Genomic DNA, 56953 nt, shown 5'->3' with positions numbered 1-56953 from the left:
TCTCCCTGTATTTGCCGCTTTAACCCCAGAGAATGGGCAGATTCCGGGCTCCAACTTTATTTGTGATTTCGGTGTATTGACAGGAGATTGATGCGGAGTAGAATGAAGCAAAAGCCGCATCAAAGGAGTGTTATCACCCCATGAACATCATGAGAAACCGGCCCCTGCGGAACCGTTCCAAGGAAGTCCGCAAGGCCTCGATACATCGTAAGAATCTGCAGATCGCTACCTTTGAGGGGATACCAGCCACAATATTTCAGGTGCTGCTGCAAGGGCAGTTCCTGACAGGCTTTCTGTTATATTTAGGGGCGAGCTCCAGCCAGATCGGATTCGTTCTGGCGCTTACCACCCTGGTGAATGTGGCACAGATTGGTGTAGCTTTCCTGATCCAGAAGCTGCCGAGCCGTAAATGGGCTATGGTTACTTTTATTGGCCTGCACAGACTGCTCTGGGGATCTACCGGTCTTGTGCCGTTCATTTTTCCGCAAGAGTATTGGGTTACCGCTTTCATAGTTATGTATACAATCGCTTTCATTGCCAATACGGCAGGCGGCGTGCTGTGGAGCTCCGTCATTAGTGACCTGGTTCCAGCGCGGGTCAGAGGCCGGTATTTCGGCATCCGTAATACATTGCTTAATGCGCTTGGAAGCCTGGTGATGTACGGAGGCGGCATTATTCTGGACCGTTATCCGGGCGGACACGGGTTTCTTATCCTGTATATTATCGTATGGATTTTCTCGCTTTCCAATGTTATTGTGTTCTTCTTCTACCCTGATGTCCCGTTCGAGAAATCAGAAGAGACAGAGTTTCTGCCGATGTTTAAGAAGCCGCTTCACGATAAGCTGTTTATGAAGTCTACGCTGTTCCTGGCCGCATGGCTGCTGCTGCAGAATTTGACCGTGCCGCTGTATTCCTATGTGATGCTGCAGCTGCTTCATATCAATTATGAGAAGCTGTCGCTGCTGAATGTATCGCAGACGATCTTCATGATGGGCAGCTTCTATGTGTGGGGGAATCTGAACGCCAAGTACAGCAACAAACGGCTGCTGCTCTGGACGCTGCCGATTATCGCAGTCTCCTCGCTGATGTGGGGCCTGCTGTCCGTATTGCCGATGCTGCCGGTTCTGTTTGCCGCGCATATTGTATTTGGCATGGGCGTGGGGGGCTTCAACCAGCTGGCCTTCAACTTCATTATCGGGGATACGCCGAAGAAGGAACGGCCGATGTATATGGCTATGTATGCGGCACTCACGGGTCTGGCAGCCTTTTTCGGTCCGCTGCTGGGCGGCCGCATCTACGAATGGATTAAGAATTGGCCCGAATGGACGCAGGTGTACGGCATGCAGCTTGTGGTAGGGACGCTGATGATCACTTTGGCGCTGCTGCTGGGCCGGCGTATTTTGCGGGATGAGTAATAAGAGGATCTGCTGAAAGGGAGGCAATCAGGGTGACAAGAATTGCGTTAGTACTGGGAGCTACGGGTCTGGTGGGCAGTGCCCTGACAGAGGATTTACTGAATGGTGACTGGGATGAAGTCCGCGTGCTTGTCCGCCGGCCGCTGAAGCTGCAGCATGCGAAGCTTCGGCAGATCCAGATCGACTGGGATCAGCTTGGGCAATATAAGGAGCAGTTCGCAGGAGTGTATGCGGTATTCTGCTGTCTGGGAACCACGATTAAGCAGGCGGGTTCACAGGAGCAATTCGAGAAGGTGGATCTGGACTATCCGCTTGCTGCTGCGGCTCTAGCCAAGGACTATGGTGTGAAGCAGTTCCTGGCAGTGTCCTCTATGGGAGCGAACGCAAAATCACGCAACTTCTATAGCCGGACCAAGGGACGGGCAGAGGACGGGTTGATTGCTGCCGGATTCCACGGCTTACATCTGTTCCGGCCTTCGCTGCTGCTCGGTGACCGCGAAGAATTCAGGCTGGGAGAACGTACCGCTTCCGTAATCATGAAGGCGCTGGATTTCGCTATGGTCGGCAAAGCTGCGAAGTACCGGGCAATCCCCGCTGCCAAGGTGGCGCGGGCGATGAGGAATATTGCCCTTGCCGATACAGGCGGTGTGCATATTTATACCAATGAAGTAATTCATGTGATCGGCAAGCACTAGAACTTCAGAGGGTTTGCAATAAGCAGACCTCAGGACTTACAATGAGACTTAAAATGATGTGTACATAACGGCCCGCTGGCCGCGTACAGCAAGCAGGAGGAGCGAGACATGAGTAAAAAGCAGGTAGCAACAAGCAAAGCCCCGGGGGCCATTGGACCGTACAGCCAGGCAATTATTACCGGCAACTGGGTATACACCTCCGGCCAGCTTGGCATGGACCCGGAAACGGCCGCATTGGCGGACAATGTGCAGGAACAGGCGCGCCAGTCACTTAGCAATGTGAAGGCCATTCTTGAAGAGGCCGGCGCATCTATGGAGCATGTAGTCAAAACAACGGTATATCTGAAGGATATGAATGATTTCGCAGCCGTTAATGAAGTATACGCCACTTTCTTTACTGAGCCTTATCCGGCCCGCAGCGCAGTCGAAGTGGCGCGTCTGCCGAAGGATGCACTTGTTGAGATCGAAGCGGTAGCACGCAAGAAATAAGCTTTACTGAAGATAGAACCCGAAATGCCGGGCTGAATCCCATGTACCTCTTTGCAGGTGCGTGGGATTTTTGCTGCGGATTAGTGTGGAATAATGAAATCGGCCGGTAAGCAGGTAATGATAAAGGCTGCCCCGTCCCCTTGCAGGAGCGGGACAGCCTGATGTCTTTTCACCGGTATCGTTAATATCTGCTGCGGGTACGCGGCGGGGTGAGCAGCAGCCAGATGCTGTAGAGCAGCAGAAGTCCGGCGGCAATCAGCCCGGTGAAGAAAATATTATCTGTATCCTTCTGTTCAATAGCAATGGCAATGAAGGCCCAGACGAAGACGAGCGGATAAAGGCTGTCCCGGTGAGGGAAGCTCACAATAACGGCCAGCACTGCACCCACGCAGAGCATGATCACCGCCCAAAGTGAATCGCATAGCCCGAAGCCGTCCCAGTTGTTCTTCTCCAGCACGATGCTGACATTAACGATGGTAGCTACAGAGATCCAGCCGAGATATATGCTGAAGGGCAGTCTAACCAGCCATTTCTCGCCGGAGGTGGGGTCCGGGATGCTGCGGGTACGGCGGTAGATTACGATCAGTGAAACCAGCATAAGCACCATGACAACCAGCGACAGCCCGATGTACAAATAATGCCAGAGGAACAGCCAACCCATATTAAATATACAGCTGAGCATGAACCAGATGCCTATACGCTGCACGGAATCTCTGCCTCCGGTATCACTGCGGAACTGATAAATAATGAACCCGGCGAGCAGCAGGTAGATCAGAGACCAGATGGAGAATGCGTAGCCGGCCGGTGTAAGGTAAGTATGATATCTGTCTGAAATTTCTCCCGTACTGTTTCCGCCAAGCGGCAGCGTAACCGACAGCGTATTGACGGCAATTACGCCGAGGTACAGCAGCAGATTCCACCACTTATAAGGATTGCTTCTTCTCATGTTCTTGTCACTCCCTAAGTTAGGTTATTTAGTACTTGCCTATCCTTGGCCTACATTGAATATACCCGCTTTAACAGCAATTAAGACTATCTCCGGCAAAAAAATGACCAACAGGTCATGAAATTAACGGATAGCTTTCCGTAAGCTCGGGGTAATATGTAGAGAGGAAGAGCTAATACGGGAACGATTAAGATCAAGCAGGCAATAGCCGAAGGGGGACATGAGGCATGGAGAGCAGCGAGGCGATACGCCCCGAGAAGATGGGACCACTCGTAATGAAGGAGACCTGGAACACTCCGGGAAGCGTGGTTTCCTGGGAACGGTCGGAGAATGTCTATATCTGCCGCGGGGAATGCGCCGGGGTTGTCTTTATCTTTTTGAGCGATGATATGTTCCGGATGAAAGTCTTCCATGGTGAGGTTCCTGACCTGACCACATCGGAGGCGGTGATGAATGAGAGCTGTATCCCGCATCTGTTTCCTGTGGATGAGACGGAGGAGCAGCTGATCTTCACAACGAGCGCCATCCGGCTGATTATCGAGAAATCATCGTTTCTTCTCCGTGTGGAGAATACCTCGGGCAAGGTGATTATGCAGCAGAATCTGACCAGCTGGAACCCGCGCGGCGCAAGCCATGCGGAGTATGATATGCAGCCGGATTCACATTTTTACGGACTGGGTGAGAAGTCGAGCTTCCTCGATAAACGCGGGGAGCGTTATACGAACTGGAATACCGATGTTTTTGCCCCGCATCTGCCGGAGATTGAGGCACTCTACGAATCGATTCCGCTGCTCATTCACATGCACGGCGATCTCTCCTACGGATTATTTCTGGACAATACGGGCCGGAGTGATTTCGACATGCGCTCGCATGGCGTTGCTTTTACCATTGGCTGTTCTACGGGAGAATACGACATTTATTTCATTAACGGGCCCGAGATGAAGGATGTGGTCAAAAGATACACCTCGCTCACCGGCCGGATTGCGCTTCCTCCCAAATGGGCGATCGGCTACCACCAGTCGCGCTACAGTTATATGAACCAGCAGGAGGTGCTGCAGCTGGCACGTACCTTCCGTGAGAAGGATATTCCGTGCGACGTCATTTATCTGGATATCCATTATATGGATGAGTACCGCGTATTCACCTTTGACCCCGTCAACTTCCCGGATCCGCAGAAAATGATCTCAGAGCTCGGGGAGCTGGGTGTGCGGATCGTGCCCATTGTGGATCCCGGAGTCAAAAAAGACCCCAAATACAACGTCTACAAGCAAGGTGTGCTGGAAAAGCATTTCTGCCGCCGTCTGGAGGGCGATATCTTCTTCGGCGAGGTCTGGCCGGGGATCAGCGCATTTCCCGATTTCAGCGACAGCCGGACCGCCGAGTGGTGGGGCGATCTGCACAAGTATTACACGGACCTGGGCATCCAGGGGATCTGGAATGATATGAACGAGCCGGCGGTCTTCAATGAGACCAAGACAATGGACCTCGATGTAATGCATTTCAACAACGGCCGCCCGGTTACCCATGAGGAATACCACAATCTGTACGGGATGATGATGTCCAAAGCCACGTATGAGGGACTTGCCGAGCATATGGGGGGCGAGCGGCCTTTTGTGCTGACCCGGGCCGGTTATGCGGGTATTCAGCGGTATGCAGCCGTATGGACCGGGGATAACCGCAGCTTCTGGGAGCATATGGCGATGGCCATGCCGATGGTGCTCAATATGGGACTGTCGGGACTGGCGTTCTCCGGGCCGGACATCGGCGGGTTCGCCCATCATACGTCTGCACAGCTGCTGGTGCGCTGGACGCAAATGGGCGTGTTTTTCCCATACTGCCGCAATCATTCCTCCATCGGAACGCTGCGTCAGGAGCCCTGGTCCTTCGGGGAAGAAGTGGAGGGGATTCTGCGCGAATTCATCGGACTGAGGTACCGCTGGATGCCGCATTTGTACAATCTGTTTCATGAGGCGGAAATGTGCGGGCTGCCTGTGATCCGTCCGCTTATCCTTGAATATCCGCGTGACCCGCATGTGACCAATCTGTGCGATCAGTTCCTGCTTGGCGAGAATGTGCTGATTGCTCCCGTCTACCGCCCGGATACAGATCACCGCTCGGTCTACCTGCCCGAAGGCTGCTGGATTGACTATTGGGATGGGGAGATTCACGAAGGCGGCCGTCATATTCTTGCTGCTGCACCGCTGCATATTATGCCGATGTATGTGAAGGCGGGCAGCTTCACGGCCGAAGGTCCGCTGAAGCAGTATGCGCTGGAGGACACGGAAGAGACGGTCATCTTCCATCTGTACGGGGCGGAAGCTGCCAAAGGATTCTCGGCGGCCTTCAAGCTGTATGAGGATGACGGGCACAGCTTCGGTTACCGAAAAGGTCAATATACAGAGCTTGCTGTGCAGGCTACGGGGACTGAAGGCGGTTTGGTGCTGCAATGGGTATATGGCGTGCATGATTATAAGCCGCGCCGGGAGATGCTGCGGTTTGCGCTCTGTTATCCGTTCTTCACCGTGGCTGCGGTGGACGGCCTTGAGGAGATCACCCTGGAACAGCTGAATGAAGGCAAAGAGGGCTGGGTTTATAACGGCAAGAAGGGTGCGATTATTGTACAGGTAGCGGATGCTGCAGACGGCGGGGAGCTGCGGATTCAGGCGGACAAGTAACTCTTTTAGTTTATAAAGAGCCGGCTTCCCCCTGCTTAGAGGGGAGGACGGTTCTTTGTGCTGCCTGAAAAAAACAGTTTTGCCGGGTACGGATGATGCAAAGGACCGATTAGTTGGATTTTCTCCACCTGCTGGCAGATGAAGGGCCACCTGATAAACAACAGTTGGAAAAAGAGCACTTAAATTTCTGCATATGGGCCAAGCCAGCAGTAATGGACGAAATTAAGTAGCGTTTATCCACTTATTTGATGAAAATCACTTAAAATAGCCGAATTAAGTTACATTATTCCACTTAATATTCTATTGATGTCCTTTGTAAGGACTGAAAATGAGTTTGCACCTTGGCTGTTACCTTTGCGTGTGGGGCTATCGGGCGAAGGATCAAATTTGAACAAGTTGCTGAAACACTGCTTTGAATTGATTGAAAATTTTAATCCTGCACAAAATACAACATTCCTACCACGAAATCTAGCGGAATCGGAAATTGTTGTAAGGAATGCAGCATTTTCTCTCATTCAAGCGACGTTCGGAGATAATTCTTGCATTTCATACAACATTCCCTTCGGAAGCCTTCGTATTATGGGATCAAGGTTGTAATACATACAACATTTTGGATTTATTTGATCTGACCACCGCCGATTGAGCGGTTGCGTGTTTACAATTAGTCTTAAATACTTAAATACGGTCATCAGAGTTAAGTGCAGCTTATAAGGTGGGGTACAATGATTCTCAAGGTGCCATGGAGTTCTCAAGGTGCTAGTGAGTTCCCAAGATACCATGGAGTTTCTATGGTGCCAATCAGTTCCCCATATGCCATTAAGTTTCCTGAATTGCCTGCGAGTCCCGTACAGTGCTGTTGAGGTCCCCGAAAGACATACTGGTTGCACAATAATCCTATTGGCGTTAGGCCGATGCTTGCGGCTGCCAGTTTTGCTGTGCCGATGGTGTGGGATATCTGACAATTGGGTTAATGATTAGCGTAGGAGGTACCAAGGGCTTAGTCCAATGGCGAGGCGAGTCAAATGACTTCAAGCTTCAAGCTTCAAGCTTCAAGCAGCCCGATTGGGTCTGAGGACCCCTCCGGAATGCTGACGGAACTGCGAATGGGGTGGATTTGCAAAAGAATCTGCAGATTTTCTGCAGAAAACGTGCAGAAAAGTTTTTAAATATAGACTTTTTCGTATAAGATGAAGGGATGAAGAAAAAAGTTGCAGTGATAACCACAATGGGATGGCTGTACAGTTACTGCTGCTAGTACAGCTTCATAATATATTTCTCGCAGAGAAGGAAACAGTCTTCCCGCTGGGACGGACTGGCTCTTTCTGTTTGCTTAAAAGAATGGAGATCATCAATGATTAAGCATCTGTATGCAATATGGTTAGGGGACGTATTATTTTGCTTCTCGGGTGAAACTTCTGAGCCGAAGGTGGACGCGTGGACACGTGTGATTAAACGGCTGGAATTTCGGAGCGGCTGGCGTCCTTTTGCGGGTGCTGCGCTGCGGCTGGCGGAAGTGAAGTATCCTGCCGCCGCCGCCGTGGAAGGGAAGACGGCACGGCGCGGAATGCCGGGGCGCACCCTCGAAGGGCTGGCCCTGTCGCCCAAGGACGCTTTCGAGCTGCTCCTTGCCTGGGATGAGCAGGCAAGCCGCGCCCAGGGCATAGAGCCGGGTGGAGAACTGCGCTACTGGTCGGCTGCTGCCCGGTTTGCGCTGGAGCTGATGGGCAAAGGCGGGATTGTCCCCGGCGCTCAGCCGCCGCGCAAGGTGGGCTCACGCCGCCGCGGAGGCGAGCAGGCGGCAGCGGTATGCTGGTCGCCGGCTTTCCGGGAAGAGGCGGATAAGGAATTCTTCCTGCAGATGGCGGCTTCCATGCCGGTGCTTGCACTCGGCACTCACGTAGCCGAGGAGGGGGATCTGTCCTCGCGTGAGGAAGCAGGCGGGTACGTGCTCTATTCGTTCCTGCAGGCTGTGATGACAGCGGAGATCAAGAATGTGGTCGCGGCCAACGAGAGTGCGCTGAGTCCCTTCAAAGCGAACTACCGCCGCGGCTATTCGCCGCTTACTGAACTGTGGTGGAACAGTCTGCTGACCGGCAGCCGGGATATCCCTGTTCAGGGGACTCCGGCTGAAGTGACCGAGCTTCTGGCTGCCGTGAGTGAGACGGCAGGCAACGAGGTGCCGCATTTCGAGACTGAGGAGGCACGCAGCGGACAGCTCAGCCTGGGCCTGCGGCTGGAGCCGCCTGCAGACGACAGTGAGCTGTGGCGGCTGACGTTCTGGGCGGAGAGCCGGGAGGAAGGTGAATTCTGGATTCCGGCTGAAGCGGTCTGGAGCAGCCGGGAACGGGAATTCACGCTGTGGGGCAAGCGCTACCGCAACATTCAGCAGCAGCTGCTTGCTGCGCTGGGGCGGGCAGCCAAAATCTCGCCGGACATTCAGCGTGCGCTGGCCGAACCGGCGCCGCGCGGGGTAGAGCTGCTTCCGGAGCGGCTGTATTTTTTCCTGAAGGAGAGTGTACAGCAGCTGCGTGAACGGGGAATTACGGTGCAGATGCCTTCACGCTGGAGCCGCGAAGGACGGCGGCGGATCGGGATGAGAATGAAGATGCAGCCGCCGCCAGGCGGAGTGGACGGCCCTGTACAAGCAGCGCTAGGCATGGAGGAGCTGATCTCCTTCCGCATCGAGGCCTCCCTGGGCGATTCGGAGATCAGCGAGGATGAACTGAATGCTCTGGTTGAAGCCGGAGTGCCATTTGTACGTTTCCGGGGCGAATGGATCGAAGTGGACCCGAAGGAGGTCCGTCAGGTCCTGAGATATATGAAGCGCAACGAGAGCGGAGAGATGACGGCAGCAGACTGGATGCGCCTGGAAGCCGAGGATGGCGAAGAACGGCTATGGAAGGGCATGTCGGTCACGGGCATGGAGACCTCCGGTTTGCTGGCCTCCCTTATGCATGGCGATGTGCTGCGCGGGCTACCCATGCGTCCGGTGCCGGATGATCTGAATGGTACCCTGCGGCCTTATCAGGAGCGGGGATATCAATGGCTTACGGCGCTTAGCGGCCTTGGCTTCGGGGTCTGTCTGGCCGATGATATGGGGCTTGGCAAAACCGTGCAGGTGATCACCTGCCTGCTGGACCGTGCGCTGAATGCGCCGCCGGGAGAGAAGCAGGAGCCTGTGCTTATTCTCTGCCCGACCTCACTGCTGGGGAACTGGCAGCGGGAACTGCAGCGGTTTGCACCTTCGCTTAGTGTGCATATCCATCATGGCGGCCGGCGGGTACGCGGAGAAGGCTTCACCGAGCTTGCCGCCAGCCATGAGATTGTACTGACAACGTATCATCTGGCAGGCCGGGACAGTGAGGATCTGGCCGGGGTGCACTGGTCAACCGTTGTGCTGGATGAGGCGCAGTATATTAAGAACCACCGCACCAAACAGGCGCAGAGTGTCATGAAGCTGACCGCACCGCACCGGATTGCGATGACCGGTACCCCGGTAGAGAACCGGCTCGGCGAGCTGTGGTCGATCTTTCATTTCTTGAATCCGGGGTACCTCGGAACCTATCATTCCTTCCGCCAGCGGTATGTATCCGGCGAAGGCGGGGAACGGCTGCGTGAGCTTCACCGACTCGTATCGCCATTCCTGCTGCGCCGCCTGAAGAGTGATCCCGATATTTCGAAGGATCTTCCCGAGAAGATCGAGCTCAAGTCGTATTGTCCGCTAACAGAAACGCAGGCAGCCCTGTATCAGGGGGTTGTGGATGAGATGCTCGGCGTAATCGGTGAGCGGTCGGGCATGGCCCGGCGGGGGCTGGTGCTGTCCTCGCTGACCAAGCTGAAGCAGATCTGTGATCATCCGCAGCTGTTCCGCAAGGATGACGGACGGAGCCTGCGCAGTGAGCCTTCCGGCAAAATGGATGTGATGTTCGAGGTGCTGGACAGCATCTCCGAGCTTGGGGAGTCCGCGCTGATCTTCACGCAGTATGTGGCGATGGGCGAGCTGCTCGTCAGCCGGCTGGCCAGAAGGTACGGGCAGACACCGCTCTTCCTGCATGGCGGTATTCCGAAGCGTGAACGCGACGAGATGGTGCATGCTTTTCAGGAGGGGGAAGGTCCTGCATTCTTCGTCCTGTCCCTCAAAGCCGGGGGCGTAGGCCTCAATCTGACCAGGGCCAATCATGTGCTGCATTATGACCGCTGGTGGAACCCGGCAGTGGAGAACCAGGCTACGGACCGGGCATTCCGGATCGGGCAGCACAAGAATGTTCAGGTGCATAAGCTGATCTGCCAGGGAACGCTGGAGGAACGGATCGATGAACTGATTGAGCGTAAAAAAAGTCTGTCCGAGCAGGTAGTCGGCTCCGGCGAGAATTGGTTGACCGAAATGTCCAACCATGAGCTGAAGGAGCTGATCGAGCTGCAAGGACAGGACTGGATGTAAATGATAGCTGTATTGCAGAAAGAGGGGGACATCCATGAGTGAACTGCTGGAGTTGAAGCTGGAGGTGCTGCCGGGAAAGATCAAGGCCACCGGGAGCCTGGGAACCGCTGCTGCGGAAGGTGCAGGCAGACGGAACGGCAAATCCGGCGCAGTTGCAGAGGAACAAGCGCAGCGCGCGGTGTTCACTTTGCATATTCCGGAATGGACGGCCGCCCGGAAGAATGAGGTGCTGCTACAGCTCTCTGCGCATCCGGGTGAATTGTATGAGCTGCTCCAGGGCAGCCTGGAAGGCGGACTTGCTGCTCTTGAGGTGCTGCCTGCTGATGCTGAGCTCGAACAGGCGGCCAATGAACAGGGCACAGGCTTGCTGCCCGCCGGGGAGCTGCGGCTTCGGGTGAAGCAGCAGCTGGCGAAGGAGCCGCTGCTGGCTTTTGCCCTGCGCGGCCTGTCCAAGGAGGAGCTGCTCTCCGGGGTGTTTGCTCTCTGGGCGGAGCAGGAGAATGAGCGGGTTACCGAAGAAGGGACGCCTGCGCCTGTAACGCTTGCGTCCGAGCTGGCCCGGCTGGAACGTAAAGGTCCGGCAGTGTCCTCGGGAGAATGGCTGGCCGAGGCGGCTGCGGAGGGCTCGCTTCATCAGCCGGGGCCGCTGTTTCATGAGATCTCTGCCCGGCCATTTCCGGCTATGCCTGATGTCATTGAACCGGAAGAGGACTGGAGCGCGCTGCTGCCGCAGACGCCCAAGGCCCGGGAAGGACTTGCCCTGCTGATGCGCCGGGTATCAGAAGCCGCCGCCAAACGTGCGGCTCGCTTGAATAAATTGTAAGCGGACAACGCAAATCAAGGCAGTACTTTAACATCCTAGCTGTTAAAGTACTGCCTTGATTGTATACAAATATACTTATACTAAGGGTTCATTACTGCTGCCTTCCGCTTCTGACAGTTCGAGGATCTCCCGGCGCAGGCGGAGCATCTTCTGATCCAGTTCATCGGCGGCACGCGCAGCCTCCTTCAATTCCTCAGCCACATGCGGCGGCAGCTGTTTGTCAAATTTATAGTAGAGAATATGCTCCATGCTGGCCCAGAAATCCATAGCGAGTGTGCGGAGCTGAATTTCGGCTTTGACCCAGCGGGTTCCTTCCAGCAGCACAAGGGGGATGGCGACGATAAGATGCAGACTCTGATAGCCGTTAGGCTTCGGATGGGCGATGTAATCCTTAATTTCCAGTACACGGATGTCCTCGCGCGCGCACAGGTGATCCACCAGCCGGTAAATATCCTTCACAAAAGCACAGACGATCCGCATACCTGCAATATCGTGAATGTGCTGCTCCATATTTTCCAGCGTGAAATCATGGCCTTTGCGTTCCATCTTCTGTACAATGCTCTTCGGTTCCTTAATGCGTGACTTCACATGCTCGATGGGGCTGAAGCCGTCGCGTACCTGCCATTCTGTACGGATGACATCAATTTTATTCTCAAGCTCATTCAGAGCATGTCGGTAAAGCGCCGGCAAAGCTTTGAAATTCTCAACCTGCTTGGCAAAATCTTCGTGTACCTGCCACTTCTGCATATCCTTCACATGGACCTGCAACTTGTGTAGTGTAACCTGTGTACTATCGTATTCTTCCACTGAAACTCTCCCGGTATTCGTTATTTGTGACTGTAGACCATGAACGGATGACTACGGCGTTCGCATAAAATGCGCTGCAGTTTATGTGATTCTATTTTAACCGAAGTACAGCCCCGGAAGCAAAACAAAGCCGGATGAAGCAGAAGAGAAACATTCTTCCCGCAGCAGCGTATTAGCTCACAATAGGCCTATCTGTCAGACGGGACGGGGCTTTACGATCCAGATTAGGGCGGCAGAGCCGTTTCTACTTGTTAGTCGGAGAACCGCCGCCGTAACCTTCATCCTGGTAGCCGGTATTTCCGAGCCTCTGCAGAACATTCATTTCATCAATGAGCCGGCGCGTTTCGTCTGTGCCGTGGTCATGCAAATACTGGAACAGATGAATGGTGGCATCGTCAAACTGCTCAGCAGCATCATCATGATCGGCTGATTTATAGGGGACAAAAGCACGCCGGAAGGCATAGTCGTCCTCACCGGCCAGACCTTTCAGAAGATCCTGGAGCACGGTAAGCTCTTCATCCGAGAGCAGAACCTCAAATTCGTTCGAGTCGTTACGCACATCCTGAATCAGGCCATGATTCACGGATACGAAATATCGTTTATGGTTATCGTCAGGCAATGTTATCCCTCCATTATTCGATAATGTTCGTCATGTAGTATTTAACACCTGACGACAAATAATGAATCTGTCAGGGACTTTTGGTATGATAGAGTCACGTTTCCACTGCTATACGGAGCGATAAGGATGTATAGGGTTATTTTGCGGCTGCGAATCAGCCTATTCTCACTCTGGAGAAGGAGGAACTACAATGAATTTTCTGCAACGCATTAAAGACGGTGCCAGCCGGGTGAGTGAAAAAGCGCAAAGCTCGGTGGAAGTAGGCAAGCTGAACGGGCAAATTTCTGATATCGAACATGAGATGCAACTTGAATTTTTGAAAATGGGAAAGCTTTTCTACGAAGGATATCGTTCCAGAGATATGTCGGTGGCAGAGGGGCAGATGATCGAGCTGGCGCGCGGCTGTAACAAGCTTCAGGAGCAGATTGAGGGTGTGCGCTCAAGAATTGCCGAACTGAAGAATGAACGGCTCTGTGCCTGCGGCCAGATCGTAGCACTGGATGCCAACTTCTGCCCGCACTGCGGACGCAAGCTTGAGGAGCTGCCACTGCGCAAGGAACCGGTGCAGCGCAAGGACCCGGCGCCTACCGTTACGGTACATACCGTACATGAGCACGAAGATGAGGAAGATCAATACTACGGTGAGGAAGAATTGACAGAAGCGGAGCGGGAACTCGCTAAGAGACCTGAACAACCTGTCCAGTACGCCGAAGCCTTGCCGGAAATTGAAGTTGAACCGGAGCCTGAAGAGTATGAACGGGTTCTTCCGGATACAGAACGGGGCCGCCGTGAGGCCGATGAACTGGAGCGTGAACGTGAGCGCCAGCTGGAGCTGGACCGCCGGATCCGCGACTGGAAAGCCAGTGAGCCTGCAGAAGAGACTGCCGTCAGCGAATCGGGTACACGGGATATTGTGAAATGCCAGATTTGCCGCGCCGATCTGCCGAAAGGCTCAATGTGGTGCCCGCGCTGCGGGTCGGAGCAAATTTAGACAGGGTTAGACAGACAGCTTAGGGGGACAACATAGATGGAACAGTTGCTGCTGCATCTGCGCAATTTGGGTTTCACAGAGATGGAATCCAAAATTATGGTTGAGCTGGCCACCAAGGGCCAGGCTTCGGGCTACGAAGTGGCAAAGCAGCTAGGAGTATCAAGATCGAATGTATACGCGGCGCTTCAGCGCCTGACGCAACAAGGCTACGTACGCTGCGGGGAAGGGGAGCCGGCCCGCTACAGCGTGCTGGACCCTGAAGAGCTGGCGACGATGATATCCGGCCGGGTACAGGCGTCGCTGGCGTATATGGAAAGTGAAATGCCGCGCGGAGGCCCGGTCAGCCCTTCATTCTATAACGTGGAAGGTGACCGCAACGTAACGGGAGCGCTGATCCGCCAGCTGAATCTAGCGGCTCAGGAGATCGTGGTTGATGTATGGCGGGAGGAAGCCTCGCTGCTGCGCAGCGAGCTGGAGCAGGCAGAGCTGCGCGGAGTGAAGCTGCTGTGGGCTTTTGACGGCGGCAACGCGGCCTCTGCGCCATACCCGATATGGCCGCCGCTGGACGGTAAGCCACAGCGCAGCGGGGGGCGGAAGTTTTCTTTTGTCATCGACCGTTCCTGGTGTATGCTCGGCATGCGTTATGAGGACGGAACCGCGCAGGCGGTGGTTACCGAGCATCCGGTGCTCGTGGAGCTGCTGCTGAATCATTTTACACAGGAAATGGTATTGTTCGAGCTTGAAGAAGATATGGGGCCTGAGCTGCAGAAGCGGTACGGGGAACGCTATGGCCGGATTTACAGCAAATATGTACTGCATGACCAGGATGAAGCCGGGGAAGAACAGGCGGAGTAGCTCCTGGGATGCAGAGGGTACTAAGCTAGGGAGGTGACAAGCGTGGAGTGTATTGTTCATTTTGATGTGCAGCATTCGGAAGGCGTTAAGCCGTTACGCGGATTGCTGTTTTTGGACGAAGGGAAGACCCCGGGAGAGCAGGATCTAATCGGCATGTTTAAGGACATGAATTTTAATGTCCGGCTTGAGGACCGGGAGAAGTTAGTGTTCAAACCTGTGGCACCTGGAGAGAAGTATTCAGAGATTCGGATTACGAGCTTTGACAACGGCAAAAAGAACAGTAAGCAGGATAACGAGCTGAAGTCGATTGTCGGTAACCTGCTGCCCCAGAAACCTACGGGTCTGTAGCAGACGAAGCAGGGTCCATTTGAGGATAGAGGAGGAGCACGGATGGAGTTATTGAGACAAAAGGTCATTAACGAAGGTATTGTTCTCGGCCCTGGTGTGCTCAAGGTTGATTCTTTTCTGAATCACCAGATGGACCCTTTCCTGATGCGTGAAGTAGGGCGCGAGTTTACCCGCCGTTTCGCCGGGGAAGGAATCACCAAGGTGCTGACCATCGAATCCTCGGGGATTGCCCCCGGCATTATGACGGCGCTGGAGCTTGAGGTCCCGATGATTTTTGCCCGCAAGCAGAAGTCGCTGACGCTGACGGAAGATATTTATGTGGAGAAGGTCTACTCCTTCACGAAGAAGGAAACCAATGAAATTACCGTCTCCCGAAAGTTCATCGCACCCGGTGAGCGCGTGCTGATCGTCGATGATTTCCTGGCGAATGGTGAAGCGGCCTTCGGGCTGGCGCGGATTGTTGAACAGGCGGGCGGCAGTGTTGCCGGGATTGGGATTGTGATCGAAAAAGCTTTCCAGCCCGGCAACCGGCTGCTGAAGGAAGCCGGCTACCGCGTGGAGTCGCTGGTGCGGATCGCTTCGCTGGATGACGGCGTTGTTGGCTTCGTGGAAGAGTAGGAGAACTGCCGGGTGGACTTTTGCGGCAGACGTAAATAACAGGCAGGCCCCCGGAGGTTATCCGTGGGCCTGCCTGTTTGTGTTTGAAGGCGGGCATAGTTAGTGCGGCTGAGGGGAGTGCTGGGTTGTAGCCTTAGAGAGCAGGTACGAAGCTCACGGCTAACGCCTTCAATGTGCGGCCAGTCATACGCCTCCAGTGCTTCGGTCAGGCGCTGGTTTGGCCTGCTGAGTAATGCGGGAGAGGAGCTGAGACGAATCTGCTGGACTGAAGCTGAAGGGATGAGCGAGCTAGTTTGTGAGTAACATGGGGCATAAGCGGGCGGAAGAGTGAATTGATGGGAACATGGGGTGATGGAGTTGAGGCGGGATGAAGAGTGAATGATGGAAGCGAGGGATCATGGAGTTACGGCGGGCCGAAGTGTGAATTGATGGGAGCAAGGGATGATGGGATTACGGGGAGATTGGGAGTGTGCATTGTAGAAGCTAGTGTGAGTAATGCAGATGTTGTGCGGGAGCGGGAGGGGATGTGCGAGCTGGTTTGTGAGTAACTGGATTCAGGCGGGGGATAGGAATGTGCAATATACTACGCGGACTGAAATGCGCTTATTTGGGAAATTTGGCGTGTTTTTGCTGCCAGCGGACTCCAGTGCGCTTATTTGTTCATTTGGTGCATCAGATCAATCAATTTGTGGGGCATAGCGGAATCTCAGTCTGCAAGTCAACTAAAAACCCCTTGCCGGAGAGATTAAGGTCCTCTCAGTCCGCAAGGGGTACATAGTGGCTAGATCGCCGGAACGTCGTTGGTGGAAGCAGGCTCAACCGGCTGCCCGTGCTCGGCCAGCCGGCCGTGCCTCCCGCCGGCCACGCCACGGCTCCCACAGCCTCAGCGACACGCGCCCCGCCTAGCCGCTCGCGTGGCACGGCCCGGCCGCGCCCTGCGCGCCGGCCGCCGCCAGCGGCGAGAGCACGCGCAGCGCCCCCGGCTCGCAGCGCACGGCCAGCGGCGCGGTGCCGAGGCCCTCGCCGTCGCCGATGGCATGGCGCGGCTGCGCGAAGTGGACGGCTACGCTGCGTCCGCGCAGCATGGTGACGTAGGGCAGCGCAACATGCTTGCCCTTCACCACCGTCGGGAACAGCCGCAGCAACTGCCCGCGGCTGATCCCGTGGACGACGCAGACGTCGAGCAGGCCGTCGCCTGACTCCGCCTGCGGGCAGATCAGCAGGCCGCCGCCGTAGCTGGGCAGGTTGCAGACCGAGACCAGCCACGCCCGGTCGAAGGTCTGCTCCCTGCCGTCGCAGGTCACGCTGACCCGGCAGGGCTTGAAGGTAATCAGCGTATGCAGAATGCCGATGATATAAGCCAGGCGGCCGGCGCCGATGGCATTGCACAGCCGTTTGTAGCGGCTGTTGTTCACATTGACGGCTACCTGGGCATCGAAGCCGCTGGCTACGGCGGTCAGGGTGAGCCCGTCCGCGCCCGAGAGCAGATCAGCTTCGAGACAGCGGTCCTGCAGCGCGTTATCCAGCGCTGCCTCCGGAGTGAGCGGGATGCCGAAGCCCCGCGCGGTGTCGTTGCCGGAGCCGGCGGGGATTACGCCGAGCGGCACCCCTCTGCGCCGCAGTGCGCCCAGCACGCTGTGGATCGTGCCGTCGCCGCCGATAACGATGGCGGCGCGCCAGTCCTCGCGGCGGGCAAGGGAGTGCAGCACCTGATTCTCCGCGCTGTCTGCGCTTTGCGTGAACAGTGCTTCATGCGCAATGGCGCGTGCCTTGAGCATGGCTTCAACGGTATGCCAAGTCCGCAGCCCCGCTCCGCCGCCCGAGCGGGAATTTATGATCAATAAATACATGGTTGTTCCCCCAGCCTGTAAAGATTCCTGTAAGTCCTGATTCCATTGTACGGAGAGGACAGGCAAAAGGGAATCTTTTTTACCGGTTACAGCTGCCGCAGCTGACTCTCGGCAATTGCTCCTGCCCAGGGCAGCTTATACCATCTTCCGCCCAGTGCGTGGTAGATCATCAGCAGCCATACGGCGAAGCCCAGCAGGGAGAGAAGGGCAGCCACGACAAAACCGAGAAAAGGGATGAAGCCGCTCAGTACATGGGCTACCATCAGCGCCCCGAAGGCAATCAGGGATTGCAGCGAGTGGAACAGGACGAACCGGCTGCGCTTCTCCAGCGCGAGGAACACAATGGCACCAATGAACGGGAAGAAGTAACACAAGGCGGCGGCAATATTATCGGGCAATCCGGTGGAAGATCTGAAAGGGGACAAAGGGCTCACTCTCCTTGGTTTGAAGAAGAAAGGCACGGATAATCAACCTTCCTCCCTACAAGCCTATGAAGAATCACGTTAAAGTATGAACTGCACAGGGGATATGTCCAATATTTTCTGCAGCATTGGTTAGACTAATATCAGGTTCCCGAAGCTGGCGGAAGACATACTATATATTTTAGCCACAGGGGGCCGGACGCGTTGCTGAGGTCAGGTCAGGAGTAGCGGTTGTAGCGGAAAATGAGGAGCTTACTTAGCGTGGAAGCTAAAGAAGTATAAAAAATTTCCATTCGCATATTTTACAAGGAAAGGTGGAACTTGGACTGGATTATGATACAATATAACGATAAGGCCCGAAAGGAGTGATTCAGCAAGTGGCTCTTCGGGTAACTAAAGTGTCAAGGTGTCTTTACTCTGAGACATCCTTACTCTCAGCCCAAATCACGACGAACCTGCTTCACCGGCAAGGCGGATTTCCGGAATACCGGAAGGATGGTCAAGGCGGATAATGCAAGCCACGTATGTGTAATGGTTTCTTAACTTGCATTTCAAGGTTACGGCGGACTTTTCATCATGCATTCTCTACAACGGAGCATTCATTTTCAATGTTTTGGGAGGGAACTGATCATGGCAAGTAAAGGTCATAACGAAGTCAAGGAAAGTCTACGGGAAATGACACGCATTTTCCGGCCCAAAGATCCCAAGAAATTTGTGAAGGAGTACGTCCGGAAGTATCGGATCACGGGAGGCTATGAAGAAGAGCTGACCATGGTTGTGGAGCATGAACTGGTAAGAATGAATTCGTCCGTTTCTTAAACAACAGATAGAATTGTTCTGCTTCTGCTTCTGCTTTTTGATGACAACATTTTGCGCTATAACATCCATGAGGATTCTCATAAACCGTGCCCGGGCAGCCTGCTGCCGCTGGAATCGGTTTTTTTTGTCTGCCCGGTTTACCGGATACAGGTCTCTATAATTAGTCAAATGAATTAATAGACACAAATACATATGAATACGCTTTAAAAGTAGTTTAACAGTTTTCACCTTATTTTGAAAGCGCTTTTAAAATCAGTAAGGACAAGCTTTTTTCTTTTTCAAAATGATTATGTGAAATTGTTGTGAACGATTGACAAAACAGTGGGGCGAACTTATATTAATAGTGATTGTTATAATTGACAGGAAAATACTCTAATCTACGAATTCGGGAAAAGCGGGGTAGATCAATGATGAAAACGTGGCAGGCTGGAAAGCGGCTTCTTCCCATGACCGCAGCGCTTGGACTCATTCTTGCCGGATGCGGGCGGGAAGACTTGTCGGTACTCAGACCGCAGGGACCCGCAGCGGAAAGCTCGTTTGCACTTATGAAGCTGTCGATCTCAATCATGATCGTGGTGCTTTTGGTCGTCTTCTCCATTGCGGCTTATGTATGGATCCGTTTCCGCCGGAAACCGGATCAGAACGAGATTCCCAAACAGGTGGAAGGCAGCTTCAGGCTCGAAGTGCTGTGGACGGTCATCCCGCTTATTCTCGTAGTTGTGCTGGCGGTTCCTACAGTGAAGGCGGTGTTCGCTGCCGGCAATGATCATTCGGATGATAAGGATGCCATTAAGGTCAAAGTGACCGGCCATCAATACTGGTGGGAGTTTGAATATACGGATTACGGGGTGACAACAGCACAGGATCTGGTGATTCCCGCCGGCAAGGATATCGCTTTTGAGCTAAGCACCAAGGATGTCCTGCACTCCTTCTGGGTACCTTCGCTCTCCGGCAAAATGGACACCAACCCCGACGGAACGGTCAACCGCTTCAGCTTCAGTGCGCCGAATGAAGGCGTTTACCGCGGCAAATGTGCGGAGCTGTGCGGGCCTTCCCACGGCTTCATGGAGTTTAAGGTAAAGTCAGTCAGTAGTACGGCCTTTGAGGAGTGGTTAGCTTCGATGAAGGCTCCTGATTCCGTGCTGCCGGATGATCCGGCGCTCGCGGAGACCTTCAAATCCCAGTGCCTGACCTGCCATGCGACTGGAAGTATGCAGGATCTTTCCCAGGCTCCCAATCTGACCGGAATCGGCTCCCGCGAATCGGTGGCCGGCATTCTGCTTAATGACGACACTCGCGTGGACGGGGCACCGGTAGAAGAGAATCTGAAGACGTGGCTGCATGATCCCCAGAGCGTGAAGCCGGGCAACAAGATGCCGGATCCCAAGGACCTGGGCTTAAGCGATGAAGAAATTGACGGAATTGCCGAGTTTCTGGCCGGTTACACGCTGGACTGAAGCCGGATAGCCTATAGCCCGAAGCGGAAGCAGCATATTTGAAAAAGGGGGTACGTACCTTGGCCGAAGCAGCGCAATCCTTGCATCCCTCCCAGCCCTTGAAGCATGGCCACAGCGTTAAACGGCATACCGGGCTAATGGACTGGATCACCACCGTCGATCATAAGAAGATCGCGATTCTCTACCTGTGGGCTGGAGGCATCTTCTTCGGCATCGGCGGACTGGAAGCGATTCTGATCCGTATTCAGCTGATCAAGCCGATGAATACCTTTCTGGATGCCCAGACCTTCAATGAACTGATTACCATGCATGGCACGACGATGATCTTTCTTGGCGTGATGCCTGTCATCTTCGCACTGATGAATGCAGTCATACCGCTGCAGATTGGTGCACGTGACGTAGCCTTTCCTTTTCTCAATGCGCTCGGATTCTGGACCTTCCTGTTCGGCGGAATTCTGCTCAACCTCAGCTGGGTAATGGGCGGTGCGCCTGATGCGGGCTGGACCGCATATACCCCGCTCTCCAGCACGGGCTACAGCCCCACGCACGGGGTGGACTTTTATACCATCGGACTGCAGATTGCAGGCCTTGGCACACTGATTGGCGGCATTAACTTCCTGGCCACCATCATCACGATGCGCGCACCGGGGATGTCCTTCATGCGGATGCCGATGTTCGCCTGGACCACTTTTATTACTTCAGCCATTATTCTATTCGCTTTCCCTGCTATTACTGTAGGCCTTGTCCTGCTTACTTTCGACCGGATACTGGAAGCCAACTTCTTCAATGTTGCCGGAGGCGGCAATCCGGTGCTGTGGCAGCATATCTTCTGGATCTTCGGCCATCCCGAAGTATACATTCTGATTCTTCCGGCCTTCGGCGTCATCTCTGAGGTTATTCCGACCTTCTCGCGCAAGCGGCTGTTCGGGTATAGCTCCATGGTGTTCGCAACGATTCTGATCGCCTTCCTGGGCTTCATGGTCTGGGCGCATCATATGTTCACCACCGGCCTCGGTCCGGTAGCGAATGCGTTGTTCTCAGTCTCCACCATGCTGATCGCCGTTCCGACCGGGATCAAGATCTTCAACTGGCTGTTCACCATGTGGGGCGGACAGGTACGCTTCACCACCCCTAATCTGTTCGCAGCCGGCTTCATCCCAACCTTCACCATGGGCGGGGTAACGGGGGTCATGCTGGCCTCTGCGCCTGCGGACTTCCAGTTCCACGATACTTACTTCGTAGTGGCGCATTTCCACTATGTTATTGTCGGCGGTCTGGTGCTCGGGCTGTTTGCCGGACTGCATTACTGGTGGCCGAAGATGTTCGGGCGGATGCTCAGTGAGACGTTAGGCAAGTGGACCTTCTGGACGTTCATTATCGGCTTCCACCTGACGTTCTTCGTGCAGCATTTCCTGGGACTGATGGGCATGCAGCGCCGTGTATTCACCTATTTGCCGAATCAGCAGTTTGATCTGCTTAACCTGGTCAGCACTATTGGTGCGATGCTGATGGGGGTCGGCATGCTGATCTTCCTCACGAATATCTTCCTGACCTCGAGACGGCCGGCTGATGCAGCCGACGATCCGTGGGAAGACGGCCGGACACTCGAATGGACGATCCCTTCACCGCCGCCGGAATATAACTTCAAGCAGACGCCGCTGGTGCGGGGCCTGGATGCCTTCTGGAAGGAAAAAATGGCCGGACACAAGGGGATGACCCCGTCCGAACCGGTGGGCTCGATTCATATGCCTTCAGCAACGATCCTGCCGTTCCTGATGTCGGTCGGTATTTTCATAGCGGGACTGGGCTTCATGTTCAGCCGTGATGAGTTCAGCAGCAGTATAATGAGCTTTCTGTTCAATAACTATATCGTTACGGCACTGGGACTGCTTATTACCTTCGGTTCCATGCTGATGCGGTCGCTGTTCGATGATCCGGGCTGGCATATTGAACCCGAAGAGCTGGAAGGAAGGTGAGCGGATATGACTACAGCACATGCTGAAGCAGCGAATGGGACTCTCCCGCATGAACCGGAAAAAGCAACACTCGAAGGGCGCAACAAGGTGCTGGCCTTCTGGCTGTTCCTTGGTGGGGAAGCGGTGCTCTTCGGCACCCTCTTCGCAACCTTCCTGGCGCTGCGCAATCAGACCAATGAAGGCCCGTCTGCGAATGAGCTGTTTCATCTTCCGCTGGTCGCGGCGGCAACCTTTCTCCTGCTGGTCAGCAGTCTGACCAGTGTCTTCGCGATCCAGGCGATGCACCGGGGCCGCGTCACCATGCTGCGGAACTGGCTGCTGGTCACGGTACTGCTCGGACTATGCTTCCTGGTTCTGGAGATTTACGAATTCAGCGTATACATCAGGCATGAGGAATTCGGAATGACCACCAGTGCATTCAGCTCGGCTTTTTATACCCTGGTCGGCTTTCACGGTGCCCATGTGGCCTTCGGTATCCTGTGGATATCAGTACTGATTGGCCAGTTAATGCATAAGGGGCTGACGGTGGTAACCGCACCGAAGATTTATGTGTCGGCGATGTACTGGCATTTCATTGATGTGGTGTGGGTCTTTATCTTCACGGTAGTATACCTCCTTGGAAAGGTGGGATGAAGCCATGGCGACGAAGCAGCATTCTCCGGACTCTCCGGTGAAGCACCGGCACCGCCCGGAAGGACCGCAGCGGCATATTGTTGTCTTTGTCTTCTCCATTGTCCTGACGCTGATCGCCTTTGCCGCAGTGGCCGCCGGAGGGGTGAATGCCACCTTTGCCGTTATTCTGCTGCTGGTGATGGCTGTGCTGCAGGTGATCCTGCAGATGGGCTTCTGGATGCATCTGAAGGACAAAGGGCATATGATGCCGATTATCTTCATGCTGGGCGGATTTTTTATCGCGGGCACTTGCATTATAATGTCGCTCTACTGGGTATGGTGGGATTAATACTGTACGGGGGGAGGGCTTGCCATGATGCCGGGATTACAATACTTCAGCTTTACTGAACTGTGGAGTCCGCTGTTTCTGGCCCTGATGCTCCTGCTGACCGCCGGATATTTTGTGCTGATCGGTCCGCTGGCCTCCCGGTTTGAAGGCAGTACTGCAGTCCCCTTCTGGCGGAGGGGGCTGTTCTTATGCGGAATGCTGGCCCTCTATCTGGCGCAGGGCGGTCCTGTCAGTCTGCTGGGGCATATCCTTTTTTCGTTCCATATGGTCAGTATGGCCTTGTCTTATCTTGTCGCAGTTCCGCTGATTATGCTGGGGATTCCTGACTGGTGCTGGCATGCGCTGCTCCGGGTGAATCCGCTGCGCGGCCTTGCTTTTCTGGCTAAGCCTATCGTTGCCGCACTGCTCTTCAACGGATTATTCTCGCTCTACCATATCCCGGCGATTCATGATTATGTCATGCTGCATTTCGCGGTTCATCGCCTGTATTATGCCGTATTATTCCTGACTTCAGGGCTCATGTGGTGGAATCTGATTAATCCCCTGCCGGAATACCGGGCGCTGGGCGGCCTAGGTCAGGTGGGGTTCATCTTTCTGAACATGGTCCTGCTGACACCGGCCTGCGGGCTGATTATTTTTGCCGGTTCTCCCCTGTATGCTACGTATAGTGACCCCAATACCTGGGCGATGGCCATGGGCTACTGTGTACCGCAGAGTCCGGCTGCTTTGCTGCAGGCTTTTGGCGGTCCCGGCTTCTTCGGATCTCTGTCCCCCAAGGTAGATCAGCAGGTCGGCGGCATCGTGATGAAGTTCATTCAGGAATTTATTTTTGCCTCGATGCTTGCTTATGTGTTCTATCATTGGTATAAAAAAGAGAACGGACAAGAGGACACGGAGTTGTCCGCGCCTGCCTCTGAACTTGCGGAGGAGGGTCTGAACTATAAGGGCTGGTAAGTGCCGAGGGGGATAATCATGGATATTTTCACATTGTTTCCAACGATCAGTACATCGTTCATCGTCATTAGCGCGGTGCTGGTGGCTATCGGCTGGAGACAAATCATTCAGGGCAAACGCGAAGCGCACAAGAAGACAATGATTGCAGCTGCTGTGGCGGCAATTCTTTTTTTCCTGGTGTACTCGTCAAGAACGATATTCGTGGGGAATACGACCTGGGGCGGACCGGATGATCTGTCGACGCTGTACCATGTCTTCCTGATCTTCCACATTGTGCTGGCTACCGTAGCTGCTGTATTCGGCATCACTACGCTGACGCTGGGCTTCAAGGCCAAGTATGCCAAACACCGCAAGTGGGGAAGAGTGACGGCTGTCATCTGGTTTGTCACCGCTATTACGGGTGTTGCCGTTTATGTGCTGCTCTACATCTTCTATCCGGGCGGACATACGCTGCCGGTCTGGAAAGTCATTATGGGCGGTTAGCTGTAATTGAAGACAAGCCTGTACATCTGCTGTTCCGCTTATGCGGGGCGGGTGTATGGGCTTTTTGTTTGTGGTGCAGGAGTGGGGAGCGGTGGCTCAGAACTGCACGCTGAACCCCTTAAACCTATGTATCCCCGTTCCAAAATGATCCAGCTCCTGTTCCTGCAGATATTGGGCCGCCCGCCCGGCTTCCCGGAGAATCTCCGGATTGAGCCCCAGCGTATTATGCGAGCCGTACACTTTGCGGACGCCGTCAATTTGTGCAATCCTTGCCAGTGAACGCACCAGGCCGGCAGGACTTGTCGAAGGATAGAACGCATAGACCGGTGTTGTGTCGTAGAGCAGATCACCGGTGAACAGGAGTCCCCGGCTGTCGTCCCCGAAGCATAAATGGCCCGGTGAGTGCCCGGGAGTATGATACACAGTTATTATCCGTCCTCCGCCCAAATCAAACAGATCTCCATCCCTGAGCAGCCCCGCCGGTTCCCCCTGATAAGGAGTATAGGCCGCCGGATCGAAGCCCTCCGGAACCTTGCGCGTAATGTCCCTGCCGATATCCCGCCGGATCTGCTCCAGAGTCAAGCCCTGAATACCGTGGACCAGCCAGTCCCGGTCACCTTCATGTACATAGATCCGTTCGAATTGCCCATGGCTGCCGATATGGTCGGTATGCACATGAGTGGTAAGCACATCAACCGGGAGATTCGTCAGCTGGCCGGTTATGCTGCGGATATTGCCGATGCCTAGCCCCGTATCAATCAGCGCCGCCCGGTCTTCCCCGATTAGCAGGAAGGAATGTACCTGCTCCCAATGCCCGTATTCGCTGATGGCGAAGGTGGTTTCATCTATAGACTCTACAGTAAACCAAGGATCATCCAATCTATGCAGATCCAACTATACGCACCTCCAATATATAAACATCCAATACATTAACCACAATGCTCCAATTCCCCTATCGGATTTGAATTCCACACCATGCCTTGTGCGATATTGCCCGGTGATCCGTTAATTATGCTGAGTTCTTACTGATCCGCAGGAAGCAGGTGCATGTGCGGCAGCGGGCCCATATTATTCCATAATAGCACAGTGAACCGGGAAGGCGTGTTTCCGGGCTTTATAATAATGCGCCCAATTACTTTGGTTGAAAACCCTTGACACTGGAAAATACAGGTCATATACTGTGTATATAGATATATACAGTAAGCACAGAGAGAAGCACACTGAACTGTGTGAATCTGGTGCCGACTGCCGATGATGAAATCACAAAGCGAGGTTAACGGGTATGACAACATTAAAGAATGCATGGTTCATCGTGCGCAGCGATTTCCGCGGTGACAGGCTGAAGCTGCTGTGGGCGCTGCTGTTCGCCGTCGTATTCATGGGGTATATGGCCGCACTGGCCGGAATGGTATTGGATGATGCGATGGACCGGGGCGAGGGGAGGCTGCTGAGCGATGTTTTGCTGGTCACCATTATTTCTATGCTGGGCATTACCTTCTCCCGGAGAAATATGAAATATTTGGCGGATGATACCTATACCCGAATGCTGGCTTATATGCGGTCCCTGCCGGTACCTGCTGAGGTCATTCTCTGCAAAAGAAAACTGAATACGCTGTTTGCCTTTATCCTGAACAGCACACTGTACTTTGGTTTAATCTATACGATCGGCGCCAATATACGCAGCGAACTGCCGGTCACCGCGTATCTCGCATTTGCCCTTACCTGGATTGGATACGGTCTGGTTATTGCCGGAATATACATTTTTATCGAGTTCTCGTTCAGCGGCAAAGCATATTTCCTGATTATGATCATCGTCATATTTCTGTCCATGGGTATTGCTGGACTGGTCTATCTGGCCGGAGGGAATCTGCTGATTGCAAGTGTGGCTGTCTCCAAGGAGTGGGGGCTGTTGTCTCCTCTGATGTGGGGTTCGCTGCTGCTCGGCATTGTATCGGTGCAGCTGTTCTCCAGGTGGACGATTCACCGGCTGAAGAGCCGTGATCTCGTATGAAACGGGGCAAAGTGTTAGTCCGGCATGCCGGAGCGTGGAAGGCAGGTGCGTATCATGTGGATACCCATACAAATTAATGAGAACAGTGCAGAGCCGCTGTATCATCAGATCGAAACCCAGCTGAAATCGCTGATTATCTCTGGCACGATCACGGAGGGCACCCTGCTTCCTTCCATCCGTGAATTTGCGGGTGACCTGAAGTGCAGTGTGATCACCGTCCGGCGGGTCTATCAGGATCTGGAGAATGAAGGGCTGCTGCGCACAAGACAGGGAACAGGCACCTTCGTCTCCCATGTAGGAGACGGAACCATGGCAGGCTATAAGCAGGACGCCATCCGCAAAGCGCTGGAGAGTGCAGTGGATGTGGGGCTGTCCGTACATTGCAGTGAAGATGAGCTGACACAGCTGTTCAAGGAAATTGTGCAGGACAAATACGGGAAACAGAAATGAAGGACGGGGATCTCATGGTACAGCAAGCCATAGAACTACGGAATGTGTGCAAGAAGCGGAGGGGCAAGACGGTAGGGCCGCTTAATGTTAATCTGCCGCAGGGCTACATTACTGCGCTGGTGGGCCAGAACGGCTCCGGCAAAAGCACGCTGCTGCACATGCTGCTGCAGCTGACTTTTCCAGAGGAAGGCGAGATCCGCTGGTTTGAGGAAGCCTACCGTGACGGGCTGCCGCTGCAGCTCCGCCAGACTATCGCTTATGTACCGGAGATCTCGCAGAATGAAGAGAATCTCTGGACAGCCAGCGAGGCTGCCGGATTCCGCAGGCACTGGTATCCTGCCTGGGACCAAGGCTATTACGAGGAGCTGCTCCTGAAGCTGGAGGTGCCGGAGAATGCCAGGCTGGGCAAGATGTCCAAGGGTGAACGCCGCAAATTCGAGATTGCCGCGGCCCTGGCTGCGAAGCCCCGGCTGCTGCTGCTGGATGAGCCGTCTTCCGGCCTTGACCCTTTTGCCTGGAAGATTATGATTGAGACTCTCCAGCGGTATATGGATGAGCATGAGGCTACCATCGTGATCTCGACCCACATTGTGGAAGAGGTACGGCGGCTGGCGGATTACATTGTCCTGATGCATCAGGGGCAGCTGCTGGGAATGGCCGAGAAGGACAGCTTGTTCGGCTCCTGGAGTGAAATATGGGTTCAGGCAGAAGGCGGACAGGCGCTGGAGGAACTGGCAGCAGAGCTGCCGCAGGCGCTGGAGCTTAAGCTGGAGACGCCGGGAGTGGCTTCATTTTTGACCCAGCAAATCTATCAATATGAGAAACGCATTCATGATTTGGGCGTAAAGGTTATCAAGAGCCGCAGCCTGGAGCTTGATGAAATCCTAAGCTTATGGAGCCGGGGACATCGTCCGGTTCTGATTGACCAGAAGAGAGGGGAATAAGGAATGGAAGCTTTGCATTTGGAACAGGTAGTGAAGCAGTACGGGGATAAGACAGCAGTCAACGGAATCAGTCTGAAGGTAGAACAAGGCGAAATTTACGGTCTGCTGGGTGCAAACGGCGCCGGCAAAACGACGACTATGCGCATGGTGCTGGGTCTGATCTATCCAGATGAAGGCCGGATTCTTTATAACGGCAAGCCGTATAGTACGGAGCTTCAGCATCTGATGGGTTATCTTCCAGAGGAGCGGGGGCTCTACCCGAAGGTCAAAGTAAGCGATCAGATTATCTATCTGGCCCGGCTTCGCGGCATGCCGGCAAGTGAGGCGGATAAGAGCCTGCGTTACTGGCTGGACCGGTTCGACGTTCCGGAATACTACAATAAGAAGATTGAAGAATTGTCCAAGGGCAATCAGCAGAAGATGGGCTTCGTTGCTGCCGTTGTCCATAAGCCGAAGATTCTGATTCTGGATGAAGCCTTCAGCGGCCTCGATCCGGTGAATGTGGAGCTGCTGAAGGATACAGTCAGAGAGATGCGGGATCAGGGCACGAGTATTCTTTTCTCCACCCACCGGATGGAGCATGTGGAGGAGTTATGCCGCAATATTACGATTCTCGACCGCTCGAACACCGTAGTTCAGGGGGATATCCGTGAGATCAAGAAGGGGTATCCGCGGGAAGCAGTCGTCCTGCGTACAGCGGGGGAAGTGAACGGGCTTGCGGAGATTGCCGGAGTTACTGCAGTGGAGCGCCAGGAACGCGGATATCTGCTGTCCATCAGCGAGATTGGCGCAGCGCAGCGCATTCTGCAGCTGGCCATGGCCCAGGGCGAGGTAGAGCATTTCGAGATTAAGGAACCGACGCTAAACCAAATCTTTATCAGAGCGGTGGGTGAATCTAATGAATAAGATGGGGAGCATTATCAACTTCACATTCAAGAACAAGGTAAGAACCAAGTCCTTCATGATTACAACATTAATTCTGGTGCTCCTGCTGAGTATCGGTATGAATGTTCCTTATCTGATCAAGGTGTTTAAGGGAGAAGACGGTGCTAAGGAAGCTACGCAAATCGGAGTGGTTGCCGAGCAGGGCTTCCGGCCTGCCGAACTGCTTCTGGCGTACACACCACCGGCTGATACGGATGCTCAAGTCGAATTCACAGCTTATACCTCCGCAGATGATGCTGCGCTGAAGCAAGGGCTGGAGGACGAGAAGATTGAGGGTTATCTCACCTTTGCTCCAGAGGGCAGTGAGGGGGTACCGCCGGTAACGTATCACAGCAAAGACGGGGATATCAGCGACAAAGTGCAGAGTTATCTTCAAACTGCTTTGCAGCAGGTGAATACCGGACTTATTGTCGGCGATAAGCTGACAGAGAGCCAGGTAGCAGCGATATTCGCTCCAGTTTCAATTGGTACAGAGCAGCTGAATGCAGATGCAGCAGCCTCGGGTTCAGAAGAAGGGGATGCCAAGCCGGTCATTAACTATGTTGTAGTCTACGTCCTGCTGATGCTATTCTTCATGTCGGTGATGATGACCGGCAACATGATCGCCGCTGAGATTACCTCGGAGAAAAGCTCGCGTATCATGGAGATTCTGATCACCAGCGCATCACCATTAACACAGATGTTCGGCAAGGTCATCGGGATCTTCCTCGTCGGCCTGCTGCAGATCGCGATTATATCTGCCAGCATTGCTGTCAACCTGATGCTGCCGCACAATTCCGGCATCCTATCTGATTTCAACCTGGATCTGGGACAGCTGAATGCCAGCATTCTGGTGTATGGATTTATCCTGTATATCCTGGGTTACTTCCTGTACGCTCTGATGTATGCAGCTGTCGGTTCGATTGTCAGCCGGACAGAGGATCTGGGACAGGCAGTTATGCCTGTGATGATGGTGGGCTTCGTCAGCTTCTACCTGCCGCTGTTCAGCATCTCGAACCCGGATACCCTGCTGGTTAAGGTAGCGAGCTTCGTTCCATTCACCTCTTCACTCAGCTTGCTGCTGCGGATCGGCGTTGGCCATGTGGCCTTCTGGGAGATCATGGTCTCGCTGGCAATCCTGCTGGCAACAACCTTCGTCTTCGGCTGGCTCGCCGCCAAGATCTACCGCACCGGCGTCCTGATGTACGGCAAGCGTCCTAGCATCAAGGAGATTAGAAAAGCGATGAAGGCTTATAAGATCTAAGGAGTGGGAGTTAATGTGTGAGCCATTATAGTCCGGGCTGTTTATCATAATAAACCGGGCAGATTCGCCGCACATGTTTGAGACAAATCGAACCCTTGATTTAAAGAAAACGTAGATAAATCAAGGGTTTTCCATTTTAAATGTAGTCTTATGTAAAACCCGTTGTTGCGAGGGAAGACATCAGGCAATACAAAGAAGGCGAGCATTTATAAATCGGACATATCGTTACTTTTCATGTTTTTTAGAGCTAAAGGTGAAGAGTTGAATTTACTAGGGAGTGGGTAGAGTGGATAAAAAACAACAACAAACTGTAGCAATGCTGTTCTTGGCTTCTTCCACATCGATTGGCGCTAGCCAAATCATTCAGTCAAACGGTAGCAACCTAATGGATTTCACGCAAGGGATGTTAGCAGGGATTGGAATTGCGGGGATGTTGCTGGTCATCCTAACCATTGGAAGATATAATAAGCGCAGTCAATAGTACGAACTTATAACAGGTGGAAAAAAGCTCATCCGATGTTGGCTGGGCTTTTTTAGTGTGTATATGTTCAGGCATCATGTGTTCAATGGGAACGTAACTGGTTTAAGACTTTCTCCGGAATCACTTTCTCCTCGACTATAATCCAGTCTTTCGTATAGGCTCCCTTAGCAAGCACCCTGACATAGCTTTCCGCTTTCTGTTCTTTGCTTGAAGAGAAAGTGATCTTTTTCTTCTCTCCTTCACTTGTGTAACCTGTCAGATTGTATCTGTAGCGAATCCATTCATTTTTACCTTCCTTTCCGGCTGGTTTATTGATTTCTGCGTATACATATTGTTCCTTATACAATGGGTTGAACTGATCCAACTCCCGTTTGAATGTAAAATACACGACCGAGCACACAACCAGTGCGATCGAAATGAAAATCACAGTTTTTTTCATGCTTAATTACCTCCAGCAGTAGTTGTTATAACATAGCGTTTTTAACGACTTTTTTGTAATACCCAAGTGTGAAGAAAGCGAACATGAAGTAAATGGCGGCATAAGCTCCCATCGCAATCATCGCAGGGATCGTATCGTCGGCAAGAGTTATGAAGTAACTCGCCCTGACTGCATAGATTGAATGTAATATTCCAATGAACAGCGGAAGCAGGAACACCAGCATCTGCTTCCTCAAGATGCCTTTCATGATCATCTTTTCATCAAAACCAAGCTGACGCAATGTTCTAAAACTTTGTTTCTCCTGTTCGGCTTCACTCATCTGTTTGAAGTACAGAATGCTGCCGGTAGAAGCAAGAAAAGCAAGTCCCAGAAAGGCGGCTATAAAAATTAATAATCCAGATTGTTGAAGCAGACTTGTGTAACGGGAATAAAAGTCGGCCGAATAAAAGTCATCCGTTTTATATTTCTGGTAGAGAGAGGAAGCCAGCGCAAGCTCCTTATTATCCGGGACTTGGAATGTATCTATCTGAACCCGCTCAAAACTGTCTGTACCGGACATTCTCCGCTCAACTTCTTCCAAGGTTTCTTCAGACACTAGCATTTGTCTGCCTGATATTCCGGCATTCACGATGTTTTCCAGGAATATTTCATTCAAGGGATAACTCTTGGTCTGTTTGTCTGAGCGCAGTTCAATCATGGTTGGATAACGTTTGGAGAGATCAATGTCATCATATAAGCTCAGCGCAGAAGCGTTATATTCTACTGCCTCGCCATAATCAGGTACAGAGATATCTCTGCCTGATTGTTGCAGCTGTTCAGCCGGAAGCCATAATAACATGCCTTCTCTATACCCGGATTCAGTCAACGGATCCAGGATAATACCGTTAGACCGGAATGTATCGATGGTTTGGTGTTTGTGATGAACACCGCCGCTCTCGAGCTCGGCTGTAAATGCAGCTGCATCCCGCTGGTTATTCTCAATTGCAAAATCATAAGGATATTCATTGCGGGTGACTTGTTCTACAGAGTAATATAAAGAATACGCGATGGTAACAAGTGTAAGGGTTAAAGCTGAGAGCACAGTAATTAAAGTGAGCGAATTGGCATTGGCTTTCATACGGTGCATCAGCGGAGCAAGTGAAAGGCTGTTGTAAAAGCCCAGGTGTCCTTTTTTACGCTTGCGGAACCAGTAAAGACACCATCTGATCGTCACCCGGAATAAGATATAGGTTCCTGTTATTGTAGATGCCATTACCAACAGCGCATTAACAGCTAGTTGCTCATCTATCATACGTCCCGATAATTCATAGCCATAGCCGATCATTATAACACCAAATATAGCTAATATAGCCGTAAGAATAGAGGGCCGCTTGCTGACAAGATCAGGCTGCCTATCTGCCTGGAATAAGCCGAGCAGGGTTCTGCGGCTGATCATAAATATCATCTGAATGGAAGTAATAAAGATGATAAGAATAAACACTAATGCCGTTTCTAAGGCTGCCGGCACAGAAAAATCTATTGAAGGCAGGCCGTCCAAGTTAAGCAGTTTCATTAAAATCAGGACAAACAGACGGGACACCAGCGCTCCGGAGATGATCCCTGCTAGTAAAGCACCTAAACCCAGCAAGATATTCTCAATGATTAAATAACGGATAATCCAACCTTTGGAAAGGCCTATGAGCTGGTATAATCCAAATTCCCGGCTGCGTCTGCGTAAGAAAATGCTGTTAGAGGAAACTGCGAAAATTCCTATGATTACCACAAGCAGGACTGCAGCGGACTGAAAGGCTGTCGTGATATTAACACTTGAATCCAGCATGTTCTGTACCTGCTGATCATACTTGAGTGATGCAAAGACGAAGAACAGGCTCATACTGAAAATTAGGGCGAAAAAATACAGATAGTAATGCTTTACATTTTGCCGCATACTGCGGAGTGCCAGATCAAATACCGTCAATATTATCTCCCCCTAATACAGCCTGCACATCAATGATTTCCTTGAAGAACGACTGTCTGGATTTCTCCCCCCGGTACAATTCGGAATAAATTTTTCCGTCTTTCAGAAAGACCACGCGGTTACAATAGCTGGATGCGACCGGGTCGTGCGTGACCATGATAATCGTGACCTCTCTTGTCCGGTTAACCTCATCCATTACGGACAACAGCGATGATGCGGACTTAGAATCCAAGGCACCCGTCGGCTCGTCTGCAAAGATGATGGAAGGCTGATGGATCAAAGCCCGTCCGGCCGCAGTGCGCTGTTTTTGTCCTCCTGATATTTCGAAGGGGTATTTCTCCGACAATTCCCGAATGCCCAGTACATCTGCAATCGCTGTAAACTCTCTTTCAGCGTGTTTTTTACTTAGCTTGTTAAGCGATACCGGCAGAAGGATATTTTCCTTTACCGTCAACGTATCAAGCAGATTGTAATCCTGGAAGATGAAGCCAAGCTTGTTACGGCGGAATGCAGAAAGGGAGGCGTTGTTCATGGCGGATATATCTTCATTATCGATTAATATCGTACCGTCAGTGGTCCGGTCAATCGTCGCAAGTACGTTTAGCAGGGTGGTCTTACCGGAACCGGAGGGACCCATGATGCCGACGAATTCTTTATGAAGAACGCGTAAATCAATGCCTTTCAGAACATGTTGCGTACTGCCTCTTGAGCCATATGCTTTGTGAACATTCCGGGCGTGTAATACTGTATCTTGTTCATTCATTTCATTCATAGTGAACCTCCCAAATTCGATTATAGGTTAAGCTTACGCGTATATATCCCGGGTGTCGCACGTTTCTGGTGACGAGTTGAAGCGGTAGGTGACAAATTCGTCAGGTTAACACAAAAACAGCCAAGATGACCTTGGCTGTTCATAATGGGATATTGTCTGCTTGTCCTCTTCTAACGGTCTCGAATGCATTAGAATCTGTAAAAGTCATCCGCATTGTCGTACCTTGCGGCTGGATGGAATGGACTTGAAGCGTAATCCCAATTTTGGCTGCAACGGTTTGGGCAAGATAGAGGCCGAGGCCTGTAGAAGCATTATGAATCCTTCCATTCCCGCCGGTAAATCCTTTGTCAAATATACGCGGAAGGTCATGAGGCTGAATACCCGGACCCTCGTCTATTAAATCCAGAAAGACATTCTCTTGTTCCGTAACATTTGTCCTGAACGTGAGTGACGTGCCTGTAGGACTGTATTTGATGGCATTGGTCAATAACTGCCTAATGATAAAACGGCACCATTTACGGTCTGTAACGACGGTGGCATCATTGCCTTCAATACTGACTGCCAGGTTTTTCTCCATACACCAGGCAGCCAGTTCCCGGACTTCTTCTGCCGCAAGACGTTGTACCGACACCTGTTCAAGAACATAGTCCGATTCCAGGGCAGGAAGGCGTGTCATATATAGCTGACGGTCTACAAGCAGGTGAATCCGCAGCCATTCTGTTTCCATTTTGCGGATATCCGGATCACTTTGGCGTGTGGCCATAATCAGTTTCATAGCGGTAAGAGGAGTCTTGATTTCATGAATCCAGGAGGCAATAAAATCATTCTCAACCAGTTGGGCTTCCTTCATCCCAGAAAGCTTCCGTTTGAAATGGGAAGAAGCCTCTCTTAATACATGGCCCGTGATCCTATCCAATTCATTGTCAGGTTCGGGAAGACTCTCAATCCAGTCAGCGGGCATGACTTCCTGCAGTTTGGCAACCGCTTCCAGATACCTGGTTTCTTTCCTGTACCGCCAAATGAAAAATACAACAAACAGAATAATATACAACGAATTTAAGTATATGAAAGAGGTGGGTCCAACACTTACTCCCTGATCGAGTAATATTAGCAGGTCAGTAACACCCAGCAAACTGATAAAAAGCAGGATCCAGCTTTTTCTGGCAATAACGTAACGGACTAACATATCAACTTTGCCTCCTATAAAGTCACTGCCATATAACCCATTCCTTTCTTTGTCACAATAGCGTCTGAAAGCCCAAGCGGTTCTAACTTCTGCCGCAAGCGGGTGATATTGGCTGTAAGTGTATTATCATTTACGAACTGCTCATCTTCCCATAGCTTACGAATCAGGTCATGACGTGAAATGACAGAGTTGTTGAACTTCACCAGCGCAATCAGTAAGAAAAATTCGTTTTTGGTCAAGTCTACTTCCTCGGCTGATTTTCGGATAACCCCCCGCTTTAAATCAATCAAGGCACCGTTCCATTCGAGTGTATCTGCCTGGGTTTCACCATAAGCGTACGTCCGTCGAAGAATCGCTTGAATTTTGGCATACAGCACATCCGTATGAAAAGGTTTCTGGACAAAATCATCCGCACCCATATTAAGCGCCATAACCATATCTAACGGGTGATCGCGGGAAGATAAGAAAATGATGGGGATTTCGGATACAGAGCGAATTTCCCTGCACCAATGAAAACCGTCAAATTTAGGCAGCGTGATATCCATGATTACAAGATGAGGCTGCTGATCAAGAAACGAACGCATAACCTCATCAAAATCATCCGGTTTCGTAACCCGGAACGCCCAAGCTTCCAGTCCGGTTTGCAGCGCTTCGAATAATGCCGTATCATCTTCAACTATAAATATATTAAATTCCATAGAATGAACTTTTCTCCCTTTTGTAATGTATTTAGTTCATAGTACTCTAAATGAATAAAATGGAGTTTGTGTTGCATTTAGGGTTGATATGAAGGCTTCATCTAGGTTTAATTCAACAACGGTGAACTTTGACCATTAGCTTTTCGTATATAATTTTTTTTAACAGGAATTTCGAAGCTCCAGTTTCCGGCGAGTGTAAGCTGCTGAGCAGTGTCATCCGAGAGAATTAACTCTTTTACGCTGACTTTCAACATGAACTTGTCTGGAGGTGTGGTTCCGTTAAAAGAATAATTGATGGTGCCGTTTTTGGCCAACGTTACACCTGGATCTGTGGCGATGCCGGGCACTGCCTGTATCGTTGAAGGGTCCAATTTAAAAGTCGGCTTGACTGATTGTTTCGCCCATTGTGACTGCGATATCTCGTTAAAATTTTTGATTGAGTATTGGAGAATTAGGTTCTGGCTGTCGTACATATAACGATGAATGAGAAGTGTATAGCCTTGGTCTGATTTACCGCCTATAGAAGTCGTCATGTCATTTTCGCTTGCTGTCATCAGCGCTGGATCGCTATTTGCATCCAGCTTTACCATGAGCGGGGAGGTAAATGAATTCTTAATGCTGAATAGTACCACTGCACAAATGAGCAGCACGATCATCGATACTGCAGGTACCCTGGATTGGAATAAGCCCCGTTTCCGGGGGGATATTCTTTGTTTCGGCGTCAGGCCCCGCTTGGGAATCACGTTCGGTACCCGTTCAATTTCATTATGAACTTCTTCCGGAACAGCCGCTTGCGCCTGATGGATGCCGGAATCCGGGAGCCGTGTCTCAAATATAGTTGCCTTCTTGCTACTGTGTACAGTGATACTCCCTCCGTGTACATCGATAATGCTTTTTGCGATGGCCAGTCCGAGACCTGTGCCTCCGGTCTGCTTCGACCTGGAGCGCTCCACCCGGTAAAAGCGGTCAAAAATAAAAGGCAAATCCCGTTCCGGAATGGGGTCTCCATAGTTTTGGATCCGCACGACCAGTACATCTCCATCCTTAGCAATATCGATATCTATATATCTGCCCGCCTTCCCGTATTGTATGGCATTGGAGATAATATTCTCGTACGCCCGTACCAGCAGCACCCCGTCTGCTTGGATCTTGAATTCTCCTTCATGCATGTTCAACCTGATTTCCATGCCTACGTTCTCCGTAACCGGTACGAATTCCTCTTCCAGCTGACGGATCAGCCCGGCGATATCGAGCTCGCTCAGTTCCAGAGGCATGCCGTTGTTAATACGCGTATATTCGAACAGCTCGTCGATCAGGCGCCGAAGCGACAAGGATTTCTCATACGCAATGTTGATGTAATAGCGCATCTCCAGTTCATCCTGATACCGATCCTCCTCAATCACTTCGAGAAAACCGAGAATCGAGGTCAGTGGAGTGCGCAGGTCATGCGATACACCGGTAATTAAGTCATTTTTGGTCTTTTCCGCTTTGCGCTCCTCCGCTATCGAATGCTTCAACTGCGTACTCATTTGGTTGATGCTATGCGCGACTTCGCCCAGTTGGTTACCGGCAATTTCCGGAATCTGATGGTCGAACTGCCCATTGGAAATCTCCTTCAAACCGCGCGTAATTTCCGCCAGATATTGATCCCATTCGCTGCTGAGTTGATTCATACTCTCCGCTGCAACGCTTAACTCATCCTTGCCCTTGACCGTTATTACACGCCCGAACCGACCTGCCGATAACTCCTGCAGCCCTGCGTTGATTTCGCGCAAATCCTGAACCAAACGGAAGCTGGCCAGGAAGAAAGTGACGGGAAAGAGAATGATACCAGTGATGATCATCACGCGAACGGATCCGGCATGCTCAATGCTCCAATTGATCGGAGCAGCCACGTATTCGATTTTCTGCAGTTCCCCGGCCATGAAAAAACCAAAAGAAATAACTGCGCCTGTTAGGGCCAGGCTTCCAATCATGATCAGCATTAATCTCCAACGAATTGTATACAGCCACTGTAGTTGTATCCTACTCACCCCTTGCTTTTAGAACGCCTTCGATTTTGTATCCAATTCCCCACACGGTTTTGATTATCCGCGGTTCGCGCGGATTAGCTTCTATCTTCTCACGAAGCTTTCGGATATGAACCATAACACTATTCTTCGACTCCATAAAAGGCTCGTTCCAGACCTCCTCGTAGATGCGGTCCATGCTCAGCACCGTCCCTCGATTGACTGCCAGCATGTGAAGGAGCGCGAATTCACGGGGAGTCAGCTTGATCTCCTGCTGATCGACCGTTACCGTATGGGATGCTTCATTAATAACGACGTTTTCGATACGTATTTCGTTTGCGTTAGCCGCAGTGGAGTTAAATTGGTTCATCCTCCGAAGCTGTGACTTGATGCGTGCAATCAGCTCAAGCGGGTTGAACGGTTTGGTTACGTAGTCGTCGGCGCCGATACTGAGGCCTGATATTTTATCGATATCTTGACTTTTAGCCGAGAGCATGATGATGGGAATAGGATTCGTTTCCCGTATTTTCATACAAGCCTGCAACCCGTCCATCTCGGGCATCATTAGATCCAGTACAATCAAATCGACTTGCTCCGACTGCAGAATCTCCAGTGCCTCCAGTCCATTCGACGCCTGCAGGAGCTTGTATCCTTCGTTATTGAAATAAATATTCATCAATTGGATAATTTCCGCTTCGTCATCCACCATCAAAATCGTGCTTTCCGCCATAGATCCTCCCTTAGTTCTCTTATTTTTCTTAGATAGAGAGTAGAACAATAATTATAAGCGATATTTCTAATGCAATGAATAACGCTAGCCATATTTAAGGAAATGATAAGGATTTCGGTAGCTGGCTGATAAGCTTTCTCTTCTATACTTGGGTCAATACAAGTGAATAACCGTTTGAAATAACAAATGAGTGGAGGTTTTATTTTTGATACACAATTTATTGCAGAAGGTCATGCTGGCTAGTCTCAGTGTGATGCTATTCGGTACTTCAGCAGCCTCTGCAAATTCGGACAGCCAGTCAAATACGAAAGATACCTTAAAAGTATTGTACTGGAACGCAGACGATTTCAATAGGACGTATGGGAATCTGTTCAGTAAGAAGTACCCGGATACAGACATCCAAGTAGTTACACCTACAGGTTCGAGTGCGATTACGGATTACAACGGAGCTATCCAAAAGTATTCACCAGATCTTGTATTGCTGCCCCCATACCAGTACAAAGAAATGTCTAAAGATAAAAAGCTGACAGATTTAGAACCGTTAATTAAACGGGATCAGTATAACATGACAACAGTATACCCAGGCTTGCTTGCCGAATTAAAGGAACAAGGCGGCGGTAAACTTTACGGGTTAAGCCCAAAAACAGAGTCGTATGCTCTTTTGTATAATGCTGATTTATTTAAAAAGCACAAGGTTAAAGCACCAAGTGACGGAATGACGTGGGAAGAAATATTGAAGCTTGCTAAGAAATTCCCTACTAAAGGGGATAAGAATACCCGAATTTGGGGCCTAAGCGCCTCCGGATCCAGCAATTTGGTAATGGATATTGCAAAAACAGAAGGATTAATATATATCGATCCAAATACTCTTAAGGCTACTGCGAATACAGCTGCGTGGAAAAATGCCTATCGTATAGCGAGCGAGGCCACGAAGTCGGGGGTGCTTGACGAAAGGATCACTCTGCCGGGTAAAAGTTATTTGGAGAGCAGCCCGTTCATTATGGGACGATCCGCTATGATAGTAGCCTCTATCAGTCAGCTGCAGTCCTTGCAAAAAGCAAAAAATAATGTAAAGAATTATAAACCGTTTACGCTTGGTATGGCTGCCGGCCCTTCGGATTCTAAGGACCGGAAGTCAACAGGAGACGTACGTATTACTGAAATATTCGCGATTCCGGCAGGTGCATCGAATGTGGATGCCGCTTGGGATTACATCAAATATTTCAATGGGGATGACTACGCTAACGAATACTATAAACCCAATACCACTGGTAATAATATAGGTGCTCCTCTGTCCCGCATGGTTAAGGAGTACTCTGGTTACAAGCTGGATGCGTACTATAAATTAAAACCTAATTTGGATTCAGCTAGTACAAGTTATGCTCTCATGAACAAGTCAGCAAATTTTGAATTAAATTTCCGGTCAGTTCTATTTAAAGAACTGGCACAGGTAGTAAACGGGAAGAAAACATTGGACAAAGCAACTGCTGCTATTCAATCAAGCACTCAAGCTGATGCTGATAAACTGGCAAAGGCTCAAAAGACAAAGAGATAGAGATAAAGAATCATGGAGATATGAAAAGGATATTTTTATAAGCCTTTTGGGTGTCAAAGAATGCACGGTATCTGAGGGGGGCTCCTGCGGAAAGCAAGTGCCCCTCTATGTTGTTTGGACTGTAATGTTGTTCTTAGAAGAACGAAGCGGGGGTGGAATCTTGAAGTATAAGGTTGCTATGTATATGAAAAAAGTATTTATATTTATTAGTGTAGCGGCACTTGTTCTTGGTTCCACTGCTTGTAATTTGCCGAAGGAACAGACACCAGACTCGGACAATCTGGCGGAGTTGGAAAAGGGTGTTCTGAAGACAACAGCTTTTGAAAAGGAAGTAGATTATTTAAGACAAAAGGGTCTTGAGCTTCCTGATTTGCCACCTGATAGCTGGAAGGTGAAGCGGCATCGGATCAGCGACTGACTAGGCTGATGGCAGCTGAAATGTTAGTATCGGCTTATGAAGCTATATTTGGAGAAATACAAACGGTTCCAGCCTCCAAGCCAAAGGATACGGAAGATATCAATGCATGGAAATCGAGCGGATTTTTCTTCTGGTCGGAGTCTGGGAACTTGGAGCCTGGAAAAACCGGCAACTGGGATGATTGGTCTTTTATGCCGGCGATTGTTTATGACGCTACTCTTCGGTCAGATATGAAGCTGCAAGAGTCTAAGGCACCGTATGGTTCGGTTGTAGCTGCACTGGCCGCCCTGATGTGGTTGCCGAGAATGTAATGCTGCAGTTTGGCTTGGAGTTCACTGATGCTTTTGATACTACAGTTGATTTGGATAAGATGTTAGATCATTTGGATAAAGGGAATATCTTATATGTCATGTTTAGGGAACTGGACATTCCAGAGGGACACTCGTCTATGATCAAGGGCTACTGGAAGTTAGGAAACCATGTCCAGTTCATCGTCTCTGACCCGAATTACAACATGATGGGGCCTTTTGGCTATCTGGAATATTTAAAGGATGCCGAGACCATGTTGCTTGATATGGAAAGGCATCTACCGAGGTATTTTATAATACCGCCGGGAGAATAGGAGGAAATGAATGATGAAGAAAATTATATTCGCATGCGTCATCTGTGCTTTCTTCCTTGTGGGATGTAGCAGCAATAATGAGGCGAACCCAGATAAAATAAGTCCCGATGAGAATCTGCAACATACGTTGGAGCAATACATGCGGGCCATCGCTAATAAAGATGCTGAAACTTTGGTCGAGTTATACGGCGGCAGCTACCAGGGGCTCATGAATTTATCTCCTGAAACAGATCCTGACGATGAGCAAGAATTATTCAATCAGTATCTGGAGCTGATTCCTGACATCTCCCTTAAAGAGATTGTTGATCAGACCGAGGTAAGCAAGGATGAATGTAAATTCGTGATTACGTTAAAGCATGAAGACGGAACCTTGTTCCAGACACAGGAGTTCGACACAATCACTGATAAGTTCACCTACACAGTTAAAAGAGTTGACGGTAGATTAAAGGTAATGGAAGTCCCTCCATATCAACCCTAAGGTTGATATGGAGGCTTTAAGGAAATGATAAGGATTTCGGTAGCTGGCTGATAAGTTTTCTCTTATATACTTAGCTCAGTACAAACAGATAATCGTTTTAACAATAAAGGAGTGGAGGTATTATTTTGAAGAGAACTATTTTAAAAAAGTCAGTAATCGTTAGTTTGAGCTTTATGCTATTGGCTATTTCAGCAGGCTTTAGCCAAGACCCAAAAGCTTCTGCTAATTCAAACACCCAGGTTAACACGAAACAAACTCTAAAGGTGCTGTACGAAGACAAATATTATTTCGATGAGAACTTGTTCAAATCGCAATTTCCCGATACTCAGATTCAGGAAGTGAAATGGGATGGGAAATCAGACTTAAAAGCTTTTATCGCCAAGCAATCGCCAGATGTTGTCATGTTGAACACCCTTGAATATAAGCAGATGTCCAAGGAGAACCAGTTAGCAGAACTGGGACAGTTAATCAAGAGTGACAACTATAACACTGCAACCCTATATCCTGGATTGTTGGACGCACTCAAAGTGAATGGAAAGCTCTACGGGCTAAGTCCGCGCTTCAACACAGAATCCCTTTTTTACAATGTAGACTTATTCAAAAAATATAATGTCCCCTTACCGAAGGACGGAATGACTTGGGAAGAAATACTGAAACTATCCGCGAAATTCCCAACTAAAGGAAATAAGGACACCCGTATCTGGGGACTTCACTATCCGCTTGATAATTACACCTATTTGATCAATGATATAGCAACTTCTGAAGGGTTAACCCGTTATAATCCTGATACACTTAAAGTAACTATGAATACAGCCGCTTGGAAAAGGGTATTCAGTATGGCTATCACTGCGATAAAATCCAATACCATAGAAGGCTCAAATAAAAGTGGATATGATGTGGACCCTTTCCTTATGGGAAGAGCGGCTATGACAGTAAGTACGACTAGTATGAATACTTTAAAGGGGGTAACTGCAAATAAATCTGCTATAGCAAAGTACAAACCGTTTACCGTTAAAATTGCTGCGGGTCCTGCCGATCCTAAGAACCGGAACATGACACGAAACATTCATCTTGATTCAATCTTTGCGATTCCGGCTAGTTCATCTAATAAAGATCTTGCTTGGGATTTCGTCAAATTCTATAACGGAGCGGATTTTGCTAAATTTAAGTCCGAGATGCTTTCAGATTATTCCCTGTCACGGATGGATTATAGTAAAGAATACAAAGGATTTAGTATGGAGGCCTTCTATAAATTAAAACCAAACCTGGAAACACCACCATATGTTAATCCAATAGGAGTTCCATTTAACAATGCACAGTATTCACTTATCCTGCAGAGTGAAGTTAAACAGGTAATAAGCAACAAAAAGACACTAGACAAAGCGCTGGCTTCCATTCAAACACAGGTTCAAAAGAGCCTTGATGAGGCTGTGAAAAAGCAAAAAGCGAAGAAATAACCCAGGCCCCATTCTTAGATAGCTTCTATCTGAGAATGGGTTCCTTTTTGTCCGCACTTCTCAGCCTTATTTAAGGAAATGATAAGGATTTCAGTAGCTGGCTTATAAGCTTTCTATTCTATACTTGGGTCCATCCAAGTGAATAACCGTTTGAAATAACAAATGAGTGGAGGCTTTATTTTTGAAGAAAAATATGATACAGAAGATCATGCTTACTAGTTTCAGTGTGATGTTGATCGGTACCTCAGCAGGTCTTGCCACAGGTCAACTGGTTTCCGCAAATTCGAATAGCCAGGCAGATACGAAAGATACTTTAAAAGTATTGTATTGGAACGCTGATGATTTCAATAGGACGTACGGGAACCAGTTCAGTAAGAACTACCCGGATACAGACATCGAAGTCTTTGCACCTACAGGTTCAGGTTCGGTTACAGATTACAATTCGGCGATCCAAAAGTATTCACCGGATCTTGTAATGCTGCCCCCCTATGATTACCAGCAAATGTCTAAAGATAAAAAGCTGGCAGATTTAGAACCGTTAATTGAACGGGATCAGTATGACATGACAACAGTGTACCCTGGCTTGCTTGCTGAATTGAAGGAACAAGGCGGCGGCAAACTTTATGGGTTAAGCCTAAAGGTGGAGTCGTATGCTCTTCTGTATAATGCGGATTTATTTAAAAAGCACCATGTTAAAGCACCAAGTGACGGAATGACGTGGGAAGAAATATTGAAGCTTGCTGGTGAATTCCCTACTACAGGAGATAAGAACACCCGAATTTGGGGTCTAAGCTCCTTTGGGTCCAGCAATTTGGTAATGGATATTGCCAGAACAGAAGGATTAACGTATATTGATCCAAATACTCTTAAGGCTACTGCGAATACAGCGTCGTGGAAAAATGCCTATCGCCTGTCTGTCGAGGCTACGAAGTCGGGGGTACTTGACGAAAGAATCACTCTGTCGGGCAAAAGTTACCTGGAAAGCAGCCCGTTCATTATGGGACGATCCGCTATGATAGTAGCCTCTATCAGTCAGCTGCAGTCCTTGCAAGCAGCAAATAGCAATGTAAAAAATTATAAACCGTTTACGCTTGGTATGGCTGCCGGCCCTGCGGATTCTAAGGACCGGAAGTCAACAGGATATGTGTTTGGTTCTGAGATTTTGGCTATTCCAGCAGGTGCATCGAATCTGGATGCCGCTTGGGAGTTCATTAAATATTTCAATGGGGATGACCACGCTAACGAATACTACAAACCTAACAACTCTAATAATAGTATAGGTGCACCTCTGTCCCGCATGGTTAAAGAGTATTCTGGTTACAAGCTGGATGCATTCTATAAATTAAAACCTAACTTCAATTCATCTATTACAAGTTATGCGCTCATGAACAAGTCACCAGATTTGGAATTGGATTTTTGGTCAATACTATCTGAAGAACTGACACAGGTAGTAAACGGGAAGAAAACATTAGACAAAGCTACTGCTGCAATTCAAACACAAACACAAGCTGCTGCTGATAAAGTGGCAAAAGCATAGATGAAAAGGTAATTAACACAATGTGTTTCTGAAATCAGGATCATTTAATCATCAACTTACCAGATTGGAACACACATTATTACAATTCCCTTCTTTTCTTTCACTAAAGGCGGGCCGAATGTTAGTTTCTAACGGAAGCAACCTGATAGATTTCACGCAAGGGATGCTAACGGGTATAGGCATTGTGAGTATGGTGGTGACCATCATAGCCTTTGGCAGATATCAGAAGCGCAGCCAGTAAACATAGATCAAAGCCCATTCGCCGGGGGAGGCGGGTGGGCTTTTTTTACTTATGCAGACAGTGCGCTTGGAGCGCTATCCTTCCTTTTTACATTTTACAATTAAGAAGTTTATGGAAGGTTTGTTTTTCATATTCTTACCGGGCTCATCTATTTCTGATATCTCGACCAGGCCATAGTTGGCAAAGTCTTGTTGAATGGAGTCAGCATCATAAAAAAACATTTTCACTCGGTCCATGATTTCGAAATAGTCTGTATCCAGTTGGACGCCCTTACCGTACATTGGTGCTTTTTTGGATACCGTTGTAAAGACCATATATCCTCCCGGCTTCAGCTGATTATAACAATCCTGAATGAACTTCTCCCGCTCACGCTGATCCAATAAGTGAATCAGTGCATAGCAGAAAATACCGTCATAGAGTTTGTTGTCAAATGGCATATCGGTTACCGAGCCGTGGTAAACATTCATATCCAGCCCGCGCTGCCTCGCCAGATCAATCGCTGTTTGCGAAATTTCAATACCAGTAACATCTATACCATTGTCCATAAAAACCTTTGCATTTCTGCCATATCCAATGCCGGGAATCAGGATGTCTTTAACATTCTTTTCAAGGAAAAAATCCTTGGTTAAGATTGCCGAGTCAGAAGGTTCAAATCCCCACATCGTTTGTTTTTCTATGAAGCTTGCTTCCCAGAACTCCGTCATAGCCCGATCTCCTTTAATTACACTAAATAGTTATTACGGACATATTATATCTACGATAGAACCAATTTGCAATGTTATTGTTAACCTTCGTATTTTAGCTAAGTGATGATCCGGAGTTGAACAGTGTGGTAGTGAGCTATCTGGATGATTTCATTGCGAAAGTGCACATGTGGTGTTCCGGAGATACCTCAGAAAGTAAGACGATAGATGAAAGGAAGGCTCTGTATGCTGAAATCAGCAAGGAGACGGCAAATATAACAGATTACGAAATTAATGAAATGAATAAAATAAACGCTGATGAATACGAAGTGGTAGTGGACAGGTCCTGGGATAACGGGAGTGATAATACTGCTGTCTATTCAATGATTAAAATGATGGGATATGGAAGGTGGATGACCTGTAGTGATGAAACGGGCTTATAAATAATGCTGTTCTATAGAGTGATCACAAACCACCCTAAACTGGTTAAACCCCCGCAGATAGTGTACCTTAGTAATATTAGTAATTAGGAGTGGTGATTTTTTGTGAAAAAAAGTAGACAAACCCCCGTGCTGGTCGTGGTCTCCATCCTGCTGATCATTATCAGCAGCCTGATCCCGTCGGACAAATCAACCTGGCTGGGAGCACTGCAGACCATCTTGCTGGGCGTCGGGCTGCTCGGATGCTGCATGGCTTTTTGGCGGTTCGCCAAGGGCGGCAAGGGCAAGCGCTGATTTCTGGCACTGGAACAGATAGCATAGCATTAGCAAATGGAGAGCCGTGGCGGATGCTGCGGCTTTTATTAATATGTACGACGTCAGCGGATTTACTCTATGCAGCGCTTGCTACGCGGACTGAGAGGACCTTATTTTGTGAAAAAGCCTGCTTTTTTGCCCGTTGCGGACTCAGGCGCGCTTATATTGTTCGATGGAGCTCAAAATGAGGCGAAACTGGTTAGTTAAGGTCCTCTGAGTCCGCATGGATCGCTGATTCGACTGATTGGGCGAAATAACGGATCTACAGTCCGCATGGATCGCAGCAGCATGCTTGAGTCTATTGTTGCAGGCCCCACCCAGCTCCCTATCCCGCCGACGGACGCGGGACAGCTGGCCGCGCAGCAGCCATCTGTTCGCGAATCCCTCTGAGCTGCGCTTTCAGCTCAGGAACGCTTCGCTGCAGGATGAGGCTGATCTCGGGCAGCGGCAGCTGGATGCCGTACCATAAGGCGCTGGCGATCTGATCCTCCCAGGTGAGCAGGGCAGAAGAGCAGCGGCCGCGGTCTTGAGCAACCAGCGAGCATTGCCGGATGCATTCCCTGTAGGAGGCAAGGGAGTAAGCATCTGCTTGGATGCTGCCCTTGAGCCAAGGCTCATAGAGTGCCGCGAATGTAGCAATTGCGGCTTGATCGGCGCGGGCGCCCTTCTCCAGCAGGAGACAGCTTAGCGCATAGATGGTTCCGCTATATTGCTCAATATAGCTGGTGAATCCGGCAGCGGGAACTGCATTGGACGATAATGGGTCTGGCATGTGGACACGTTCCTTCCTGAATGTGGGCGATTTATAGTTTGGATATGTAGTTGATAGGTTTGCCGAAATGCTGATCCGCCGGAATAAGTGCGCAAAAAACCGCAGACAGAGGAGGACCTCTGCTGCGGTTTTGTTACAGGCGTAAGAAGCCTGGGGCAAAATCGTGGCGGATCAAGATCTCTCTCTTTACGCTTACGGGGTTAGCTGTCGGATTCGGACGGTGAGAGTCGCCCTACCTTTTGAGACTGCGTAATTGAAGTCTCCTTCGGATTCACCCCAAGTAGGCCTGCGGCCTGATGGTTCCCCCGTTTTCCGCTTGGCGGAAATTCAGCGTGCATTCACATTATCGCTGGTAACTTTCAACACGAATCATACCCTTTCAGGATTGTATTTGTAAAAATGGAAAAGAGTGCTTCTGCGCCGGATTTGCAATAAATTGCTGCTTCGCGAGGAATATTGGAGACTAAAACCATATATGTGGCCGATTATCATCCGTTTATCTCGCTCAATCGCCGTTTTTTATTTTTGGGAGGCAGCGGTGAGGGAACTCCGGAAATATTAATGCGTTAGACCGGAAACGCCGTCGATATTGATTTTTTGTGAAATGGCGTATTAGTGAGTAATCGGGAGATAATGAGAGATTGAAGATGAAGTAAGCGTTACCCGTCTGGCAAATAGATTCGTGAATGTGTTATTAGAGTAATTATGGCGGTTTACAATTTGTACCTGAATTAGAGCCTGATTCTACGAAAAGTGTACCTTTCTAGCCGCACAAACCATACATCCGGGAGGGCCTAATTCCCGCTTCCCGAATGCTTGACTTGGACCCTACTCCAGGGATTATCATTTGATTCTGTAAGGGCAGACGGTCAGTAAATTACCAAGACTGAAAGCCAAACTAAGAAGCTGGATTAAGAAGCTAGATTAAGAAGGAGGCCAGCAGCCAATGGAGCCTGTTTTTACGATCGCCGAGGTAGCAGAGCGGACAGGACTCAGCCAGGATACCATCCGCTATTATGAGAAAATCAAGCTCCTGCCCCCGGCAAGCCGCAAGGAGAACGGCCAGCGGGCATACAGCAGGCGTGAGCTGGACCGGGTGCATTTCGTCGCTATTCTCAAAAGAACCCATATGCCACTGCGCACCATTCAAGAATATATCAGGGCTTCAGCGGAAGAGGACTACGAGGAATGCTACAGTGTGCTGGACGGGCATAAAACGTTGATTGAAGAGCAGCTCACGGAACTTACGGCGGCACTGGAGCTTATGAAATACAAGCTGAAGAACTTCCGGGAGCTTAAGGACGGCAGGTTCATCGCGGAAATGGAACAGAGGAGGAACGAAGTGTGAAAATTGGGATGAATACGGAGCTGAAAAGCGGGATGAGTAAAGAGTCGAACAATGAGACAAACAATGAGGCGAGTAATACGAAGTTTATGCAGCGACCGATTCCTTCCGGATGGGGTCCGGACACTACGGCGGAGCAAGTAATCCAAGGCCATAATCTGAGCGGTAAAATAGCGGTCGTGACCGGCGGCTACTCCGGCCTGGGCCTGGAGACCACACGTGTCCTGGCTGCCGCGGGGGCCACTGTGATAGTTCCCGTTCGGACACCGGAGAAGGCCCGGCTTGCCCTTGCCGGGATTCCCGGTGTCGAGCTGGAGGCGCTGGATTTGCTGGACCCGGCATCTGTGGATGCCTTCGCGCAGCGGTTCCTGGACTCCGGCCGGCCGCTGCATATGCTGATTCACAGCGCAGGCATTATGGCCTCGCCGCTGGCCCGCGACAGCCGCGGGTACGAAGCGCAGTTCGCGACCAACCATCTGGGGCATTTCCAGCTGGCGGCCCGGCTCTGGCCGGCGCTGGTGCAGGGCGGAGGCGCGCGGGTAGTCTCCGTATCTTCACGCGGCCATCGCATTGCCGGTGTTGATTTCGCAGACGTGAATTTTGAGCGTAGAGCCTATGAGAAATGGACAGCCTACGGCCAGTCGAAGACCGCCAATGTGCTGTTCGCCCTTGAACTGGACAAACGCGGGCAAGCACATGGTGTCCGGGCATTCTCCGTGCATCCCGGCAGCATCCTGACCGATCTGGCCCGGCATCTGTCGGATGACGAGCTGCGCGGCATGGGGGCGCTGGATGAAGCGGGCAACCGCATTCCGGCCGGGCGTACAAGTCATATGAAGACGGTCCAGCAGGGAGCCGCGACCAGTGTCTGGTGCGCGGTGAGTCCGCTGCTCGACGGCAAGGGCGGCGTGTATTGCGAGGATGCTGACATCGCTCCTGTAGCGGAGTCCGGGGATTCGCACCAGCCTGGGGTGCAGGACTGGGCGATTGATCCGGGCAACGCTCTGACGCTGTGGGAGCTGAGTGAAGCTATGACGGGGGTTACATTCCCGACCTGACAGATCTGAACGACAAAAATGGTGCCGGCCCTGTAAAGAGGGCGGCACCATTTTGCATAACTGACTGAATCCTTACTGTACCGCTGCCTCAATAAGCTCCTGAAGCTCAGGAAGATTGAAGCCCTTGACAGCCCGGTCTCCGGATACGGTGACTGGAACACCCATGAAGCCCAGCTTCTCGACTTCTTCCTGATAGACGGTACTGGTCATCACATCTCTGACTTCGAAGGGAATGCCCTTGCTCTCAAGCAGCTGCTTCACCTGATTGCAGTCGCTGCAGCCGGATGTGGAATAGATGATTACGTTCTGGCTCATTGCTCCACAGCTTCCTTGATGGCGCCACGGGTGATTTTCCAGTGGGAAGTGTTCCAGCGGACCTCACCATCCTCCAGCAGGAAAATCTGCGGCGATTCATGCTTAATCCCGAAATCCTCGGCAATCTGATTGGAGACCGGACGGTCTTCGATAACATGTACAATGGCGGCAGGCGTGTCGGAATTCTGTGTATAGGCCTGGAACTCCTCATTTGCTTTGGCACTGATCGGGCAGGTGGTGCTGTGCTTGAAGAGCAATTTTTTGCCGGGTTGCCCTACGTATTGTTGCAGTTCATCCAGTGTATGGATTTGTTGAATAGACATCAGAGGATCACCTTCCTGGAATAGAATTTAGAAAGCATCTTGTCAACAATTGTGTTGTTAACAACTATTATTCTTGATTGTAACATAGTTCAAAATTAAAGCAAAAGAATGTTCAGCAGGCTTATCCCCCTCCCTTACGGGATGTTGATTAAGCCCTATTGCCATGCTAATGTGAGAGTGATGCAGCAACGCTCTGCGCATAAATAAGCAGGTATGAGGGGGTGTGCAATTCATGAAAAGGGTCGCTTTTGTAACCGGTGCCGACCGCGGGCTCGGGTTTTATCTGGTACGCTTTCTTCTTGAGAATAAATACACAGTGTTTGCCGGCCGGTATTTACCGGAAGTGGAGGCACTGGAGGCTTTGAAAGCGCAATACCAGGACACTCTGATGCTGGTCCCTCTTGATATCGGCAGCGCAGAGAGCGTGAAAGAGGCAGCGCGGAGTATTGCCGGCAGTACAGGACACATCGATATTATTATCAACAATGCCGGTATTATCCACCAGGCGGACAATGCTACAATGCTCGTGGATATGGATGATGAGGCTATGGCGCAGCTCTATAATGTGAATACGCTCGGCGCACTCCGGGTGAGCAACGCGTTGATGGGATTGCTTCTGCAGGGCAAGCAGCGGCTAATTATTAACATCTCCTCAGAGGCAGGCAGTATCAGCCGGAACAAAAGAATTAATATGTACGGCTACTGCATGTCGAAGGCGGCGCTGAATATGCAGTCCTCGCTGATGCACAATCATCTGCGTAAGCTGGGCGGACAGGTGATGGTCTTTCATCCCGGCTGGCTGCAGTCTTATATGAGCGGAGAGAAGAATATGGAAGCACCGATTCCCCCGGAGGAATCAGCGTATAAGATCATGAATATCGTACAGGATCATAAGAAATATCTGGGCGAGGAACCGGTGTACATCGATCTGGACGGCAATCTCTGGCCCTGGTAACAGCAGCGGACTTTTGTGGGATAATGGATTAAGCAATAATAGATGATCAACTTTGCACAAGAGAGGTGTGAATGCAATGACTTCCTTCAAAGCACTTGCGTTTGGCAGCTATACCGAGGTTAAATATCATCCGTTCACGGGAGTAGACCGTGAGATCGAGCAGCTGCTGGAGCCGGAGCTTCAGGTCGTATCGACTGAGGATTACGGGCTGATGAACAAGGAACAATTGTCGGACTGCAAGCTGGTGGTCTCCTATACTGAATTCTCTGATGAGAAATTATCCGCTGCGCAGAGCGGTGCACTGCTGTCTTATGTGGCTGGGGGCGGCGGTCTGCTCGTAGTGCATAACGGGATCTCCCTGCAGCGCAATCAGGAGCTCGGCGTAATGCTGGGCGCCCATTTCACCCACCATCCGGACTATACCGCGCTTCATATGACGATTTCCAGCCGGGAGCATCCGATTATGCAGGGCATCAATGACTTTGTAATTGAGGATGAGCCGTACTATTTTGAGCAGCTGCCATATTTCGAATCAACCATTCTCGCAGAATATCCCCATGGAGGGGCTATGCGGCAGGCGGCCTGGTGCCATGAATTCGGACAAGGGCGGGTAGTCTACCTGATGCCTGGCCATCATCTGCCTTCCTTCTCGGTAGAGCCGTTCCGGCAGATGATCCGCAGAGGCGGGTTATGGGCAGCGGGACTGCTGTAAGATAATGTGGAGGCCAGCTTAAGTTATGCTTAAGCTGGTTTTTTTGTTTATTCTGAAAAAACACCTTGACCCTGACACAAGTGTCAGGGTTTATACTGAGTGTAGACCATTTCTCATGAACCCCGGGGAGGATACCATGAAAATAGGTGAATTAGCCACACTTACGGGCGTAAGCGTCCGTTCATTGCGATATTATGAGCGTCAGGGACTGATCAAACCGCTGCGCCAGGACAACGGGTATCGTGAATACTCTCCGCTTGCCGTGGATACGGTGGAGACGATTAAGCTGTATTTGAATCTTGGCTTGTCGACAGAAGAGATTGCCGGATTCCTGAACTGTGTCCTTAAGAATAAAGAGGCGTTCTGTGCAGAAGTAATGCCGCTGTACCGCAGCAAGCTGGAGGAGATTGAACGCCAGCTGATTGAGCTGAATCAGATCAAGCTGAACCTGCAGGACCGGATGGCTTCAATTCTGCATGAGCAGCAGAATGAAGAGGAATAAGGCGGATCGATAAGATGAATAGAAGAAAATAACAAGAAGCTAGAAGGATCGAAGGGGGATTCTGGAACTGTAGGAGCGATAGCGTCCGGAAGTCCAAATATTCACCGTAGTGACGACTAAGCTTTAAGTTAGTATCTTAAGTTCAGCTTATATAATTGAGGTTAATCATTTGAGAGTTGAAGGAGGGCTTGAGATGGCTATGATAATTGCCGATAACGCCGGAGCTGTGCGTGAACAGCTGAAGGCTGGCGGAACCGTGCTGGTGGATTACGGTGCGTCCTGGTGTCCGCCTTGCAGAACCCTGCTGCCGATTCTGGAAGAACTGAATTCCGAATACGGGGATGACGTGAGCATGATTAAGGTGGACTGCGATGAACTGCCGGAGCTTGCATCGGAAGCCGGTGTGATGAGCATGCCGACAGTGATCGTATACAGCGGAGGCCAACCTGTGGAGAAGCTGGTCGGCCTGCGGCCGAAATCCGTATATCAGGGTGTATTGAACAAAGTTGCCGGAGCGGTGCGCGGTACTCTTTAACGTATTGTAACGGGGAGGGGCGGGAGCGCCGCTTTGCCGCGGATATCGTGGAGCACAGGCCCGCGATTCTTCCCAGGCAGCGTTTCCTGGCACTCGCAGCCCAAGAATTAAGGCAGGATGCCGCATGAGGATCATGCAGCGTCCTGCCTTTGTATTTTCGGGAATATATATAATGCCGCTATTTCGTGCTCTCTGCTCCAGGAACTACAGGGACAACCTCATTCTGGTGCAATGCTTCCAGTACCTCTGCGCGCAGACTTTCGGTGAACGCCGCCCATGTTTTTTTACCGACATCCAGCTCTTCACGTCCAATGGAATTCAGTGTTTCGAGCCACACGCGCTTATCATTAATCACCCCGAGCTGCTCTTGAATATCCTTGTAGATGGCCTCGTGGGCATGGAATTTCTGATTCAGCGCAAAAGCGGCCGCATTAGCGGTATAGCGCAGATGCTTGGCGGCAATCCGCAGCTCATGGAGCGCTTCGAAGGCTTCCTTCGATTCAGCCTCAGGCCCCTTGAACAGGGTCTTGCAGGCTTTTTTCTTCTGTTCAAAAGCGACTTCAAGCTCGCGCATGACCACATTGGCATCTTTCTTGGCGGCGAGCGGCTCCAGCTGTGTATCGATAAAAGGGGTCCACTGCGCGTCTAGGGCCTTGCCGGTCAGCTTGGGAAGCGCATCCTCCAGCTTCTTGCGGAATGTCTTCCGCTTGGCCTTCTGGTGTTTGATTACTGCTGTGAGCAGTTCGGCGGTTTTGACATCACCCGCCTCTTTGGCGGCCTTGCGCCGTTCCTTGAACGATGCGATCAGTACATCTGCGTCCCTTACCTTGCCGAGCTTCTTCTGTGCCTGCTTGAATGTGCTGTACAACTCTTCCGTAGCCGAATGGCCCGGATCAAGAATGGACAGGAGCGTCAGCAGCTTGCGGCTGTTGACTCTGGCCTGATGAATATCTTCATCTCCGAAGCCCTTCAGCACATCTTGGCTGTAGTCCCGGAAGTTGATATACAGCTTGTTCATTGCCTGCTCCCATTGTCTGGCCTTGCTTAGTTGCCTGTCCTTTGTCAGTTGTTCGGTTGTCATGCGGCATCACTCCTAAGGGTTGTGTATAGCATGAGCTTCAACGCGATTCTTATGGCTGGGATTATCTTCTTATCCTCTAAGGATAACGGGTTCCAGCCGCCATTTCAAATACAGAGTTCATATACCAGGGGCTTCGCGGCCAGGGCGGAGATCGGTTACAATAGGACTAATTAAGAAAGTGTAATTACAATACATCGGAATACGCAGCGTGACTTGCGGGATCAGCGTGGTGCCCGGCCTGCCGTATCCGGGAAAGAAGGTAGTCAGTGGGACTCGCAGGCAATCTGAATGAGAAGTGAACCTTATAATGTGCTGGAAAATGGAGTGGCGGGCAGGCTGCCTGAAGATATGCTGCTCTTCACGCATTTGAGCGGGGAAGCGGAGGAAACGGAATCCGGGCAGGATATGCTGGTTCCGTTTGCCTTCGAGGAAATGCTGTGCCGGGATGTCGGAGCCGGACAGGTTCCGCCGGTACTGCATCTTTGGAGCCACCAGGGCGGTGTGGCGCTGGGGCTGCGGGACAGCAAGCTGCCCCGTGCGGGGGCGGCGATGCAGGCGCTTGAGGAGCAGGGAATCCGCACGGCGGTCCGGCATTCAGGCGGCGCAGCAGTGCCGCTGGATGCCGGGATCATCAATGTGTCCCTGCTGCTGCCCAAAAGTCCGGGCAAGCTGGACTTTCACGATGATTTCCGGCTGCTGGCTTCGCTGATTGCCGAAGCCGTAGCTGTGAGCCATCCGCAGGCGGCGGCGCTGATCCGTGCCGAAGAAGTCACCGGGTCGTATTGCCCCGGTGACTTCGATCTGTCCATCGGCGGCCGCAAGTTCTGCGGCATCGCCCAGCGGAGACAGAGCAACGCGTACTTCGTCCACGCGTTTGTTGTCGTGTCCGGCTCCGGGCTTGCGCGCGGAGAACTCATCCGCAGCTTCTATGCAGAGGCAGCGGACGGGGACGAATCGCTGGACTATCCCCGCGTGCGTCCGGAGACGATCGCCGCGCTCGGGGAGCTTGGCGGCCCGGATTCGGCCGCAGTCTTCACCGCAGGCATCCGGCAGGCGGTTGCCCGCCGGGGCACGCTGCTGAAGCCGGCGGAACGCCTGCAGCAGGAGACCGGCTACAGCCTGCAGTACGGCGATCCGCGAGTACTGGAGGCGGCGCGTGTGCTGCGGGAGAGGTATGCGCGCTGAAGCAAGCGCGCAATGTAACGGGAGTCCTGGGAAGCGTGGAGAGCGGGCGGTCATTGAAGAGTGCAGGCAGGTGCATACGAGAAGGGTGCAGGCAGGTGCACACGAGAAGGGTGCAGGTAAATGCAGACGAGTGCAGGCGAGCTAAATTCGCCTGTGCTTTTTGCTGTTTGGAGAGATAGAGGGAAAAATCCCTTTAAATTGGTTGGTGGGAGGGCATTTGGAGGTAGATAGAGGGAAAAATCCCATTAAATTGGTTGGTGGGAGGGCATTTGGAGGTAGATAGAGGGAAAAATCCCTTTAAATTGGTTAGTGGGAGGGGATTTGGAGGTAGATAGAGGGAAAAATCCCTTTAAGTTGGTTGGTGGGAGGGCATTTGGTGGAAATGAGGGGCAGAAGTGCCCCTGAATCCCTGGAGAGGGCGTCTTATCTGCCCTACAGATACAGCTCTGGCCGCCGGTCGGAGAAGACCGGGATCTGCCCGCGTACTTCCCGCACCCTGGCGAGGTCGATCTCGCCGCTGAGAATCTCTTCGCTGCCGGAAGCCTCGCTCACAATCTCTCCCCAAGGGTCAATAATCATGGAATGGCCGCCGAAGATGTTGGCCGGATCAGAACCGGAGCGGTTGCAGGCCACCACGTAGCACTGGTTCTCAATCGCCCGGCTTATTAACAGCGCCCGCCAGTGGGATAAGCGGGGCAGCGGCCATTCTGCGCTGATGAACAGCACTTCAGCGCCCTCTGCCATATGAACACGGACCCATTCGGGGAAGCGGATATCATAGCAGATTAATCCGGCGCATAAGGTGCCGTCCAGCTTGAACAGTCCTTTGGCTGACCCGGGTAGGAGGTAGAGATGCTCATCCATCAGCTTGAACAGATGCAGCTTGCTGTACTGCCCGGCGGGTGCTCCGGTACGGTCGAAGACGAACATGCTATTGGTAATCCCGGTATCCTGCCTCACGGCGACAGAGCCGGCGACGATATTAATCCCGTATTCCCGGGCCAGACCGGATATCAGGGTCCCCGCAGTGCGGCCCCCGTGATCTGCGATCTCGTCCAGCCGGGTCAGATCGTAGCCGGTCGTCCATAATTCGGGAAGGATTATGCAGTCCGGGTTACCGGCGGCGGCTTCGCGAATTTTGCGTTCTGCCGCAGCATAATTCACCTCCGGATTGCCAAATGCTATATCGAGCTGAATCAGGGCTATTTTCATACGGGCAAACTCCTCTTTAATTTTATTAGTTGACGGGTCAACGATTCCGGTGTAAAGTAAGGTTTGTCAAAAAGGTTTTGCACAATATATTTGCGTAAGGGGGTTAATTTTGATAGAACATCTGCCCGATGAAGATACAATCTTTGAGCTGCTGCAGGCGCTGCATAAGGGAATCAGCCCGAAGTTCGAGCGCTGTGCGGGCATTACACCCACCCGGTTCCGCCTTCTCCAGGAATTGTTTCGAGTCTCCGAGATCAGCCAGATTTCGCTGCAAAAGACACTCGATATCGATGCCGCAGCAGTCACCCGCCACTTGAGAGGACTTGAAGACAGCGGAATGATTGCCCGCCGGAATAATCCTGCCGATAACAGGGTCACCCTCGTCTCCCTGACCGATCACGGCCGGGAACATATTAATTCCTACCGGGAAGAGAAGACCCGCTTCATCAGCGAACTGCTTACCGGGTTCAATGAACAGGAACGCACCGTACTCGCAGAGATGCTTACCCGGCTGCAATATAATATTAATTTACTGTAGCCGTCACCTATAATCAAACCATAAAGGAGCTTATTATTCATGAACACAACCAGAAACAACGATTTCACAAGCATTATTACAGGACGCCGCTCAATCCGCAAATACGATACCTCCGTCAAAATCAGCAAAGAGGAAATGACTGAGATCCTTACTGAAGCGACTCTG

The 56953-nt window shown here is 51.0% G+C and carries 62 protein-coding genes and 1 riboswitch (2 of these 63 running past the window's edge); of the genes, 43 read left to right on the top strand and 19 right to left on the bottom strand.

Annotation, left to right across the window (positions count from 1 at the left end; genetic code table 11):
* From NYE33_RS01500 to NYE33_RS01485, 4 genes are all read left to right on the top strand, one after another.
* A protein-coding gene (locus NYE33_RS01500; protein ID WP_042133193.1) for an ATP-binding protein crosses the window boundary here: on the top strand, positions 1-23 show its final stretch. 1375 nt of this gene lie to the left of the window's left edge; the window shows 23 of its 1398 coding nt (coding positions 1376-1398); the start codon falls outside the window, past its left edge; it ends in the stop codon at positions 21-23.
* A 117-nt stretch (positions 24-140) separates the two neighbouring features.
* The gene (locus NYE33_RS01495) at positions 141-1415 is read left to right on the top strand and encodes an MFS transporter (RefSeq protein ID WP_042133195.1); all 1275 of its coding nucleotides are present in this window, start codon (positions 141-143) and stop codon (positions 1413-1415) included.
* A gap of 32 nt (positions 1416-1447) precedes the next feature.
* The gene (locus NYE33_RS01490; protein ID WP_042133196.1) at positions 1448-2110 is read left to right on the top strand and encodes an oxidoreductase; all 663 of its coding nucleotides are present in this window, start codon (positions 1448-1450) and stop codon (positions 2108-2110) included.
* Between the two features lie 108 nt (positions 2111-2218).
* A complete protein-coding gene (locus NYE33_RS01485) occupies positions 2219-2599 on the top strand; it encodes a RidA family protein (protein WP_336103527.1) in 381 nt (126 codons plus the stop codon).
* A 181-nt stretch (positions 2600-2780) separates the two neighbouring features.
* On the opposite strand, the gene NYE33_RS01480 is transcribed toward NYE33_RS01485, so the two are convergent.
* A complete protein-coding gene (locus tag NYE33_RS01480; RefSeq protein WP_341064512.1) occupies positions 2781-3545 on the bottom strand; it encodes a TspO/MBR family protein in 765 nt (254 codons plus the stop codon).
* A 227-nt stretch (positions 3546-3772) separates the two neighbouring features.
* Between NYE33_RS01480 and NYE33_RS01475 the strand changes: the two genes are divergently transcribed.
* From NYE33_RS01475 to NYE33_RS01465, 3 genes are all read left to right on the top strand, one after another.
* Positions 3773-6220: a glycoside hydrolase family 31 protein gene (locus NYE33_RS01475; RefSeq protein ID WP_042133203.1), complete on the top strand. Its 2448-nt coding sequence runs from the start codon at positions 3773-3775 to the stop codon at positions 6218-6220.
* A gap of 1351 nt (positions 6221-7571) precedes the next feature.
* Positions 7572-10661, top strand: a complete 3090-nt coding sequence (locus NYE33_RS01470; protein WP_340990389.1) for a DEAD/DEAH box helicase — start codon at positions 7572-7574, stop codon at positions 10659-10661.
* Positions 10662-10695: 34 nt separating this feature from the next.
* Positions 10696-11484, top strand: a complete 789-nt coding sequence (locus tag NYE33_RS01465) for a hypothetical protein (RefSeq protein ID WP_336103524.1) — start codon at positions 10696-10698, stop codon at positions 11482-11484.
* Between the two features lie 75 nt (positions 11485-11559).
* Here the strand turns inward: NYE33_RS01465 and NYE33_RS01460 are convergent, their stop codons facing one another.
* The gene (locus tag NYE33_RS01460) at positions 11560-12231 is read right to left on the bottom strand and encodes a GTP pyrophosphokinase (protein WP_042140699.1); all 672 of its coding nucleotides are present in this window, start codon (positions 12229-12231) and stop codon (positions 11560-11562) included.
* 304 nt (positions 12232-12535) lie between these two features.
* Positions 12536-12910, bottom strand: a complete 375-nt coding sequence (locus NYE33_RS01455; RefSeq protein ID WP_039309768.1) for a hypothetical protein — start codon at positions 12908-12910, stop codon at positions 12536-12538.
* A 190-nt stretch (positions 12911-13100) separates the two neighbouring features.
* Here NYE33_RS01455 and NYE33_RS01450 point away from each other — a divergent pair, with 190 nt between their 5' ends.
* The 4 genes from NYE33_RS01450 to NYE33_RS01435 are packed head-to-tail and all read left to right on the top strand — an operon-like array spanning position 13101 to position 15722.
* Entirely contained in the window at positions 13101-13901 is an 801-nt protein-coding gene (locus NYE33_RS01450) for a zinc ribbon domain-containing protein (RefSeq protein WP_341064511.1), read from the top strand.
* 36 nt (positions 13902-13937) lie between these two features.
* A complete protein-coding gene (locus NYE33_RS01445) occupies positions 13938-14756 on the top strand; it encodes a TrmB family transcriptional regulator (protein WP_042133210.1) in 819 nt (272 codons plus the stop codon).
* Positions 14757-14798: 42 nt separating this feature from the next.
* Positions 14799-15104: a hypothetical protein gene (locus NYE33_RS01440; protein WP_042133213.1), complete on the top strand. Its 306-nt coding sequence runs from the start codon at positions 14799-14801 to the stop codon at positions 15102-15104.
* Positions 15105-15146: 42 nt separating this feature from the next.
* Positions 15147-15722 carry a xanthine phosphoribosyltransferase gene (locus NYE33_RS01435; RefSeq protein ID WP_042133215.1) on the top strand — a complete coding sequence of 192 codons (576 nt, stop codon included), beginning with the start codon at positions 15147-15149 and terminating at the stop codon, positions 15720-15722.
* Between the two features lie 902 nt (positions 15723-16624).
* Here the strand turns inward: NYE33_RS01435 and NYE33_RS01430 are convergent.
* Both NYE33_RS01430 and NYE33_RS01425 read right to left on the bottom strand, forming a co-directional pair.
* Positions 16625-17572, bottom strand: coding sequence for a diacylglycerol/lipid kinase family protein (locus NYE33_RS01430; protein WP_341064509.1), 948 nt, complete (start codon positions 17570-17572; stop codon positions 16625-16627).
* An 86-nt stretch (positions 17573-17658) separates the two neighbouring features.
* Positions 17659-17997 (bottom strand): DUF4870 domain-containing protein, encoded by a 339-nt coding sequence (locus NYE33_RS01425; RefSeq protein ID WP_042133218.1) that lies wholly within the window; start codon positions 17995-17997, stop codon positions 17659-17661.
* Positions 17998-18624: 627 nt separating this feature from the next.
* Here NYE33_RS01425 and NYE33_RS01420 point away from each other — a divergent pair.
* The 7 genes from NYE33_RS01420 (at position 18625) to NYE33_RS01390 (ending at position 24644) form a co-directional block, all read left to right on the top strand.
* Positions 18625-18813 (top strand): hypothetical protein, encoded by a 189-nt coding sequence (locus tag NYE33_RS01420; RefSeq protein WP_019913840.1) that lies wholly within the window; start codon positions 18625-18627, stop codon positions 18811-18813.
* A gap of 407 nt (positions 18814-19220) precedes the next feature.
* The gene (gene coxB, locus NYE33_RS01415; protein WP_042133221.1) at positions 19221-20270 is read left to right on the top strand and encodes a cytochrome c oxidase subunit II; all 1050 of its coding nucleotides are present in this window, start codon (positions 19221-19223) and stop codon (positions 20268-20270) included.
* Between the two features lie 137 nt (positions 20271-20407).
* Positions 20408-22246, top strand: a complete 1839-nt coding sequence (gene ctaD / locus NYE33_RS01410; protein ID WP_042140700.1) for a cytochrome c oxidase subunit I — start codon at positions 20408-20410, stop codon at positions 22244-22246.
* 6 nt (positions 22247-22252) lie between these two features.
* The gene (locus NYE33_RS01405; protein ID WP_039306709.1) at positions 22253-22879 is read left to right on the top strand and encodes a cytochrome (ubi)quinol oxidase subunit III; all 627 of its coding nucleotides are present in this window, start codon (positions 22253-22255) and stop codon (positions 22877-22879) included.
* 4 nt (positions 22880-22883) lie between these two features.
* The gene (locus tag NYE33_RS01400) at positions 22884-23207 is read left to right on the top strand and encodes a cytochrome C oxidase subunit IV family protein (protein WP_039306707.1); all 324 of its coding nucleotides are present in this window, start codon (positions 22884-22886) and stop codon (positions 23205-23207) included.
* A gap of 27 nt (positions 23208-23234) precedes the next feature.
* Entirely contained in the window at positions 23235-24161 is a 927-nt protein-coding gene (gene ctaG / locus NYE33_RS01395) for a cytochrome c oxidase assembly factor CtaG (protein WP_076246324.1), read from the top strand.
* 18 nt (positions 24162-24179) lie between these two features.
* A complete protein-coding gene (locus NYE33_RS01390; protein WP_340990399.1) occupies positions 24180-24644 on the top strand; it encodes a DUF420 domain-containing protein in 465 nt (154 codons plus the stop codon).
* A gap of 96 nt (positions 24645-24740) precedes the next feature.
* Here the strand turns inward: NYE33_RS01390 and NYE33_RS01385 are convergent, their stop codons facing one another.
* The gene (locus NYE33_RS01385) at positions 24741-25538 is read right to left on the bottom strand and encodes an MBL fold metallo-hydrolase (RefSeq protein ID WP_340990401.1); all 798 of its coding nucleotides are present in this window, start codon (positions 25536-25538) and stop codon (positions 24741-24743) included.
* A 388-nt stretch (positions 25539-25926) separates the two neighbouring features.
* On the opposite strand from NYE33_RS01385, the gene NYE33_RS01380 reads away from it, so the two are divergent.
* From NYE33_RS01380 to NYE33_RS01355, 6 genes are all read left to right on the top strand, one after another.
* The gene (locus NYE33_RS01380) at positions 25927-26655 is read left to right on the top strand and encodes a hypothetical protein (protein WP_341064507.1); all 729 of its coding nucleotides are present in this window, start codon (positions 25927-25929) and stop codon (positions 26653-26655) included.
* Positions 26656-26709: 54 nt separating this feature from the next.
* Positions 26710-27105 (top strand): GntR family transcriptional regulator, encoded by a 396-nt coding sequence (locus tag NYE33_RS01375; protein ID WP_039306744.1) that lies wholly within the window; start codon positions 26710-26712, stop codon positions 27103-27105.
* A complete protein-coding gene (locus NYE33_RS01370) occupies positions 27102-28049 on the top strand; it encodes an ABC transporter ATP-binding protein (RefSeq protein WP_341064505.1) in 948 nt (315 codons plus the stop codon). Before NYE33_RS01375 ends, NYE33_RS01370 begins: the two co-directional genes overlap by 4 nt.
* A gap of 3 nt (positions 28050-28052) precedes the next feature.
* Positions 28053-28955: an ABC transporter ATP-binding protein gene (locus NYE33_RS01365; protein ID WP_039306699.1), complete on the top strand. Its 903-nt coding sequence runs from the start codon at positions 28053-28055 to the stop codon at positions 28953-28955.
* Entirely contained in the window at positions 28948-30237 is a 1290-nt protein-coding gene (locus NYE33_RS01360; protein WP_042133235.1) for an ABC transporter permease, read from the top strand. The genes NYE33_RS01365 and NYE33_RS01360 overlap by 8 nt, the downstream gene beginning before the upstream one ends.
* Positions 30238-30523: 286 nt before the next feature.
* Complete coding sequence (locus NYE33_RS01355) at positions 30524-30718, top strand: hypothetical protein (protein WP_336102508.1); 195 nt, start codon at positions 30524-30526, stop codon at positions 30716-30718.
* 82 nt (positions 30719-30800) lie between these two features.
* Here NYE33_RS01355 and NYE33_RS01350 read toward each other — a convergent pair whose 3' ends face one another.
* From NYE33_RS01350 to NYE33_RS01320, 7 genes are all read right to left on the bottom strand, one after another.
* Positions 30801-31157: a YxeA family protein gene (locus tag NYE33_RS01350; protein WP_341064502.1), complete on the bottom strand. Its 357-nt coding sequence runs from the start codon at positions 31155-31157 to the stop codon at positions 30801-30803.
* A 25-nt stretch (positions 31158-31182) separates the two neighbouring features.
* Positions 31183-33114, bottom strand: a complete 1932-nt coding sequence (locus NYE33_RS01345) for an FtsX-like permease family protein (RefSeq protein ID WP_341064500.1) — start codon at positions 33112-33114, stop codon at positions 31183-31185.
* Complete coding sequence (locus tag NYE33_RS01340) at positions 33101-33886, bottom strand: ABC transporter ATP-binding protein (protein WP_042133242.1); 786 nt, start codon at positions 33884-33886, stop codon at positions 33101-33103. The genes NYE33_RS01345 and NYE33_RS01340 overlap by 14 nt, the downstream gene beginning before the upstream one ends.
* Positions 33887-34025: 139 nt before the next feature.
* On the bottom strand, positions 34026-34736 hold the full coding sequence (locus NYE33_RS01335) for a sensor histidine kinase (protein ID WP_256703954.1): 711 nt from the start codon (positions 34734-34736) through the stop codon (positions 34026-34028).
* A 350-nt stretch (positions 34737-35086) separates the two neighbouring features.
* Positions 35087-35770, bottom strand: coding sequence for a response regulator transcription factor (locus tag NYE33_RS01330; protein WP_042133247.1), 684 nt, complete (start codon positions 35768-35770; stop codon positions 35087-35089).
* A gap of 107 nt (positions 35771-35877) precedes the next feature.
* A complete protein-coding gene (locus NYE33_RS01325; protein WP_341064497.1) occupies positions 35878-37755 on the bottom strand; it encodes an ATP-binding protein in 1878 nt (625 codons plus the stop codon).
* 40 nt (positions 37756-37795) lie between these two features.
* Complete coding sequence (locus NYE33_RS01320; protein WP_336102506.1) at positions 37796-38509, bottom strand: response regulator transcription factor; 714 nt, start codon at positions 38507-38509, stop codon at positions 37796-37798.
* Positions 38510-38762: 253 nt separating this feature from the next.
* On the opposite strand from NYE33_RS01320, the gene NYE33_RS01315 reads away from it, so the two are divergent.
* The 8 genes from NYE33_RS01315 to NYE33_RS01280 all read left to right on the top strand — a co-directional run bounded on the left by NYE33_RS01315 (position 38763) and on the right by NYE33_RS01280 (position 44817).
* Positions 38763-40064, top strand: coding sequence for an ABC transporter substrate-binding protein (locus NYE33_RS01315; protein WP_341064493.1), 1302 nt, complete (start codon positions 38763-38765; stop codon positions 40062-40064).
* Entirely contained in the window at positions 40024-40482 is a 459-nt protein-coding gene (locus NYE33_RS01310) for a hypothetical protein (protein ID WP_341064490.1), read from the top strand. The genes NYE33_RS01315 and NYE33_RS01310 overlap by 41 nt, the downstream gene beginning before the upstream one ends.
* A gap of 8 nt (positions 40483-40490) precedes the next feature.
* Positions 40491-40793: a hypothetical protein gene (locus NYE33_RS01305; RefSeq protein ID WP_336102504.1), complete on the top strand. Its 303-nt coding sequence runs from the start codon at positions 40491-40493 to the stop codon at positions 40791-40793.
* Positions 40793-41104 carry a hypothetical protein gene (locus tag NYE33_RS01300; RefSeq protein ID WP_336102503.1) on the top strand — a complete coding sequence of 104 codons (312 nt, stop codon included), beginning with the start codon at positions 40793-40795 and terminating at the stop codon, positions 41102-41104. Before NYE33_RS01305 ends, NYE33_RS01300 begins: the two co-directional genes overlap by 1 nt.
* Positions 41105-41114: 10 nt before the next feature.
* A complete protein-coding gene (locus NYE33_RS01295; RefSeq protein WP_042133259.1) occupies positions 41115-41582 on the top strand; it encodes a hypothetical protein in 468 nt (155 codons plus the stop codon).
* Positions 41583-41707: 125 nt separating this feature from the next.
* The gene (locus tag NYE33_RS01290) at positions 41708-43039 is read left to right on the top strand and encodes an ABC transporter substrate-binding protein (RefSeq protein WP_341064485.1); all 1332 of its coding nucleotides are present in this window, start codon (positions 41708-41710) and stop codon (positions 43037-43039) included.
* Between the two features lie 181 nt (positions 43040-43220).
* Entirely contained in the window at positions 43221-44576 is a 1356-nt protein-coding gene (locus tag NYE33_RS01285) for an ABC transporter substrate-binding protein (protein WP_076246190.1), read from the top strand.
* Between the two features lie 118 nt (positions 44577-44694).
* Positions 44695-44817: a hypothetical protein gene (locus NYE33_RS01280; RefSeq protein ID WP_256703955.1), complete on the top strand. Its 123-nt coding sequence runs from the start codon at positions 44695-44697 to the stop codon at positions 44815-44817.
* 74 nt (positions 44818-44891) lie between these two features.
* On the opposite strand, the gene NYE33_RS01275 is transcribed toward NYE33_RS01280, so the two are convergent.
* Positions 44892-45521: a class I SAM-dependent methyltransferase gene (locus NYE33_RS01275; RefSeq protein WP_336103226.1), complete on the bottom strand. Its 630-nt coding sequence runs from the start codon at positions 45519-45521 to the stop codon at positions 44892-44894.
* A 131-nt stretch (positions 45522-45652) separates the two neighbouring features.
* On the opposite strand from NYE33_RS01275, the gene NYE33_RS01270 reads away from it, so the two are divergent.
* Positions 45653-45943 carry a hypothetical protein gene (locus NYE33_RS01270; RefSeq protein WP_341064482.1) on the top strand — a complete coding sequence of 97 codons (291 nt, stop codon included), beginning with the start codon at positions 45653-45655 and terminating at the stop codon, positions 45941-45943.
* Between the two features lie 102 nt (positions 45944-46045).
* Positions 46046-46234: a hypothetical protein gene (locus tag NYE33_RS01265; protein WP_039306684.1), complete on the top strand. Its 189-nt coding sequence runs from the start codon at positions 46046-46048 to the stop codon at positions 46232-46234.
* A 346-nt stretch (positions 46235-46580) separates the two neighbouring features.
* Here NYE33_RS01265 and NYE33_RS01260 read toward each other — a convergent pair whose 3' ends face one another.
* Positions 46581-47027 (bottom strand): hypothetical protein, encoded by a 447-nt coding sequence (locus tag NYE33_RS01260; RefSeq protein WP_340948135.1) that lies wholly within the window; start codon positions 47025-47027, stop codon positions 46581-46583.
* Positions 47028-47202: 175 nt separating this feature from the next.
* Positions 47203-47370, bottom strand: a riboswitch (cyclic di-AMP (ydaO/yuaA leader).
* A gap of 603 nt (positions 47371-47973) precedes the next feature.
* Here NYE33_RS01260 and NYE33_RS01255 point away from each other — a divergent pair.
* Positions 47974-48375: a MerR family transcriptional regulator gene (locus NYE33_RS01255; RefSeq protein WP_042133267.1), complete on the top strand. Its 402-nt coding sequence runs from the start codon at positions 47974-47976 to the stop codon at positions 48373-48375.
* A gap of 32 nt (positions 48376-48407) precedes the next feature.
* Positions 48408-49430 carry an oxidoreductase gene (locus NYE33_RS01250; RefSeq protein WP_445669797.1) on the top strand — a complete coding sequence of 341 codons (1023 nt, stop codon included), beginning with the start codon at positions 48408-48410 and terminating at the stop codon, positions 49428-49430.
* Between the two features lie 72 nt (positions 49431-49502).
* Here the strand turns inward: NYE33_RS01250 and NYE33_RS01245 are convergent, their stop codons facing one another.
* Both NYE33_RS01245 and ytxJ read right to left on the bottom strand, forming a co-directional pair.
* Complete coding sequence (locus NYE33_RS01245) at positions 49503-49745, bottom strand: glutaredoxin family protein (RefSeq protein WP_042133269.1); 243 nt, start codon at positions 49743-49745, stop codon at positions 49503-49505.
* Positions 49742-50068 (bottom strand): bacillithiol system redox-active protein YtxJ, encoded by a 327-nt coding sequence (gene ytxJ / locus NYE33_RS01240; protein WP_039306673.1) that lies wholly within the window; start codon positions 50066-50068, stop codon positions 49742-49744. The genes NYE33_RS01245 and ytxJ overlap by 4 nt, the downstream gene beginning before the upstream one ends.
* A 232-nt stretch (positions 50069-50300) precedes the next feature.
* On the opposite strand from ytxJ, the gene NYE33_RS01235 reads away from it, so the two are divergent.
* From NYE33_RS01235 to NYE33_RS01220, 4 genes are all read left to right on the top strand, one after another.
* On the top strand, positions 50301-51023 hold the full coding sequence (locus tag NYE33_RS01235; RefSeq protein ID WP_042133272.1) for an SDR family NAD(P)-dependent oxidoreductase: 723 nt from the start codon (positions 50301-50303) through the stop codon (positions 51021-51023).
* Positions 51024-51099: 76 nt separating this feature from the next.
* Positions 51100-51735, top strand: coding sequence for a ThuA domain-containing protein (locus tag NYE33_RS01230; protein ID WP_042133274.1), 636 nt, complete (start codon positions 51100-51102; stop codon positions 51733-51735).
* Positions 51736-51871: 136 nt separating this feature from the next.
* On the top strand, positions 51872-52237 hold the full coding sequence (locus NYE33_RS01225; RefSeq protein ID WP_042133275.1) for a MerR family transcriptional regulator: 366 nt from the start codon (positions 51872-51874) through the stop codon (positions 52235-52237).
* A gap of 193 nt (positions 52238-52430) precedes the next feature.
* On the top strand, positions 52431-52772 hold the full coding sequence (locus tag NYE33_RS01220) for a thioredoxin family protein (RefSeq protein ID WP_042133277.1): 342 nt from the start codon (positions 52431-52433) through the stop codon (positions 52770-52772).
* A 178-nt stretch (positions 52773-52950) separates the two neighbouring features.
* Here NYE33_RS01220 and NYE33_RS01215 read toward each other — a convergent pair whose 3' ends face one another.
* The gene (locus tag NYE33_RS01215) at positions 52951-53853 is read right to left on the bottom strand and encodes a CHAD domain-containing protein (RefSeq protein WP_042133279.1); all 903 of its coding nucleotides are present in this window, start codon (positions 53851-53853) and stop codon (positions 52951-52953) included.
* 288 nt (positions 53854-54141) lie between these two features.
* Between NYE33_RS01215 and NYE33_RS01210 the strand changes: the two genes are divergently transcribed.
* Positions 54142-55038, top strand: coding sequence for a lipoate--protein ligase family protein (locus NYE33_RS01210; RefSeq protein ID WP_052421648.1), 897 nt, complete (start codon positions 54142-54144; stop codon positions 55036-55038).
* Positions 55039-55470: 432 nt separating this feature from the next.
* On the opposite strand, the gene NYE33_RS01205 is transcribed toward NYE33_RS01210, so the two are convergent.
* Positions 55471-56250 carry a carbon-nitrogen family hydrolase gene (locus NYE33_RS01205; protein ID WP_341064479.1) on the bottom strand — a complete coding sequence of 260 codons (780 nt, stop codon included), beginning with the start codon at positions 56248-56250 and terminating at the stop codon, positions 55471-55473.
* A gap of 109 nt (positions 56251-56359) precedes the next feature.
* On the opposite strand from NYE33_RS01205, the gene NYE33_RS01200 reads away from it, so the two are divergent.
* Positions 56360-56788 carry a MarR family winged helix-turn-helix transcriptional regulator gene (locus NYE33_RS01200; RefSeq protein ID WP_341064478.1) on the top strand — a complete coding sequence of 143 codons (429 nt, stop codon included), beginning with the start codon at positions 56360-56362 and terminating at the stop codon, positions 56786-56788.
* 39 nt (positions 56789-56827) lie between these two features.
* Positions 56828-56953: the start of a nitroreductase family protein gene (locus NYE33_RS01195; protein WP_341064477.1), read on the top strand. 510 nt of this gene lie beyond the right edge of the window; the window shows 126 of its 636 coding nt (coding positions 1-126); it begins with the start codon at positions 56828-56830; its stop codon lies off the right edge, out of view.

Origin of the sequence: Paenibacillus sp. FSL R10-2199 (assembly GCF_038000235.1) — a bacterium.
Classification (GTDB): domain Bacteria; phylum Bacillota; class Bacilli; order Paenibacillales; family Paenibacillaceae; genus Paenibacillus_AQ; species Paenibacillus_AQ phytohabitans.
The sequence above is the reverse complement of the archived record's forward strand: the minus strand, read 5'-3'. Positions and strand labels throughout refer to the sequence as shown.

Coding starts and splice junctions, on each gene's coding strand:
- NYE33_RS01445 (WP_042133210.1), top strand. CDS start 13,938: ATGGAACAGTTGCTGCTGCATCTGCGCAATTTGGGTTTCACAGAGATG.
- NYE33_RS01420 (WP_019913840.1), top strand. CDS start 18,625: ATGGCAAGTAAAGGTCATAACGAAGTCAAGGAAAGTCTACGGGAAATG.
- NYE33_RS01365 (WP_039306699.1), top strand. CDS start 28,053: ATGGAAGCTTTGCATTTGGAACAGGTAGTGAAGCAGTACGGGGATAAG.
- NYE33_RS01325 (WP_341064497.1), bottom strand. CDS start 37,755: ATGCTGATCATGATTGGAAGCCTGGCCCTAACAGGCGCAGTTATTTCT.
- NYE33_RS01315 (WP_341064493.1), top strand. CDS start 38,763: ATGCTATTCGGTACTTCAGCAGCCTCTGCAAATTCGGACAGCCAGTCA.
- NYE33_RS01450 (WP_341064511.1), top strand. CDS start 13,101: ATGAATTTTCTGCAACGCATTAAAGACGGTGCCAGCCGGGTGAGTGAA.
- NYE33_RS01340 (WP_042133242.1), bottom strand. CDS start 33,886: ATGAATGAAATGAATGAACAAGATACAGTATTACACGCCCGGAATGTT.
- NYE33_RS01275 (WP_336103226.1), bottom strand. CDS start 45,521: ATGACGGAGTTCTGGGAAGCAAGCTTCATAGAAAAACAAACGATGTGG.
- NYE33_RS01320 (WP_336102506.1), bottom strand. CDS start 38,509: ATGGCGGAAAGCACGATTTTGATGGTGGATGACGAAGCGGAAATTATC.
- NYE33_RS01480 (WP_341064512.1), bottom strand. CDS start 3,545: ATGAGAAGAAGCAATCCTTATAAGTGGTGGAATCTGCTGCTGTACCTC.
- NYE33_RS01260 (WP_340948135.1), bottom strand. CDS start 47,027: ATGCCAGACCCATTATCGTCCAATGCAGTTCCCGCTGCCGGATTCACC.
- NYE33_RS01295 (WP_042133259.1), top strand. CDS start 41,115: ATGATGAAGAAAATTATATTCGCATGCGTCATCTGTGCTTTCTTCCTT.
- NYE33_RS01210 (WP_052421648.1), top strand. CDS start 54,142: ATGAGAAGTGAACCTTATAATGTGCTGGAAAATGGAGTGGCGGGCAGG.
- NYE33_RS01205 (WP_341064479.1), bottom strand. CDS start 56,250: ATGAAAATAGCCCTGATTCAGCTCGATATAGCATTTGGCAATCCGGAG.
- NYE33_RS01300 (WP_336102503.1), top strand. CDS start 40,793: ATGCTGCAGTTTGGCTTGGAGTTCACTGATGCTTTTGATACTACAGTT.
- ctaG (WP_076246324.1), top strand. CDS start 23,235: ATGCCGGGATTACAATACTTCAGCTTTACTGAACTGTGGAGTCCGCTG.
- NYE33_RS01460 (WP_042140699.1), bottom strand. CDS start 12,231: ATGCAGAAGTGGCAGGTACACGAAGATTTTGCCAAGCAGGTTGAGAAT.
- NYE33_RS01215 (WP_042133279.1), bottom strand. CDS start 53,853: ATGACAACCGAACAACTGACAAAGGACAGGCAACTAAGCAAGGCCAGA.
- NYE33_RS01495 (WP_042133195.1), top strand. CDS start 141: ATGAACATCATGAGAAACCGGCCCCTGCGGAACCGTTCCAAGGAAGTC.
- NYE33_RS01350 (WP_341064502.1), bottom strand. CDS start 31,157: ATGAAAAAAACTGTGATTTTCATTTCGATCGCACTGGTTGTGTGCTCG.
- NYE33_RS01310 (WP_341064490.1), top strand. CDS start 40,024: ATGCTGATAAACTGGCAAAGGCTCAAAAGACAAAGAGATAGAGATAAA.
- NYE33_RS01370 (WP_341064505.1), top strand. CDS start 27,102: ATGAAGGACGGGGATCTCATGGTACAGCAAGCCATAGAACTACGGAAT.
- ytxJ (WP_039306673.1), bottom strand. CDS start 50,068: ATGTCTATTCAACAAATCCATACACTGGATGAACTGCAACAATACGTA.
- NYE33_RS01255 (WP_042133267.1), top strand. CDS start 47,974: ATGGAGCCTGTTTTTACGATCGCCGAGGTAGCAGAGCGGACAGGACTC.
- NYE33_RS01280 (WP_256703955.1), top strand. CDS start 44,695: ATGTTAGTTTCTAACGGAAGCAACCTGATAGATTTCACGCAAGGGATG.
- ctaD (WP_042140700.1), top strand. CDS start 20,408: ATGGACTGGATCACCACCGTCGATCATAAGAAGATCGCGATTCTCTAC.
- NYE33_RS01225 (WP_042133275.1), top strand. CDS start 51,872: ATGAAAATAGGTGAATTAGCCACACTTACGGGCGTAAGCGTCCGTTCA.
- NYE33_RS01390 (WP_340990399.1), top strand. CDS start 24,180: ATGGATATTTTCACATTGTTTCCAACGATCAGTACATCGTTCATCGTC.
- NYE33_RS01375 (WP_039306744.1), top strand. CDS start 26,710: ATGTGGATACCCATACAAATTAATGAGAACAGTGCAGAGCCGCTGTAT.
- NYE33_RS01400 (WP_039306707.1), top strand. CDS start 22,884: ATGGCGACGAAGCAGCATTCTCCGGACTCTCCGGTGAAGCACCGGCAC.
- NYE33_RS01435 (WP_042133215.1), top strand. CDS start 15,147: ATGGAGTTATTGAGACAAAAGGTCATTAACGAAGGTATTGTTCTCGGC.
- NYE33_RS01380 (WP_341064507.1), top strand. CDS start 25,927: ATGACAACATTAAAGAATGCATGGTTCATCGTGCGCAGCGATTTCCGC.
- NYE33_RS01335 (WP_256703954.1), bottom strand. CDS start 34,736: ATGAAGGAAGCCCAACTGGTTGAGAATGATTTTATTGCCTCCTGGATT.
- NYE33_RS01485 (WP_336103527.1), top strand. CDS start 2,219: ATGAGTAAAAAGCAGGTAGCAACAAGCAAAGCCCCGGGGGCCATTGGA.
- NYE33_RS01235 (WP_042133272.1), top strand. CDS start 50,301: ATGAAAAGGGTCGCTTTTGTAACCGGTGCCGACCGCGGGCTCGGGTTT.
- NYE33_RS01305 (WP_336102504.1), top strand. CDS start 40,491: ATGGCAGCTGAAATGTTAGTATCGGCTTATGAAGCTATATTTGGAGAA.
- NYE33_RS01430 (WP_341064509.1), bottom strand. CDS start 17,572: ATGTATTTATTGATCATAAATTCCCGCTCGGGCGGCGGAGCGGGGCTG.
- NYE33_RS01405 (WP_039306709.1), top strand. CDS start 22,253: ATGACTACAGCACATGCTGAAGCAGCGAATGGGACTCTCCCGCATGAA.
- NYE33_RS01245 (WP_042133269.1), bottom strand. CDS start 49,745: ATGAGCCAGAACGTAATCATCTATTCCACATCCGGCTGCAGCGACTGC.
- NYE33_RS01470 (WP_340990389.1), top strand. CDS start 7,572: ATGATTAAGCATCTGTATGCAATATGGTTAGGGGACGTATTATTTTGC.
- NYE33_RS01220 (WP_042133277.1), top strand. CDS start 52,431: ATGGCTATGATAATTGCCGATAACGCCGGAGCTGTGCGTGAACAGCTG.
- NYE33_RS01250 (WP_445669797.1), top strand. CDS start 48,408: ATGAGTAAAGAGTCGAACAATGAGACAAACAATGAGGCGAGTAATACG.
- NYE33_RS01475 (WP_042133203.1), top strand. CDS start 3,773: ATGGAGAGCAGCGAGGCGATACGCCCCGAGAAGATGGGACCACTCGTA.
- NYE33_RS01230 (WP_042133274.1), top strand. CDS start 51,100: ATGACTTCCTTCAAAGCACTTGCGTTTGGCAGCTATACCGAGGTTAAA.
- NYE33_RS01465 (WP_336103524.1), top strand. CDS start 10,696: ATGAGTGAACTGCTGGAGTTGAAGCTGGAGGTGCTGCCGGGAAAGATC.
- coxB (WP_042133221.1), top strand. CDS start 19,221: ATGATGAAAACGTGGCAGGCTGGAAAGCGGCTTCTTCCCATGACCGCA.
- NYE33_RS01360 (WP_042133235.1), top strand. CDS start 28,948: ATGAATAAGATGGGGAGCATTATCAACTTCACATTCAAGAACAAGGTA.
- NYE33_RS01330 (WP_042133247.1), bottom strand. CDS start 35,770: ATGGAATTTAATATATTTATAGTTGAAGATGATACGGCATTATTCGAA.